Source organism: Allobosea sp. GW821-FHT12C12, assembly GCF_058807355.1.
Map to the genome: position 1 here is coordinate 55,977 of NZ_JBXAQP010000013.1, position 56,962 is coordinate 112,938.

At 65.7% G+C, this 56,962-nt stretch carries 48 protein-coding genes, 1 tRNA gene and 2 pseudogenes (2 of these 51 only partly in view); 21 read left to right on the forward strand and 30 right to left on the reverse strand.

Features of this window, described 5'->3' with window-relative positions; translation table 11 throughout:
• The 4 genes from iolD to AC1RRW_RS17635 form a co-directional block, all read left to right on the forward strand.
• On the forward strand, window positions 1-1,262 hold the 3' portion of the coding sequence (gene iolD, locus AC1RRW_RS17620; RefSeq protein ID WP_492902330.1) for a 3D-(3,5/4)-trihydroxycyclohexane-1,2-dione acylhydrolase (decyclizing). 577 nt of this gene lie to the left of the window's left edge; 1,262 of the gene's 1,839 nt are visible here — the last part of the coding sequence; the start codon falls outside the window, past its left edge; its stop codon occupies window positions 1,260-1,262.
• A gap of 55 nt (window positions 1,263-1,317) precedes the next feature.
• Window positions 1,318-2,217 (forward strand): myo-inosose-2 dehydratase, encoded by a 900-nt coding sequence (iolE, locus tag AC1RRW_RS17625; RefSeq protein WP_492902332.1) that lies wholly within the window; start codon window positions 1,318-1,320, stop codon window positions 2,215-2,217.
• 13 nt (window positions 2,218-2,230) lie between these two features.
• Entirely contained in the window at window positions 2,231-3,040 is an 810-nt protein-coding gene (gene iolB / locus AC1RRW_RS17630; RefSeq protein WP_492902333.1) for a 5-deoxy-glucuronate isomerase, read from the forward strand.
• An 83-nt stretch (window positions 3,041-3,123) separates the two neighbouring features.
• A complete protein-coding gene (locus AC1RRW_RS17635) occupies window positions 3,124-5,889 on the forward strand; it encodes a tetratricopeptide repeat protein (RefSeq protein ID WP_492902335.1) in 2,766 nt (921 codons plus the stop codon).
• An 18-nt stretch (window positions 5,890-5,907) separates the two neighbouring features.
• Here the strand turns inward: AC1RRW_RS17635 and AC1RRW_RS17640 are convergent, their stop codons facing one another.
• The 5 genes from AC1RRW_RS17640 to AC1RRW_RS17660 all read right to left on the reverse strand — a co-directional run bounded on the left by AC1RRW_RS17640 (window position 5,908) and on the right by AC1RRW_RS17660 (window position 10,657).
• Window positions 5,908-7,257: an amidase gene (locus tag AC1RRW_RS17640; protein ID WP_492902337.1), complete on the reverse strand. Its 1,350-nt coding sequence runs from the start codon at window positions 7,255-7,257 to the stop codon at window positions 5,908-5,910.
• Window positions 7,258-7,475: 218 nt separating this feature from the next.
• Window positions 7,476-7,874 carry a RidA family protein gene (locus tag AC1RRW_RS17645; protein WP_492902339.1) on the reverse strand — a complete coding sequence of 133 codons (399 nt, stop codon included), beginning with the start codon at window positions 7,872-7,874 and terminating at the stop codon, window positions 7,476-7,478.
• A gap of 127 nt (window positions 7,875-8,001) precedes the next feature.
• Window positions 8,002-9,705, reverse strand: coding sequence for a 30S ribosomal protein S1 (gene rpsA, locus AC1RRW_RS17650; RefSeq protein ID WP_492902341.1), 1,704 nt, complete (start codon window positions 9,703-9,705; stop codon window positions 8,002-8,004).
• 311 nt (window positions 9,706-10,016) lie between these two features.
• Window positions 10,017-10,415, reverse strand: a complete 399-nt coding sequence (locus tag AC1RRW_RS17655) for a PIN domain-containing protein (protein ID WP_492902342.1) — start codon at window positions 10,413-10,415, stop codon at window positions 10,017-10,019.
• A gap of 2 nt (window positions 10,416-10,417) precedes the next feature.
• Window positions 10,418-10,657 carry an antitoxin gene (locus AC1RRW_RS17660; RefSeq protein ID WP_492902344.1) on the reverse strand — a complete coding sequence of 80 codons (240 nt, stop codon included), beginning with the start codon at window positions 10,655-10,657 and terminating at the stop codon, window positions 10,418-10,420.
• Window positions 10,658-10,824: 167 nt separating this feature from the next.
• Here AC1RRW_RS17660 and AC1RRW_RS17665 point away from each other — a divergent pair, with 167 nt between their 5' ends.
• From AC1RRW_RS17665 to AC1RRW_RS17680, 4 genes are all read left to right on the forward strand, one after another.
• Window positions 10,825-11,529 (forward strand): glutathione S-transferase N-terminal domain-containing protein, encoded by a 705-nt coding sequence (locus tag AC1RRW_RS17665; RefSeq protein WP_492902345.1) that lies wholly within the window; start codon window positions 10,825-10,827, stop codon window positions 11,527-11,529.
• A 98-nt stretch (window positions 11,530-11,627) separates the two neighbouring features.
• Window positions 11,628-12,185 (forward strand): LemA family protein, encoded by a 558-nt coding sequence (locus tag AC1RRW_RS17670; RefSeq protein WP_492902347.1) that lies wholly within the window; start codon window positions 11,628-11,630, stop codon window positions 12,183-12,185.
• A gap of 156 nt (window positions 12,186-12,341) precedes the next feature.
• Window positions 12,342-13,418, forward strand: coding sequence for a M48 family metallopeptidase (locus AC1RRW_RS17675; protein ID WP_492902348.1), 1,077 nt, complete (start codon window positions 12,342-12,344; stop codon window positions 13,416-13,418).
• A 241-nt stretch (window positions 13,419-13,659) separates the two neighbouring features.
• The gene (locus AC1RRW_RS17680; RefSeq protein WP_492902350.1) at window positions 13,660-13,872 is read left to right on the forward strand and encodes a hypothetical protein; all 213 of its coding nucleotides are present in this window, start codon (window positions 13,660-13,662) and stop codon (window positions 13,870-13,872) included.
• Between the two features lie 9 nt (window positions 13,873-13,881).
• On the opposite strand, the gene AC1RRW_RS17685 is transcribed toward AC1RRW_RS17680, so the two are convergent.
• The 3 genes from AC1RRW_RS17685 to AC1RRW_RS17695 form a co-directional block, all read right to left on the reverse strand.
• The gene (locus tag AC1RRW_RS17685; protein ID WP_492902352.1) at window positions 13,882-14,436 is read right to left on the reverse strand and encodes a TIGR00645 family protein; all 555 of its coding nucleotides are present in this window, start codon (window positions 14,434-14,436) and stop codon (window positions 13,882-13,884) included.
• Window positions 14,437-14,536: 100 nt separating this feature from the next.
• A complete protein-coding gene (gene msrA / locus AC1RRW_RS17690; protein ID WP_492902354.1) occupies window positions 14,537-15,193 on the reverse strand; it encodes a peptide-methionine (S)-S-oxide reductase MsrA in 657 nt (218 codons plus the stop codon).
• Between the two features lie 79 nt (window positions 15,194-15,272).
• The gene (locus tag AC1RRW_RS17695; protein WP_492902356.1) at window positions 15,273-15,596 is read right to left on the reverse strand and encodes a hypothetical protein; all 324 of its coding nucleotides are present in this window, start codon (window positions 15,594-15,596) and stop codon (window positions 15,273-15,275) included.
• 163 nt (window positions 15,597-15,759) lie between these two features.
• Between AC1RRW_RS17695 and AC1RRW_RS17700 the strand changes: the two genes are divergently transcribed.
• A tRNA-Ser gene (locus AC1RRW_RS17700) sits at window positions 15,760-15,849 on the forward strand.
• Between the two features lie 305 nt (window positions 15,850-16,154).
• Here AC1RRW_RS17700 and AC1RRW_RS17705 read toward each other — a convergent pair.
• Genes AC1RRW_RS17705 through AC1RRW_RS17715 form a run of 3 tightly spaced genes read right to left on the reverse strand, consistent with a single transcriptional unit; the run spans window position 16,155 to window position 17,455 of the window.
• Window positions 16,155-16,976 (reverse strand): IS3 family transposase, encoded by an 822-nt coding sequence (locus tag AC1RRW_RS17705; protein WP_492902358.1) that lies wholly within the window; start codon window positions 16,974-16,976, stop codon window positions 16,155-16,157.
• A 23-nt stretch (window positions 16,977-16,999) separates the two neighbouring features.
• A complete protein-coding gene (locus AC1RRW_RS17710; protein ID WP_492902360.1) occupies window positions 17,000-17,257 on the reverse strand; it encodes a transposase in 258 nt (85 codons plus the stop codon).
• A gap of 27 nt (window positions 17,258-17,284) precedes the next feature.
• Complete coding sequence (locus AC1RRW_RS17715) at window positions 17,285-17,455, reverse strand: hypothetical protein (RefSeq protein ID WP_492902362.1); 171 nt, start codon at window positions 17,453-17,455, stop codon at window positions 17,285-17,287.
• Between the two features lie 89 nt (window positions 17,456-17,544).
• Here AC1RRW_RS17715 and betB point away from each other — a divergent pair, with 89 nt between their 5' ends.
• Together betB and betA are read left to right on the forward strand one after the other, a co-directional pair.
• A complete protein-coding gene (betB, locus tag AC1RRW_RS17720) occupies window positions 17,545-19,662 on the forward strand; it encodes a betaine-aldehyde dehydrogenase (RefSeq protein WP_492902363.1) in 2,118 nt (705 codons plus the stop codon).
• Entirely contained in the window at window positions 19,652-21,295 is a 1,644-nt protein-coding gene (gene betA, locus AC1RRW_RS17725) for a choline dehydrogenase (protein WP_492902365.1), read from the forward strand. The genes betB and betA overlap by 11 nt, the downstream gene beginning before the upstream one ends.
• Window positions 21,296-21,309: 14 nt before the next feature.
• Here betA and AC1RRW_RS17730 read toward each other — a convergent pair whose 3' ends face one another.
• The 7 genes from AC1RRW_RS17730 to purU all read right to left on the reverse strand — a co-directional run bounded on the left by AC1RRW_RS17730 (window position 21,310) and on the right by purU (window position 30,652).
• Entirely contained in the window at window positions 21,310-22,029 is a 720-nt protein-coding gene (locus tag AC1RRW_RS17730) for an HAD family hydrolase (RefSeq protein ID WP_492902367.1), read from the reverse strand.
• Complete coding sequence (locus AC1RRW_RS17735) at window positions 22,026-23,711, reverse strand: ABC transporter permease subunit (protein WP_492902369.1); 1,686 nt, start codon at window positions 23,709-23,711, stop codon at window positions 22,026-22,028. Before AC1RRW_RS17735 ends, AC1RRW_RS17730 begins: the two co-directional genes overlap by 4 nt.
• Entirely contained in the window at window positions 23,708-24,748 is a 1,041-nt protein-coding gene (locus AC1RRW_RS17740; RefSeq protein WP_492902371.1) for an ABC transporter ATP-binding protein, read from the reverse strand. The genes AC1RRW_RS17735 and AC1RRW_RS17740 overlap by 4 nt, the downstream gene beginning before the upstream one ends.
• Before the next feature lie 47 nt (window positions 24,749-24,795).
• Window positions 24,796-25,806 (reverse strand): ABC transporter substrate-binding protein, encoded by a 1,011-nt coding sequence (locus AC1RRW_RS17745; protein ID WP_492902373.1) that lies wholly within the window; start codon window positions 25,804-25,806, stop codon window positions 24,796-24,798.
• 171 nt (window positions 25,807-25,977) lie between these two features.
• Window positions 25,978-26,793 (reverse strand): DeoR/GlpR family DNA-binding transcription regulator, encoded by an 816-nt coding sequence (locus AC1RRW_RS17750; RefSeq protein ID WP_492902375.1) that lies wholly within the window; start codon window positions 26,791-26,793, stop codon window positions 25,978-25,980.
• Window positions 26,794-27,033: 240 nt separating this feature from the next.
• Window positions 27,034-29,595, reverse strand: coding sequence for a GcvT family protein (locus tag AC1RRW_RS17755; RefSeq protein ID WP_492902377.1), 2,562 nt, complete (start codon window positions 29,593-29,595; stop codon window positions 27,034-27,036).
• A gap of 199 nt (window positions 29,596-29,794) precedes the next feature.
• Entirely contained in the window at window positions 29,795-30,652 is an 858-nt protein-coding gene (gene purU / locus AC1RRW_RS17760; protein WP_492902444.1) for a formyltetrahydrofolate deformylase, read from the reverse strand.
• A 220-nt stretch (window positions 30,653-30,872) separates the two neighbouring features.
• Here purU and AC1RRW_RS17765 point away from each other — a divergent pair, with 220 nt between their 5' ends.
• From AC1RRW_RS17765 to AC1RRW_RS17795, 7 genes and pseudogenes are all read left to right on the forward strand, one after another.
• Window positions 30,873-31,955: a GlxA family transcriptional regulator gene (locus AC1RRW_RS17765; protein WP_492902379.1), complete on the forward strand. Its 1,083-nt coding sequence runs from the start codon at window positions 30,873-30,875 to the stop codon at window positions 31,953-31,955.
• 150 nt (window positions 31,956-32,105) lie between these two features.
• Window positions 32,106-33,359 (forward strand): sarcosine oxidase subunit beta family protein, encoded by a 1,254-nt coding sequence (locus AC1RRW_RS17770; RefSeq protein WP_492902381.1) that lies wholly within the window; start codon window positions 32,106-32,108, stop codon window positions 33,357-33,359.
• Between the two features lie 12 nt (window positions 33,360-33,371).
• Window positions 33,372-33,674 (forward strand): sarcosine oxidase subunit delta, encoded by a 303-nt coding sequence (locus AC1RRW_RS17775; RefSeq protein ID WP_492902383.1) that lies wholly within the window; start codon window positions 33,372-33,374, stop codon window positions 33,672-33,674.
• On the forward strand, window positions 33,671-36,664 hold the full coding sequence (locus AC1RRW_RS17780; RefSeq protein ID WP_492902385.1) for a sarcosine oxidase subunit alpha: 2,994 nt from the start codon (window positions 33,671-33,673) through the stop codon (window positions 36,662-36,664). Before AC1RRW_RS17775 ends, AC1RRW_RS17780 begins: the two co-directional genes overlap by 4 nt.
• Before the next feature lie 160 nt (window positions 36,665-36,824).
• Complete coding sequence (locus tag AC1RRW_RS17785; protein ID WP_492902386.1) at window positions 36,825-37,331, forward strand: sarcosine oxidase subunit gamma; 507 nt, start codon at window positions 36,825-36,827, stop codon at window positions 37,329-37,331.
• Window positions 37,332-37,351: 20 nt separating this feature from the next.
• Window positions 37,352-38,135 (forward strand): annotated as a pseudogene (locus AC1RRW_RS17790) (PLP-dependent aminotransferase family protein); the annotation flags it as partial.
• Between the two features lie 72 nt (window positions 38,136-38,207).
• Window positions 38,208-38,399 (forward strand): annotated as a pseudogene (locus AC1RRW_RS17795) (L-serine ammonia-lyase, iron-sulfur-dependent, subunit alpha); the annotation flags it as partial.
• Between the two features lie 87 nt (window positions 38,400-38,486).
• Here AC1RRW_RS17795 and AC1RRW_RS17800 read toward each other — a convergent pair.
• The 4 genes from AC1RRW_RS17800 to AC1RRW_RS17815 form a co-directional block, all read right to left on the reverse strand.
• Window positions 38,487-39,548, reverse strand: coding sequence for a quaternary amine ABC transporter ATP-binding protein (locus AC1RRW_RS17800; protein WP_492902388.1), 1,062 nt, complete (start codon window positions 39,546-39,548; stop codon window positions 38,487-38,489).
• Window positions 39,535-40,422 carry an ABC transporter permease gene (locus AC1RRW_RS17805; RefSeq protein WP_492902390.1) on the reverse strand — a complete coding sequence of 296 codons (888 nt, stop codon included), beginning with the start codon at window positions 40,420-40,422 and terminating at the stop codon, window positions 39,535-39,537. The genes AC1RRW_RS17800 and AC1RRW_RS17805 overlap by 14 nt, the downstream gene beginning before the upstream one ends.
• A gap of 109 nt (window positions 40,423-40,531) precedes the next feature.
• Window positions 40,532-41,533 carry an ABC transporter substrate-binding protein gene (locus AC1RRW_RS17810; RefSeq protein WP_492902392.1) on the reverse strand — a complete coding sequence of 334 codons (1,002 nt, stop codon included), beginning with the start codon at window positions 41,531-41,533 and terminating at the stop codon, window positions 40,532-40,534.
• Window positions 41,534-41,674: 141 nt separating this feature from the next.
• A complete protein-coding gene (locus tag AC1RRW_RS17815) occupies window positions 41,675-42,694 on the reverse strand; it encodes a GlxA family transcriptional regulator (protein ID WP_492902393.1) in 1,020 nt (339 codons plus the stop codon).
• Between the two features lie 640 nt (window positions 42,695-43,334).
• Between AC1RRW_RS17815 and AC1RRW_RS17820 the strand changes: the two genes are divergently transcribed.
• The 3 genes from AC1RRW_RS17820 (at window position 43,335) to AC1RRW_RS17830 (ending at window position 46,518) form a co-directional block, all read left to right on the forward strand.
• Entirely contained in the window at window positions 43,335-44,579 is a 1,245-nt protein-coding gene (locus AC1RRW_RS17820; RefSeq protein ID WP_492902395.1) for an aromatic ring-hydroxylating oxygenase subunit alpha, read from the forward strand.
• On the forward strand, window positions 44,569-45,702 hold the full coding sequence (locus tag AC1RRW_RS17825; protein ID WP_492902397.1) for an FAD-binding oxidoreductase: 1,134 nt from the start codon (window positions 44,569-44,571) through the stop codon (window positions 45,700-45,702). Before AC1RRW_RS17820 ends, AC1RRW_RS17825 begins: the two co-directional genes overlap by 11 nt.
• A 93-nt stretch (window positions 45,703-45,795) precedes the next feature.
• Entirely contained in the window at window positions 45,796-46,518 is a 723-nt protein-coding gene (locus AC1RRW_RS17830) for a haloacid dehalogenase type II (RefSeq protein WP_492902446.1), read from the forward strand.
• Between the two features lie 110 nt (window positions 46,519-46,628).
• Here the strand turns inward: AC1RRW_RS17830 and AC1RRW_RS17835 are convergent, their stop codons facing one another.
• From AC1RRW_RS17835 to AC1RRW_RS17870, 8 genes are all read right to left on the reverse strand, one after another.
• Window positions 46,629-47,963 (reverse strand): NAD(P)/FAD-dependent oxidoreductase, encoded by a 1,335-nt coding sequence (locus AC1RRW_RS17835; protein WP_492902399.1) that lies wholly within the window; start codon window positions 47,961-47,963, stop codon window positions 46,629-46,631.
• A gap of 154 nt (window positions 47,964-48,117) precedes the next feature.
• The gene (locus tag AC1RRW_RS17840) at window positions 48,118-50,127 is read right to left on the reverse strand and encodes a hydantoinase B/oxoprolinase family protein (RefSeq protein ID WP_492902401.1); all 2,010 of its coding nucleotides are present in this window, start codon (window positions 50,125-50,127) and stop codon (window positions 48,118-48,120) included.
• Window positions 50,124-52,172, reverse strand: coding sequence for a hydantoinase/oxoprolinase family protein (locus AC1RRW_RS17845; protein WP_492902403.1), 2,049 nt, complete (start codon window positions 52,170-52,172; stop codon window positions 50,124-50,126). Before AC1RRW_RS17845 ends, AC1RRW_RS17840 begins: the two co-directional genes overlap by 4 nt.
• A 109-nt stretch (window positions 52,173-52,281) precedes the next feature.
• Entirely contained in the window at window positions 52,282-53,655 is a 1,374-nt protein-coding gene (locus tag AC1RRW_RS17850) for an MmgE/PrpD family protein (protein ID WP_492902405.1), read from the reverse strand.
• 318 nt (window positions 53,656-53,973) lie between these two features.
• Window positions 53,974-54,810 (reverse strand): ABC transporter permease, encoded by an 837-nt coding sequence (locus AC1RRW_RS17855; RefSeq protein WP_492902407.1) that lies wholly within the window; start codon window positions 54,808-54,810, stop codon window positions 53,974-53,976.
• Window positions 54,807-55,679 (reverse strand): ABC transporter permease, encoded by an 873-nt coding sequence (locus AC1RRW_RS17860; RefSeq protein ID WP_492902409.1) that lies wholly within the window; start codon window positions 55,677-55,679, stop codon window positions 54,807-54,809. The genes AC1RRW_RS17855 and AC1RRW_RS17860 overlap by 4 nt, the downstream gene beginning before the upstream one ends.
• On the reverse strand, window positions 55,663-56,727 hold the full coding sequence (locus AC1RRW_RS17865; RefSeq protein WP_492902411.1) for an ABC transporter ATP-binding protein: 1,065 nt from the start codon (window positions 56,725-56,727) through the stop codon (window positions 55,663-55,665). Before AC1RRW_RS17865 ends, AC1RRW_RS17860 begins: the two co-directional genes overlap by 17 nt.
• A gap of 84 nt (window positions 56,728-56,811) precedes the next feature.
• Window positions 56,812-56,962, reverse strand: partial view of a helix-turn-helix domain-containing protein gene (locus AC1RRW_RS17870; RefSeq protein ID WP_492902413.1) — the 3' portion only. The gene runs 521 nt beyond the window's last position; the window shows 151 of its 672 coding nt (coding positions 522-672); its start codon lies off the right edge, out of view — the gene reads right to left on this strand; the stop codon is at window positions 56,812-56,814.

Here is a 56,962-nt window from a genome sequence, read left to right on the forward strand (position 1 = left end):
AGGCCTTCGACTATCCGGAGAGCGTCTTCGCCGAGCGCGTCTGGACGCCGCGCCGGCAGCGGCCGGACGAGGTCGAGTTGCTGGCCGCCGCGACGCTGCTGAAGGCGGCGAAGAAGCCCTTCGTGGCCGTCGGCGGCGGCGCGCGCTACAGCGAGGCCGAAACCGAACTGCTGGCGTTCTGCGAGCGCCACGGTCTTCCTGCCGCCGAAACACAGGCCGGCAAGAGCGCCCTACCCTCAGGGCACCGGCTCAATCTCGGCGCGATCGGCGTCACCGGCACGGGCGCGGCCAACGCGCTGGCGAGCGAGGCCGATGTCGTGCTCGCGGTCGGCACGCGCCTGCAGGATTTCACCACCGGCTCCCGGGCGCTCTTCGCCAATCCGGAATGCCGGATCGTCGGGCTGAACGTGCAGGCCTTCGACGCAACCAAACATCGCGCGCAGCCGCTGGTGTGCGATGCCCGCGCCGGGCTGGCCGAACTGACGGCAGTTTTGGGCGACCACGCGGCTCCGGCGGCGTGGACGACGAAGGCGGAAGCCATGCGCAGCGACTGGCTCGCGACAGCGGCGCGTTACACCGCCGCAAGCAACGCCGCCTTGCCCAGCGACGCGCAGGTCGTCGGCGCGGTGCAGCGCTGGAGCCAGCCCTCCGACGTGGTGCTCTGCGCGGCGGGCGGCCTTCCCGGCGAATTGCACAAGCTCTGGCAGGCAGGCGCGTCCGGCGGCTACCACATGGAATACGGCTATTCCTGCATGGGCTACGAGATCGCCGGCGGGCTCGGCGTCAAGATGGCCGACCCCGAGCGCGAGGTCGTCGTCATGGTCGGCGACGGCTCCTACCTCATGATGAACTCCGAGATCGCAACCTCGGTGATGCTCGGCCTCAAGCTGACCATCGTGCTGCTAGACAATCGCGGTTTCGGCTGCATCAACCGATTGCAAGCCGCGACCGGTGGCGCTCCGTTCAACAACCTGTTCGCCGACAGCCGGCACGAGACGCTGCCGCAGATCGATTTCGCGGCGCATGCGGCGTCGCTCGGAGCGGTGTCGCGCAAGGTCGCATCGCTCGCGGAACTCGACGCGGCGCTGGCCGAGAGCCGCGCCGACGCGCGCACCAGCGTCGTCGTGATCGACACCGACCCGGCAATCTCGACCGATGCCGGCGGGCACTGGTGGGACGTCGCCGTGCCGGAGGTTTCGGCGCGTCCGCAGGTCGGGGCGGCGCGGGAGCGCTATGAAGACGCGCTGGGACGGCGCTCATGAACCTGTCCCGTCATTGGCGGCGAACCGATATCCGCATCAAGGAGAGACTTACACCATGCCCATCCGCATCGGCGCCAACCCCATCGGCTGGTCGAACGACGACCTGCAGGAGATCGGCGGGGCGACCTCGCTCGAGACCTGTCTGGCCGAAGCGAAAGAGGCCGGCTTCACCGGCATGGAGCTCGGCCACAAGTTTCCGCGCGAGCCCAAAGCTCTGAAGGCGGCGCTCGCACCCTTCGGCATGGAATGCATCTCGGGCTGGTATTCCGCCGAGCTTCTGCTGCGCGACGCCGATGAGGAGATGAAACATCTGCGGTCGCATCTCGATCTGCTCAAGGCGATGGGCTCCAACGTGCTCGTCTTCGCCGAGACCTCGAACGCGATCCATGGCGACCGCACGAAGCCGCTGTCGCGGCGGCCGGTGCTGGCGCAGGCCGAGTGGGCTCGCTTCGGCGAGCGCATGACGCAGGTCGCCGAGCGCACGCTGAGCGAAGGCGTGCGGCTGGTCTACCACCACCATATGGGCACGGTGGTCGAGAGCGGGGCCGATATCGACGCGCTGATGGGCGCGACCGGGGACGCCGTGCACCTGCTGCTCGACACCGGCCACGCGACCTGGGGCGGCGCCGATCCGGTCGCGCTTGCGGCGCGCTATCGCGGCCGCATCGGCCATGTCCACGCCAAGGATGTGCGCAGAAACGTGATGGAGCAGGCGCGCGGCGAGGACTGGAGCTTCCTCGAGGCGATCCTCGGGAAGGGCAAGGACCTTGGCGTCTACACCGTGCCGGGCGACGGCATGGTCGATTATCCGGCTGTGTTCAGGGCGCTGCCGGGCTATTCCGGCTGGGTCGTGGTCGAGGCCGAGCAGGATCCCGAAAAGGCCCATCCCCTGACCTATGCCAGGAAGGGCGTCGCCCATCTGCGCGCCAGCCTGAAGGAGGCCGGGCTGGCCTGAGCCCGGACACGCCATGTCGAAGCTGCTCGTCAAGCCGTCCGCTCCAGATACCGAGGGACGCATCCACCATGTCACGCCGCGATCGGCCGGCTGGACCCATGTCGGCTTCGACGTGCATCGGCTCGCCGACGGGCAGAGCATCGCGCGCGAGGCGGGCGAGCGCGAGGTCTGCATCGTGCTGCTGGCCGGCAAGGCGCAGATCTCGGCGGGGGCTGAGGATTTCGGCGCGATCGGCGGCAGATCATCGCCCTTCGAGCCCGATCCGTGGTCGTTCTACGTGCCCGCCGGCGCCGGCTGGAGCCTGACGGCGCGGGGCCCCTGCGAGATCGGGATCTGCTCGGCGCCCGGAAAGCCCGGACTGTCGCCGCGCGTGATCGCGCCGGCCGACGTGCAGTGCCTGACGCGCGGCGAAGGCAGCAACACCCGTCATGTCCGCAACATCCTGCCCGAGACGGAGCCCGCCGAAGGCTTGCTCGTGGTCGAGGTGATCACGCCGTCGGGCTGCTGGTCGAGCTACCCGCCGCACAAGCACGACCGTGACGATCTTCCGCGCGAGTCGCTGCTGGAGGAGACCTATTACCACCGGCTCAGCCCGCCGCAGGGTTTCGCCTTCCAGCGCGTCTATACCGAAGACCGCTCGCTCGACGAGACGCTGACGGCGCAGGACGGCGACGTCGTGCTGGTGCCGGAGGGCTACCACCCCGTCGCCGCGCCACATGGCTACGATCTGTATTATCTCAACGTCATGGCCGGACCGAAGCGGGTCTGGAAGTTCCACAACGAGCCGGCGCATGAGTGGCTGGTCGCGCCCAGGCCGGCATGAGAACCCATCGCCGGTTGCAGGCGACATGACGCAGCGTCCGGCGCTGTGCTAACCTTCGCCATTCCTTGCGGAGGGAGGCGGACATGCTCTGGTCCACGCGTGGTTGCATCGTCGTCGCCTGCATGATCGGCGGCCTCAGCCTCTTGCCGAATGTCGCGCTGGCCCAGAAGCGCGACAACGCCGCGATCTGCAAAACCGAGAAGACCGAGCAGGGCATCGCCGCCTGCACCGCCGTGCTGAAGCGGGGCGGCGATCTCAAGACCAGGGCTGCCGCGACGCTCAGCCGGGCGCAGATCTTTTGGTCGATGCAGCGCCTGGCCGAGGCCGAGAAGGACTATACCGAGGCGATCAGGCTGGCGCCGCAGTTCGTGAAGCTCTATCGCGACCGCGGCCAGATCCGTTTCGGCCTCGGCGACCGCAAGGGCGCGATGGAGGATTTCAGCGTCGCGATCGAGAAGGACCCGTTCGACGCCGACAACCACGCCAATCGCGGCTATCTCAAGCTGCTGGAGTATGATTTCGAGGGTGCGCGCGAGGATTTCCGCAAGGGGCTGTTCTGGAAGAACGACCATCCGCGCAGCCATTACATGATGGGGCTGCTGCACTACTCGACGGGGGAGTATCGCGACGCGATCACGGCGGTCGCGCAGGCGCGCAGTCTCGGCTTCAGGGGCGATGAAGGCTTCATCACCATGGCGAGGAGCCATTTCTACCTTAATGCCTATGACGCGGCAGAGATGGAGGCGACCGAAGGGCTGGCGAGTTTTCCGTCCGTCTACGACCTGACCGAGATCAGGGCGCGGGCGCGACTGGGGCAGAACCGGCTGCCCGAGGCGCTGGCCGATGCCGACGCCGTGGTGCAGGCCGCGCCGCTCCATGGCCGCGCCTTCGCGACGCGCGCCGCGGTCAAGCTCGCCATGAAGGATCTGGCGAGCGCGCGGGCCGACGCCGACAGGGCGATCGAACTCGACCCGACGCTGTTCGACGCGACGCAGGTCAAGGCCGAGATCCTGCTGGCGGCCGGCGACAAGGCCGGCGCGCGGGCGCTCTACGCCCAGTCGGCCGCTCGCACCGACGCGAAGATGGCTTATGACAAGACCTCGCGGAACGTCGCGGCGGCATGGGTCGTCGAGCTCGACGCGCCGCCGCCGATCATCGTCGCGGAGCTTCCCGAGGCGGAGCTGAAAACGCGCTGCGGCAACAAGGACGATGCGCTGCGGATGCAGTCCTGCGACCGGCTGGTCGAGACCGCCGCGACGCCGGAAGCCAAGGCCGAGATGCTGATCCTGCGCTCCAGGGCGCAGCCCTTCGGGCGGCGCCTGTCGGACCTGAACCTCGCGGTCGAGACGGCGCCCGACTATCTGCCCGCGACGCTGGCGCGCGGCTACGGCCATAGGGCAAGCTATCTCCCCGGCGCCGATCCCGCGCCGCTGGAGCGCGCCGTCGCCGATGGCGAAAGCGTGGTGCGCCGGGCGAAACCCGGCTCCGACGAGATGCTGCAGGGGCTTGGCCTGCGCGGCTATGCGGCGGCGGCGCTGGGTCGGTACGAGGTCGCGCTCGCAGACCTGACGCGGATGCTGGAGCTGCGGCCCGAGACGGTCGTCTCGATGCAGGCCGACCGCGCGGAAATGCTGCTGATGCTCGGACGCCCGGCCGAGGCGGCGGCGGCGGCGCGCGATTCCGACAGCCGGATCACGCCCGACACGGGGTACCTCCGGCGCAGCGGCATCCTCGTGCTGGCGCTGATCGAGTCGGGCGACGTGACGGCGGCGCTGGCCGAGATCGAGCGCTGGAAGCAGCGCAGCCCCGACGAATTCGCGCCTCGGGACGTGATGCGCGCCCGTGCCCTGTTGGCGCGCGGAGACGACGCGGGCGCGCGCGACACCGCCGACGGCGTGCTGGCCCGACGCGAGCTCGATCTCGCCGCGCGCGGCGTGCGCGGCATCGCCCATGCCAGGCTCGGCAACGCGCTGGATGCGGTGTCCGACATCGACGCCGTCGTCAACGGCGCAAAGGACCCGACGACGGCGGTCTATGACGGGCTGACCCCCGGATTCATGTCCGATCTCTTCCTGCACCGCGGACTGGCGCGGGCGCGGTTGCGGCAGGTCTCATCGGCGCGTGCCGATCTGACCGAGGCGATCCGGCGCACGCCCGACCGCGCACGGCCTTACGCCGAGCGCGCCCGGCTCGCCTTCATGGCCGACAATCCGGCGGCGCTGACCGACATCGCCATGGCGCTACGGATCGAGCCGGCCGAGCCGCGCTGGCTCGCGCTCGCGGCCCGGATCAACCACGCCACCGGCGACATGGGCGCGGCGGAACGCTTCGTCGATGCGGCGCGCGCGGCCGGCGCGAACGAGCCCGATCTCGTTCTGCTTCGGGCCAAGACCCGGCTCGCGCAGGGGAAATTCGGCCCCGCCGCCGAGGATGCGGAGACGCGGCTGGCCAGCGCGCCAACCGACGCCGAGGCGCATCTCGTCAGGATCGAGGCCCAACTCGGCGCGGGAGACGTCAAGGCGGCGCTGACTGACGCGGAGGCGGCTCGCACCGCCAATGCCGGCGATCCGCGCATCCTGCTTATGCTCGGCGAGGTCAGGGCGCGCAGCGGCGACGCGCCGGGCGCGATCGGGGCCTTCGAGGAAGCGGCGGGTAAGCCCGATGCGGCACTGGCCGCCAACAAGCGCCTCGGCGATCTCTATGCCGCCCTCGCTTCCGACCAGCTCGCGCTCGGCTACTACGCCAAGGCGATTGAGGCGCGCGGTCAAGGCGCGGCCGACGAGGCGACGAAGTCGGCGGCGCGCACCGCCCGCGACGCGCTGATCCGGAAGATGGCCGCGCCGAAATAGGCGGCGGAGGCGCTCCGTTCAGCCCGGCAGCGTCTCGACCGCCGCCGAGATCGCTAAGACGCGTTTGTCGGCCCCCGTGACACCGGCGATGGTCAGGCCGACCGGCGCGCCTCCCGCCGCCGGGATCGGCAGCGAGAGCGCGCAGCCGTCGATCATGTTGATCAGGCTGGCGTTGCGCAGCGCCAGCAGATTGGCCTGCGTGTAGGCCTCGTCGTCGGTCGCGAGATCGGCGATGCGCGGCGGCAGGATCGCGACGCTCGGCATCAGCAACGCGTCGAACGGCGCGAGCCGCCGGGCGACGCCGGCGATCAGTTCGCGCCGCGCCGTGAGGTTGTCGATGTAGTCGGCCGCCGGCACGCTCGCGCCCCGCTTGATCCGGACCGAAACGCGCGGATCGTAGAGCGCCTCCTTTTCGGCCAACAACGCGCGGTGCCAGGCGAAGCTCTCCGGCGCGGTCAGGCCGCCCCTGGCGTTGACCCTGCCGATCTCGTCGAAGTCCGGCACGGCGATCCGGTCGATCCGCGCGCCGGCCCTGGTCAGCCGCGCCAGCGCCGCCTCGAAGGCGGCCTCGACCTCGGGCGCGAGCCCGTCGAGCGCGATCGTGGTCGGGACGGCGAGCCTGAGCCCGGCGATGGTCGCCGGCACGAGGGGCCGCGCCTCGTCGCCGGCGAGAATGCCGTCGAGGGCGGCGCAGCAGGCGACGGTGCGGGCGAGCGGGCCGATCGAATCGAGGCTCGGCGAGAGCGGCACGCAACCGTTCCTCGGCACGCGCCGCGCGGTCGGCTTGTAGCCGACGATGCCGCAGAAGGCGGCCGGGATGCGGCAGGAGCCGCCGGTGTCGGTGCCGAGCGCGGCATGGGCCATGCCGTCGGCGACCGCGACCGCCCCGCCCGAGGTCGAGCCGCCGGAGACCCGCCCGGTGGCGCGGTCCCATGGCGCGCGCGGATCGCCGTAATGCGGGTTCATGCCGAGCCCGGAATAGGCGAACTCGGTCATGCCGGCGCGGCCGAGCAGAATGAACCCGGCCCGGCGCAGCCGCGCGACCGCGGCGGCGTCGGTCGCGGCCGGCGGCCGGTCGGCCAGCGCCTTCGAGCCTGCGGTCGTGACCTCGCCGGCGATGTCGAACAGGTCCTTGACCGCGACCGGGATGCCGGCGAAGCGCGAGGGCGCGGCGCCTGCCCGGCGCAAGGCATCCATCGCGTCGGCGGCGTCCAGCGCCCTGTCGCGGTCGACGCTGACGAAGGCGCGCTCGCCCTCGCCCGCCGGGTCCTCGATGCGGGCAAGGCAGGCCTCGACCAGCGCCCGGCTGCTGGTTCGTCCGGCGGCGAGAGCGTCGGCGAGGGTTTCGAGCGTCGGAGGGGTCGTCATGGCGGGGTCTCGCAGCGGCCGGGGTCGTAACGAAGCTCTCTCACAACGAGCGGCGAAAGGGGAGATGGGCCAGGCTCAGGCTCAGGCTCAGCCCTGGGCCTGAGGAGCGCCCGTAGGGCGCGTCTCGAAGGGTCGTCCAGTTCGCGCTGGAGTCACTCCGGAGCATCCTTCGAGACGCCGCTTCGCGGCTCCTCGGGACGAGGGTTGTGTTGACGGCCTCACTCTTCCAGCACGGCGACGCATTCGATCTCGATGTCGAAGGGCAGCGGCCAGGGCTTGATCGCGGTCGAGGTGCGGGCCGGGAAGCCGTCCTTGAAGTAGGTCCGGTAGACCGCGTTGACGCCGGTCATCAGCGCGGGGTCGGTGACGTAGATCGTCGCCTTCACCACGGCGTCGAGCGAGGAACCGGCATGGCGCAGCGTGGCGTCGAGCGCCTCCATGCTGGCGCGCGTCTGGCTCTCGATGTCGCCCGGGACGATCTCGCCGGTCTTGATGTCGATCGGCGGCATGCCGCAGGTGAACAGCAGGTCGCCCGCACGCGCCAGCGCCGAGGTCGGCGCGCCGAGTTTGCGGATCGCCGCCGAGATGACGGGAACTTCGATGATCTCGCGGCGCATGGTTCGTCCGTCGGCTTTCGGGGGGAGGTCGAGGATAGAGGGGCTTCCGCGGAGGCCGAAGAAAAACCCGCGCGGATCCCTCCGCGCGGGCTGCCTGACGATTCCGCCGAGCGAGCGGCGAAAACGATCATTTCTTCTCGGTCGTCGCCTTCTTTAGGGCGGCGCCCAGGATGTCGCCGAGCGAGGCGCCGGAATCGGCGGAGCCGTACTGCGCCATCGCCTCCTTCTCCTCGGCCATCTCCAGGGCCTTGATCGAGACCTGGATCTTGCGCGCCTTCTTGTCGAACAGGATGACGCGGGCATCGACCTTCTCGCCGGCGGCGAAGCGCTCGGGGCGCTGGTCGGAGCGCTCGCGGGCGAGTTCGGCGCGCTTGACGAAGGTGGTCATGTCGGTGCCGGCGATCTTGACGTCGAGACCGGCTTCCTTGACCTCGATCACCTCGCAGGTGACGACCTGGCCCTTCTTGAACTCGCCGGCATCCACGAAGGGATCGCCGCCGAGCTGCTTCAGGCCGAGCGAGATGCGCTCCTTCTCGACGTCGACATCGAGAACGACAGCCTGGAGCATGTCGCCCTTCTTGTATTCCTCGATGACCTGCTCGCCCGGACGGTTCCAGTCGAGATCGGAGAGATGGATCATGCCGTCGATATCGCCTTCGAGACCCAGGAACAGGCCGAACTCGGTCTTGTTCTTGACCTCGCCCTCGACCACCGCGCCGCTCGGATGGGTCTCCGCGAAGACCTCCCAGGGGTTGCGCAGCGTCTGCTTGAGGCCGAGCGAGATGCGGCGCTTGACCTGATCGACCTCGAGGATCGCGACATCGACTTCCTGCGAGGTCGAGACGATCTTGCCGGGGTGGACGTTCTTCTTGGTCCAGGACATCTCGGAGACGTGGATGAGGCCCTCGATGCCGGGCTCGACCTCGACGAAGGCGCCGTAGTCCGTGATGTTGGTGACGCGTCCCTTGAGGCGGGCGCCGACCGGATAGCGCGCCGCGATGCCGTCCCACGGATCGGCGAGCAGCTGCTTGATGCCGAGCGAGATGCGGTGCGTGTCCTGGTTGATCTTGATGATCTTGACCTTGACCGACTGGCCGATGGTCACGACCTCGGACGGGTGGTTGACGCGACGCCAGGCCATGTCGGTGACGTGGAGCAGGCCGTCGATGCCGCCGAGATCGACGAAGGCGCCGTACTCGGTGATGTTCTTGACGACGCCGTCGATGACCTGGCCCTCTTCGAGGCTGGCCACGAGCTCGGAGCGCGCCTCGGCGCGGGTCTCTTCGAGCACGGTGCGGCGCGACACGACGATGTTGCCGCGGCGGCGATCCATCTTGAGGATCTCGAAGGGCTGCGGCTGGCCCATCAGCGGGCCGACGTCGCGGATCGGGCGGATGTCGACCTGGCTGCGCGGCAGGAAGGCCACGGCGCCGTCGAGATCGACGGTGTAGCCGCCCTTGACGGTGTTGAAGATGACGCCCGAAACCTTCTCGCGGGCCTCGAAGGCCTTCTCGAGTTTGACCCAGCTCTCCTCGCGGCGCGCCTTGTCGCGCGAGATCACGGCCTCGCCGAGCGCGTTCTCGATCCGGTCGAGATAGACCTCGACCTCGTCGCCGACCTTGATGTCCTGGTCGCGCCCGGGGCCGTTGAATTCCTTGAGCGCGACGCGTCCTTCCGTCTTAAGGCCGACATCGATGATCGCCATGTCCTTTTCGATGGCGACGACGAGGCCCTTGATGACGGACCCTTCGAGGGCGTCGTTCTGGCCGAACGATTCCTCGAGCAGGGCGGCGAAATCCTCGCGGCCCGCATAGCTTTCGACTGCTGACATATGAACTCCTGGAAGCCGGCCGCGTATCTCAGCGATGTCCGGCCGAAGCGCCGCTTGGGTTGGTGTCGCAGGCCGGATCGTCTCCGTCGGCGCCTCTTGCGAGGTTCGCCCGTCCCGAGCCCGCGCCTGAAGCGCCAGGGGCCGGAGCGGGCGGCGCCGGCCGCCGGTCGTCGATCCGCATCCTCGGGGTCAGCGCCAACCACGAAACGGGAGCCGGCCTAAAAGACCGCCCCCGGCTGTGATCGATCACCGCCCTTCGGACAGGCGCGATGTAATGGAAATGGGCAGCGAGGGCAAGCGCGGGCGGCGCGTCAGGCGGGGTCGAGCCAGTTCTCGACCTTGAGGCCTGGAATGTCGCGGAAATCGCGCTCGTTGGCGGTGACGAGGGTGACGCCGAGGCTGAGGGCGTGGCCGGCGACCAGGCAATCGAAATCGCGGCTCCGCGACCAGCCACGCGCTGCGAGAATGCCACCATATGCGGCGGCGGCGTCCTCGCCGAACTCCGCGACGGTCATCGTCGCCAGAAGCGCATTCAGTCGGGCCAGGCGCAGAGGACCCCTGCCGTCGGGCGCATGAAGGCCGCGCTGCAGTTCCGCCAGGCTGATGGCCGATAGGGACATCTTGCCCACCTGCCTGGCGAAGTGGCGTAGCACGCCCTCGTGTCCGTCGCGCGCATGAATGGCGACGTTGGGGTCGACGAGGAACGCCATCGTTAGAGCAGCTCGCGATCCGGCAACTGCATCGGCTCATGGATCTCAACGGCATCCGGTCGCGGCAATGTCCGGAGCAACTCGATAGCCTCGCGCATCCGCGCGAGCTTATCGGCGGGACAAATCGTCACCACGTCCCCGGTTCGCGTCACCGTCAGCTCCTGCCCCTCCTCGAAGGCCATGTCCGCCGGAATCCGGACCGCCTGGCTGTTTCCGGATCGGAAAGCGCGCGTGGTCGCCATGACCTTCTCCATCGCGAAGCATTGACGTAAATCCCAGTATATACAAGGTGACAGGTCAGGTAGAGCAACAGGGCCGTCCGGCAAACGCGGCCTTGCGTCCCCGCCGATTGCGCTGCGCCAAGCCGCGCCTATCTCCCACGTTCCGCCTTCCCGTTCCGGAGACGACGATGCCCGATCTGTCCGCCTTTCCGATCACCGGCCGCTGGCCAGCCAGGCACCCCGACCGCATCCAGCTCTATTCGCTGCCGACGCCCAACGGCGTGAAGGTCTCGATCGCGCTGGAGGAGCTCGGGCTGCCCTACGAGCCGCACGCGATCAATATCGGCCAGAACGAGACCTGGGGTCCGGAGTTCCTCTCGCTCAACCCGAACGGCAAGATCCCGGCGATCATCGATCCCGACGGGCCCGGCGGCAAGCCGCTCGGGCTGTTCGAGTCGGGCGCGATCCTGATCTATCTCGCCGAGAAGACCGGCAGGCTGCTGCCGAGGGATCCGGCGGCGCGGATCGAGACGATCCAGTGGGTGATGTTCCAGATGGGCGCGGTCGGCCCGATGTTCGGCCAGCTCGGCTTCTTCCACAAATTCGCCGGCAAGGACTACGAGGACAAGCGTCCGCGCGACCGCTACGCCGCCGAGAGCAAGCGCCTGCTCGGCGTGCTGGAGACGCGTCTCGCCGGCCGGCAGTGGATCATGGGCGACGAGTACACCATCGCCGACATCGCGCTGCTCGGCTGGGTCCGCAATCTCGTCGGTTTCTATGGCGCGGGCGAACTCGTCGACTACGCCGCGCTGAAAGAGGTTCCCGCCTGGCTCGAACGCGGCCTCGCCCGCCCGGCCGTGCGGCGCGGGCTGGAGATCCCGGCGCGCCCCTGAACGCCGCGGGAGGCGGGCTCCAGGGTCCGCTTCCCCTGCGTCGCCCTTCATGCGAGGTTGCGGCCCTCGAATCCGAAGGCCGCGCGGAGGGGCATGGCATGGGCTGGATCGTATCGGGGCTGCTCGCAGCCATCGTCGTCTATCTGATCATCACCTATAACGGGCTGGTCGCGATGCGCCAGCGCGTCGGCCAGGCCTTCGCCGACATCGACGTGCAGCTGAAGCAGCGCCACGATCTGATCCCGAACCTGGTCGAGACGGTGAAGGGCTACGCCACCCACGAGAAATCGACGCTCGACGCCGTGATCGCGGCGCGCAACGCGGCCCAGGGCGCGACCAGCGTGCAGGACAAGGCGGCGGCCGAAGCGCAGCTTTCGGGCGCGGTCGGCCGGCTGCTGGCGCTGGGCGAGGCCTATCCCGATCTCAAGGCCAGCGCCAACTTCCAGCAGCTCCAGGTCGATCTCGGCAATGTCGAGGACAAGCTCGCCGCGGCGCGGCGTTTCTTCAACAACGCGGTCGGCGAGTTCAACGCCGCGATCCAGGCCTTTCCGGCCGTGCTGTTCGCGCCGCAGATAGGCTTCACCCCGCGCGAGTTCTTCGATGTCGGGGAAACCACGCGCGCCCGGCTCGACGTCGCGCCGACCGTGAAGTTCTGAGCAATCGCCCTTCTCCGCCCTCATCCCGAGGAGCCGCGCGGCGGCGTCTCGAAGGATCGTCGAGATGTCTCCCGCGCGAACAGGAGCACCCTTCGAGACGCAAGCCGCGCGGCTTGTTCCCCCAGGATGAGGGCGTGAGGGCACGGAGCGACCAGGATGGCGGGCGAGGCCTTCGGACTCTACACGCATCAGCGCAACAACCGGATCCGCTCCGGCTTCCTGCTCGTCGGGCTGTTCGCGCTCGCCTACCTGACGACCTGGGGCCTGCTGCTGATGGGGCTCGGCTACAGCGGCGTGCCGCGCGGGCGCACCGTCCTCAGTGAGACGGGCCGGCTGTTCTGGGGCTGGCTGCCCTGGATCACGATCGGCACGGCCGTCTGGGTCGTCATCGGCTACCGCGGCAATGTCGCGCTGGTCGGCGCGGTCTCCGGCGCTAAGAACGTTTCGCGCGAGGACAATCCAAAACTCTACCGGATGCTGGAGAACCTCTGCATCTCGCGCGGCATGAGCGTGCCGAAGCTCTCGATCGTCGAGAGCGAGGCGCTGAACGCCTTCGCCAGCGGCGTCAACGACAAGCAGTTCACCGTGACCGTCACGACGGGCCTGCTCGCCCAGCTCGACGACGCCGAGGTCGAGGCGGTGCTCGCCCATGAGCTGACCCATATCCGCAACGGCGACGTCAGGCTGATGATCATCGCCATCGTCATCGCCGGCGTGATCTCCTTCGCCGGGGAAATCATCTTCCGCAATGCCGGCCGCGTCCGCATCTCGTCCGACGACGCCAAGAAGGGCAGCGGCGTCGCCATCCTGATCGGCGTCGTGGTGATCGCGATCTCCTGGTTCCTTGCGATCGTGATCCGGCTCTCGCTGTCGCGCTCGCGCGAATACCTCGCCGATGCGGGGGCGGTCGAACTGACCAAGAATCCCGACGCGATGATCTCGGCCCTGCTCAAGATCGCCGGCCGCGCCGATATCGAGGGCGTGCCGTCGGGCGTCATGGACATGTGCTTCGAGAACGACCCGGACGATTTCGCCGACCTGTTCTCGACGCACCCTTCCGTGACCAAGCGCGTGCAGGCGCTGGCGCGGACGGCGGGCGGGCGGGTTCCGCTGACCCCGCTCGGACCGCCGAGGATGGCCGACCGGCAGACCCTGCCGCACATGGTCGAGGACTCGAACGCGCGCGGCCCCTGGGCCCGCCAGATGACCGGCGGCGGCGGCGCGAGCCCGTGATCGTGTTCCACGACCGCGGGAATGCTCTCCGTCATCCTGGCGACCGACGATCACTCCGGGGGCACGCCGCTTGGGCACGACGGCCGGATTGCGTGGCGCGTCCGCCATGACGGAGCCGCCTGCCGCTGTGCCCCGGGGTTACGGCGAGGATTTCCGTATCGCGCGACAGTCATGTCAATCGGGCCGGACGGCCGCCGACGCCTTTTGCCGCTTCCGCCGCCGAGGAAGGGCGATGCAGATCATGAGCGCGACCAAAAGCCACCTCTCGACCTGCGCGCCGGAGCCGCGGCCGGGCGCCGTCTTCCCCGCGCCCTCCTGCGCGCCCTCGGCCGCGCGCATCCCGCGGGGCGGCTCCTTCGCGGACGCGCCCCCGATGCGGCTGCTGGACGCCCGGATCGTCAGCCCGCCCGCGATCCGCGACCAGGTCGCGGGCTTTCGCGTGCTGCGCGAGTAGCCGGCGCGGTCAATGCCCGCCCTTGCCCTCGCCGGAGGTCCGGTCGGTCCAGGCCATCAGCAGCCCGGACAGCACGAAGACGACGTGGATCGCGACATACCACATCAGGTCGCGGTCGCTCGTGCCCTTGACGTTCATGAAGGCCTTGAGCAGCTGGATCGCCGAGATCGCGACGATCGACGAGATCAGCTTGAGCTTCAGGCCCGAGAAGTCGATCCGCGACATCCACTCCGGCCAGTTGCGATGCGCGTCGGCGTCGATCTTCGAGACGAAGTTCTCGTAGCCCGAGAAGATCACGATCACGATCAGCGAGCCGGTGAAGGTCAGATCGATCAGCGCGAGCACGCCGAGAATGACCTCGGCCTCGGTCGCGGTCGGGACCTTGCTGATGAAGTTCCACGCCTCCTGCAGCGCCTTGAGCAAAAGGCCCGCAAGCGCGACCACCAGCAGCAGATAGAACGGCGCGAGCAGCCAGCGGCTGGCCGAGAGCAGGCTCTCGAGCGTGCGCTCGGTCCGGTTCGGCACGAACTCCGCCGGCTCGGTCTTGTCCGCGTATCCGCTCATCGTCGCCCTCGTCCGTCGCCCGCATCGCTTTTGCCACGATGCGAAGAAGCCCCGCAAGCCGGGCTTGCGGGGCTTCCTGGATCGGGCATGCGATTCGCGGTCAGGCCGCGACGCCGGTCCCGATCTGGCAGGTCACGCCGGTGCCGCCAAGCCCGCAATAGCCGGCCGGGTTCTTGGCGAGATATTGCTGGTGGTAATCCTCGGCGAAGTAGAACTCCGGCGCGTCGAGGATCTCGGTGGTGATCGGGCCGTGGCCGCGTGCCTTCAGGGCGCGCTGGTACTCCGCCCTCGAGCGCTCGGCCGCCTCGCGCTGGGCCCGATCCGCGACATAGATGCCGGAGCGGTACTGGGTGCCGGCGTCGTTGCCCTGGCGCATGCCTTGCGTCGGGTCGTGACTCTCCCAGAAGGTCTTGAGCAGCCTCTCGTAGGGCAGCTTTTCGGGATCGAACACGACGAGCACGACCTCGTTGTGCCCGGTCAGGCCGGAACAGACCTCCTCATAGGTCGGGTTCGGCGTGAGGCCCGCGGCATAGCCGGCCGCCGTCACCCAGACGCCCTCGCCGAGCTGCCAGAACTTGCGCTCGACGCCCCAGAAGCAGCCCATGCCGAAGATCGCGGTCCGAAGGCCTTCCGGATAGGGCCCCTTCAGCGGCCGCTTGCTCAGGACATGGCGTTCGGCGGTCGCGATCGCCTGGTCGCGGCCGGACAGCGCCTCGCTGGCCTTCGGCAGTTCGGATTTCTTGCGCAGGAAGAACATGATTTTCTCCATCGTCGCTCGCGGCTGAAGATAGCCATCGTCGCGGCGTTCGGACAGGGCAGCGTCCGCACACGGCGCTTCACCGTCGCGTGACGATGCCGATCCCGGCTTGCGGCCGCGCGCCGAGCCGGACCAGCAGCAGGCCGAGCCCGAGCGCCACGAGCGCGGTCGGCGCCCGCGTCAGCCAGAGCAGCACCGGATCCCACAGCAGCGGGTGGATGTTGCGCTCGACCGCCGGCTGGATCAAAGCATAGCGCTCGCGCAGCAGCGCCGTCAGCGTCTCCGCCAGCGGCGTGATCATCGGCGCGGAATTGGCGATGGAGCGCGCCCCGTCGATGACGAGCGAGACGAAACCGGCCGCGACCAGGCCGTAGCCGAGCAACCGCACCAGAAACCTGATCATCCGCACGATCCCACAACGCGCCGCCGCCAGGACGGGATGTGCCCATTCGCGCCCGTCATTGCAACGGGCGACCCTGACGTTCCGCCCGGCGTTCCCGATTGTGCCGGCCTGCCTCGGATCGGGCCTTGAAAGAAGCGGACGCCGCGGTCATAAGCAGCGCGCCGGACAGGTGGCCGAGTGGTTGAAGGCGCACGCCTGGAAAGTGTGTATACGGGAAACCGTATCGCGGGTTCGAATCCCGCCCTGTCCGCCAGTTAGTCTTAAGGGGTCCCAGGCACGTCGCCGGCCGTGCCCAATTCGTCGGCTTTGCCGGGCGTTAGCCTCGCTACGGGCTTCTCTTATCAAGCCGTAGCTCAGAGACACGCCCGCATTTTCCTGGCTATTCTCACCGGCTACGCCCACCACTGCGGTTGTCGGCGAAAACCGAAGTTGCCCCTGCGGCCGCGTTTCATGTCGTCAGTTGGCTCTTAGACGACATTGACAACGTCCGATTTAAGGCAGTCTAGCTGGGGGTTAGACAACAGCGTTCAGGTGACGTAGCACCCTATTTGCCCTTGTTCATAACTGGACTCTGTTCTTGCTGTGGTCCGTTCTGGACCGGGTTGCAAACTCGTTCGGGGTGAGGCCGCCAAGGCTCGTAAGCGGCCGGCAGGCGTTGTAGTCCGCTCTCCATTGCTCGATCAGCCGGCGAGCGCTCGGCAGATTTCGGAACATGTGCTCGTTCAGGCATTCGTCCCGGAAGTGGCCGTTGAGGCTCTCGACGAAGCCGTTCTGCATGGGCTTGCCCGGTGCGATGTAGTGCCACTCGACCCGGCTGTCTTCCTGCCATTGCAGGATCGCGCGCGAGGTCAGTTCGGTGCCGTTGTCGCTGACCACCATGAGCGGCCGGCCGCGAAGGGCGATGAGGGCATCGAGTTCCCGGACAAGCGCTGGCCGGAGAGGGAAATGTCGACGACGAGCGCCAGGCGCTTTCGCGTAAAGTCGTCGACGGATGACCAGAACGCGGAAGCGGCGGCCGTCGACGAGATGGTCAGCGACAAAGTCGAGGCTCCAGCGCTGGTTTGGCCCCTGTGGCATGGTCATCGGCGCCCGCGTCCCGAGCGCGCGCTTGCGCCCGCCACGCCAGCGCACCGTCAGCCGTTCCTCCCGATAGAGCCGGAACAGCTTCTTGTGGTTCAGCGCGATGCCGTCCCGCCGCAGGAGAATGTGCAGGCGCCGATAGCCGAACCGCCGCCGCTGACCCGCAAGGGCCTCCAGACGCTCCCGGATATCCGCATCGTCTGATCGCCGCGAGGCATAGCGATAGGTCTTCGGGTCGAGCCCGATCAGACCGCAGGCCCGACGCTGCGAATAGCTCTTCTCCTCGATCGCCCAGTTCACGAACGCTCTCCGCGATCCGGGCTTCAGAAGTTTTTTCCGAGTGCCTCGCGCAGCGTCGCAACGTCCAGCATCGACTCCGCCAGAAGCTTCTTGAGCTTGCGGTTCTCGTCGTCCAACGCCTTCAGCCGACGTGCGTCGGACACCTCCATGCCACCATAGCGACTGCGCCAAGTGTAGAAGGTCGCATCGCTGATCCCGAGCTTGCGGCAGATATCCGCCACCGCAACCCCGGCCTTCAGCACCGCGATGATCTGTTCTTCGCCGAACCGGCTCTTCTTCATCTCCGTCTCCTTCCGACGGAGTCCAATTCAAACCGAGGGCGCTTCACGGGGCAACGTCACATCCTGGTGCGTGCCGATCTCCCCTCGGTCATCCCCCTGTTCAAGCTTGCCGAGCGGGGGGACCATGCCGATCCCGAATTCGTCGTAGAGATCGAGAATGCCAGAAATTGCTTGACCATTCAATCTATTTGGCTGCATCTAGACCTTCTGAACGATTGCCGAAGCCAAGATTGATCGGAAGATCAATATCTGTTTTCTCGTAGTTGCAGTGGGGCGCTACCTGTTCGATGCTTACGTCAAACACGAGGGCAGGACGGGAAGAGAACCGGCGTAGACAGCTCGTCGAGGCGACGATCAATTCGCTTGCCGAGGTCGGGTTCGCCGCCTGCACGCTCATCGAGATCGCCCGCCGAGCCGATCTGTCGCCGGGCCTTGTGGCCCATTACTTCGGCGACAAGGACGGCCTGCTCGAGGCGACGCTGAGACATATGGCCCGGCGACTCAACCGCATCACGGTGATCGGGCTGAAGGCCGCGCGTACGCCCCGTGAACGACTTCAGGCTGTCGTCGACGCCAGCCTGGCTCCGGAGGAGTTCGACCGGCGCAGTGCGAGCGTCTGGCTCGCCTTCTGGGGCCAGGTCCTCCACTCGGCCCGCTTCAAGAGGGTCCAGACCGTCTATCGCCGCCGGATGCTCTCGAACCTGCGGCATGCGCTGCGGCCGTTGATGTCGCAGTGGCAGGCCGAGGCGAGCGCTGCCGCGATCGCGGCGATGATAGACGGGTTGTGGCTGCAGCGCGCACTCGCCGGAGACGGCGTCGCCGAAAGCGCGAGCGCGCGCAGCATCGCGACCGCCTTCGTCGATGCCCAGCTCGGTTCGGCGGCGCTCGACGCCGCCGATGTGTCTGCGCCGGACGCTGCCCTGTCCCTGATCGTCGGCGCATGGTCACCGGTCTCGGTCTTCATCGGCGGCGCCTCGTCCCGCTCGGCGAGTAGAGAGAGCTTCGTGACGGTCAATCCGGCCACGGGCGAGACGCTGGCCGAAGTCGAGATCGCCGGAGAAGCCGAGGTCGACGCCGCCGTGGAACGGGCGAAGCAGGCGCAGATGCTCTGGGCGTCCCGGACGGGGGCCGAGCGCGGCCGCGTGCTCAGGCGGGTCGCCGACCTGCTGCGCCAGCGCAATGACGAGCTCGCCCGTCTCGAAACACTCGACACCGGCAAGCCGATCCAGGAGACCGCGGCCGTCGACGTCCTCTCCGGCGCCGATGCGCTGGAGTATTACGCCGGGGTCGCAGCGACGCTGACGAGTGAGCATGTCGATCTCGGGCCGGGCGCCTTCGGCTATACCCGCCGCGAGCCGCTCGGCGTCGTCGCCGGCATCGGCGCCTGGAACTATCCGCTGCAGATCGCCTGCTGGAAGGCCGCGCCGGCGCTCGCCTGCGGCAATGCGATGATCTTCAAGCCGGCCGAGCTCACGCCGATGACGGCCGTGAAGCTCGCCGAGATCATGATCGAGGCCGGCGTTCCCGCCGGCGTCTTCAACGTCGTCCAGGGCCTCGCCGACACCGGCCGTCTGCTGACGCGTCATCCCGGCATCGCCAAGGTCTCGCTCACCGGCGAGGCCGGGACCGGCCGCAAGGTCATGGCCGACGCCGCCGCGACGCTGAAGCACGTCACGCTCGAGCTCGGCGGCAAGTCGCCCCTGATCGTCTTCGACGACGCCGATCTCGACGACGCCGTCTCCGGCGCCCTGCTCGCCAATTTCTATTCCGCCGGCGAGGTCTGCTCGAACGGCACGCGCGTCTTCGTCCAGCGCGGCGTCCGCAAGGCCTTTCTCGACAAGCTCGTCGGCCGCGTCGAACGCCTGGTCGTCGGCGATCCGCTCGATCCGCGCACGCAGGTCGGCGCGCTGATCTCGCAGGCGCATATGCAGAAGGTCCTCGGCTACATCGAGCGCGGCAAGGCGGAAGGGGCACGGCTGCTGACGGGCGGGCACCGCGTCACCGCCGGTGCGCTCGGCAGGGGCGCCTTCGTCGCGCCGACCGTCTTCGACGGCTGCACCGACGAAATGACGATCGTCCGGGAGGAGATTTTTGGGCCGGTGATGAGCGTCCTCTCCTTTGCGGAGGAGGACGAGGTCGTCGCCAGGGCGAACGACACGCCATTCGGCCTCGCGGCTGGTGTCTTCACCCGCGACCTCGCCCGGGCCCACCGCGTGATCGCCCGGATCGAGGCCGGGGCCTGCTGGATCAACGCCTACAACATCACGCCGGTCGAACTGCCGTTCGGCGGCTATAAGCAATCGGGTCTCGGCCGCGAGAACTCGAAGGCGGCAATCGAGCACTACACCCAGCTCAAGAGCGTCTACGTCAACCTCAGCCGTGTCGATTCACCCTATGGGCCCTGAGCCGCTCACGCCTGCCAAGCGGACCGAAGCCACGATCTGCGATTTCGTGATCGTCGGCGCCGGGTCCGCCGGCTGCGTGATGGCCAGCCGCCTGACGGAGGACGGCGCGACCACGGTGACAATTTTGGAGCATGGCGGCTCCGACCGTTCGGTCTTCATCCAGATGCCGGCGGCGCTCTCGATCCCGATGAACATGGCCAGGTACAACTGGCGCTACGAAACCGAACCCGAGCCCCATCTCGACGGACGCCGGCTGCATTGCCCGCGCGGCAAAGTCCTCGGCGGCTCCTCGTCGATCAACGGCCTGGTCTATGTCCGCGGCAACCCTCGGGATTTCGACCGCTGGGAGGAGGAGGGCGCGCAGGGCTGGAGCTATCGCGACGTGCTGCCCTATTTCCGCAGGGCCGAGGCCCGGCAGGAGGGCGGCGACGCCTTTCGCGGCGACAGCGGTCCGCTCGCCACCCGCTATGGCCCGCTGGCCAACCCGCTCTACCGCGCTTTCATCGCGGCGGCGAAGCAGGCCAGCCATCCCGAGACCGGCGACATCAACGGCGCCCGGCAGGAGGGCTTCGGCCGGATCGACATGACGGTGAAGGACGGGGTGCGCTGGTCCGCCGCCAACGCCTATCTCAAGCCGGCGATGAAGCGGCTCAATCTCCAGGTGCTGACGCACGTGCTCGCCACCGCGATCCTGTTCGAGGGATGCCGCGCCGTCGGCGTGCGCTACGAGAGGGACGGCGCCGTCCACGAGATCAGGGCAAGGCGGGAGGTGATCCTGTGCGGCGGGCCGATCAATTCGCCACAGCTGCTCAAGCTCTCCGGCATCGGGCCTGGCGAGGAGTTGCGGCGGCATGGCATTCCGGTCTTGCACGACCGGCCGGGCGTCGGCGAAAACCTGCAGGACCATCTGGAGTTCTACTTCCAAATCGCCTGCAGGCAGCCGATCACGCTCTATTCATGGTCCGGGCTTCTGGGCCGCGCCCTGATCGGGGCGCGCTGGCTCGCGTTCAAGACGGGGCTCGGGGCCAGCAATCATTTCGAGAGCGGCGGCTTCCTGCGCTCGCGGCCGGATGTCCCCTACCCCGACATCCAGTACCATTTCCTGCCGCTCGCCGTGACCTATGACGGCACCGGGCTCGCCTCGGAGCACGGCTTCCAGGCCCATGTCGGGCCGATGCGCTCGAAGAGCCGCGGCTCAGTCAGGCTGGCGTCAGGCGATCCCCGCGACCACCCGGCGATCCGCTTCAACTATATGAGCCATGACGACGACTGGACCGAGATGCGCGCCTGCGTCCGGCTGACGCGCGAGATCTTCGCGCAGGCTGCCTTCGATCCCTATCGCGGCCGGGAGATCCAGCCCGGTGCCGACGTCGTGACCGATGCGCAGATCGACGCCTTCATCAGGCGAAAGGTCGAGAGCGCCTACCACCCGTCCTGCACCTGCAGGATGGGCCGGCCTGACGATCCGCTGGTCGTCGTCGACCCGCAGACACGCGTCGTCGGCATCGAGGGCCTGCGCGTCGTCGATTCCTCGATCATGCCCTCGGTGACGACCGGCAACCTCAACGCCCCGACGATCATGATCGGCGAAAAGGCGGCCGATCACGTCCTCGGCAAGGCGATGCTGCGATAGCTTCTGATACCGGCTCAGGCAGCCGTCGAAAACAGCATGCCCTCAAGCTCGACGATGCTCGGCAGGCAAAAATCGGCCGCCGCCGCAAGCGTCTCGCGGGTTCCCGTGCCGGTCAGCACGGCGACCCGCAGGCCAGCCCCGCCGGCGCGTCCCATCGCCATGTCGTGCAAATTGTCGCCGACGACTGCGATTCGCGCGGCCGGCAGCCCCGTCGCCGCGGCGAATCCGAGCAGCATGCCCGGCCCCGGCTTCTCGCCATGGCCGCTATCGTAGCCCGCGACATAGGAGAAGTGGCGCTCGATCGCGAAATGCCGGAGCATGCCGTGGATCGCCGCCTCGCTATCGCTGCTGGCGATGCCGAGTTGCAGGTCGCGGCCTCTCAGCCGCGCGAAGAGCCTGGCGAGATCGGTGACGGGCACGTTGCTCTCCACCGAGCGGGTGAAGAGATCGTCGAGCGCGGCCGTCAGCGCCGCCACGGTATAGTCGCTGCCGGCCGCCACCCAGGCCTCGGCGATCTCGCGCGCATTGCCGGCCGCCAGCAGGCTGTCGGCCCTGGTGATGCCGCTCTCGGGGTCGGTGCCGCCGAGGGACAGCAGCGACGCCGCCAGCACCGCGTCGCCGCGCGCGGCGAGTGCCGCCGCCGCGCGGTTGATCGGCTCCCAGGATTTTTGATAGTCCAGCAGGGTCCCGTCCTTGTCGAACAGGATGGCCGCGATGGTCGAACCCACGCTCATCGGATCAGCGTCACGTTCTTGTGGCCGGCGAGCAGGAGGACGATCCGGACCAGCAGCAGGCATCCGGCGACGGTCGCCATGATGCAGACCGAGAAGGCGGCCGCCTGGTTCACGGCGCCACGGTCGGAGAGCTGCAACACCGAGACCGCCGCGACCTGGGTCGACGGCGTGACCAGAAAGATCACGGCCGAGAGCGACACCATCGCGCGCATGAAATAGAACACGCCGATGCCGAGCAGCGTCGGCCAGATCAGCGGCAGCGTCACCTTGCGCAGGGTACGCAGCACGCCGGCGCCAAGCATCTTCGAAGCCTCGTCGAAGCCGCCGCCGATCTGGTTCAGGCTGGTCGAGCTGATCAGGAACGCCTGGCTGTGGTTGTAGTAGACGTTCAGGATGATGATCAGCAGGAAGCCGCCATACAGCAGGTTAAGCGGGTTCGACGGGTTGTTGAAGGTCAGGACGTAGCCGAGGCCGAGCACCATTCCGGGCACCGCGGACGGCAGGATCGCGAGCAGCGAGAGCGGACCGGTGGCCGGGCTGCGGAACTTGTTGACGACGATCGCCGCCGCCCCCGCCAAGGCGATGCCGAGGATCGCGGTCGCGCCGGCGATGGCGATCGAGTTCCAGAGCGGGGTGATGCCGTTCTGGACGTCGAACTGATAGTGCTTCAGCGTCAGCTGCATGTTGTACGGCCACAGCCGCACGAAGCTGGCGACGACGACGATCCCCATCACCGCGATCATCACGCCGGCGACCGTGTAGAGATAGACTCCGAAGCCGAGATCGCGGCCGCGCGCCGGCTTGATGACGAGCGGCTTCGACTGCGCCGTGACGAGGGCGTGCTGGCGCCGGGTGATTCGCTTCTCCAGCACCTTGGCCAGAACTGCGGGCACGAGCAGGACGACGCCGATCACGGCGCCGAGCGCGAACTGGGCCTGGCCGATCACCTGATTGTAGATCTCCGTCGCCAGGACGTTGAAATCGCCGCCGATCAGCATCGGATTGCCGAAATCGGTCATCACCAGCGTGAACACGACGAAGCAGGACGCCGCGATGCCGTAGCGCGTCGCAGGCAGCGTCACCGTCCGGAAGATCCGGACCGGACCGGCCCCCATCACCGTCGCGCTCTCGTAGAGACGGCCGTCGGCCACGGCTAGCGCGGCCGAGAGGATCAGGAACGCGTAAGGAAAGGCATAAAGCAGGTTCGCGATCGCCGTGCCCCAGAAGCCGTAGATCTCGATGCCGGCGCCGAAGAAGCGGTTCAGCGCGCCGTTTCGCCCGAGCCACAGGACGAGCCCCTGGGCCTGGACCAGCGAGGGTGCGAGCAGCGGCATCAGGGCGACGAAGCGCAGAAAGCTCTTGCCGCGCACGCAGGAACGCTGGAGTCCATAGGCGTAGGCATAGGCCAGCGAGACGCTGAGCACCGTCGACAATGCCGACATCGCAACGCTGTTGCGCACCAGATCCCAGAACCGGCGCGTCGCGAAGGCCGCCGTGAAATTTCCCAAGCCGATCCCTGCCGGCGTCTCGACGCTGCGCCCTAGGATCGACACCAGCGGGATCATCAGAAAGACGATCATCGGCAGGCCGACGAGTGCCGTCAGCAGAATGGCGAGGCCGCGATCGCCGATCAGGCCGCGCCGCGCCGCGACCGACGGAGAGGAAGCCGAAAGCGCCGTCATGCCATGACGCGCAGCGCGTCGGCGGGGATATGCAGCGAGACCGCCTCGTTCACCGCCGGAACGCGCGAATGCCCGTGGAGTTCGGCAACGACCGCGCGTTGCCCCCCTGCCGGCATGACCGTGACGCGCGAGAAATTGCCAAGGAACATCACCTCGGCGACGCGGCCAAGCACGATGTTCTCGCCTTGTGCGTCGGGCGGTCCGACCACGACATGCTCGGGACGAAGGCCGATGCTGGTCGCGGCCGGTCTGCAGCCCTCGGCGAGCGTCAGCGGCACGCCGGCGAAGACCGTCCGCCCATCCGCCCCGCCGACCAAGTCGAGCAGGTTCATCCGCCCGATGAAATCGGCCACGAACGGCGTCGCCGGTCGGTCGTAGAGATCGCGGGGCGAGCCCGTCTGCTCGATGACGCCGCCATGCATGACGACCACGAGATCGGCCATGGCCAAGGCCTCCTCCTGGTCGTGCGTCACCATGATGGTGGTGATGCCGAGCCGCTTCTGCACCGCCTTGATCTCGCTGCGCAGCTCCTCGCGGACCTTGGCGTCAAGCGCCGAGAGCGGCTCGTCGAGAAGCAGGAGCGACGGGTTGGGCGCGATCGCCCGGGCGAGCGCGACGCGCTGCTGCTGCCCGCCCGAGAGTTGCTCGGGCAGCTTGGTCGCGTGATCGGCGAGATGCACGAGCCGCAGCATCGCCTCGACCCGCTCGGCGATCGCAGCCTTGCTCCAGTTGCGGCATTCCAGGCCATAGGCGACATTTCGCGCCGCCGACATATTGGGAAACAGCGAGTAGGACTGGAAGACGATGCCGAAATTTCGGTCTTTGGCCGGAACGCGGGAGAGATCGCGGCCGTCGATCAGGATTTTCCCGGCGTCGGCAGCCTCCAGCCCGGCGATCAGACGCAGGAGCGTGGTCTTGCCGCAGCCGGAGGGGCCGAGGAAGCAGACGAAGGTGCCCTGCGGAACGTCGAGACAGACCGCGTCGAGCGCGGTAAGCCTGCCGAAGCGCTTCGAGACGTTCCGGATCGACAAGCCCATGGCCGTACTCCTGCCCGCACTCTCGGCCCGCATCGGCCCGTCGTGCCTCAGCGCTCGTATTTCTGCTGCCAGGTCTTGATGATGCGCGTCCGCTCGCTGGCGGCGGCGGCGAAATCGACCGGGAACAGGACCTTCGAGACGTCGGCAGGCAGGCCCGCCTTGATGAACTTCTCGGGCACCTGGCCGCCGGGCACAGTCACGATCGCCTTCCACTTGTAGTAGGCGTCGGCGGCCTGCTTGCTGACCGTCCAGTCGAGAAAGCGCCTGGCGGCCGCCTTCTGCTTGGAGGACGCGGCCAGCGCATTCGCCTCGAGCTCGTTGCCGGCGCCCTCGGAGGGGATGACCATGGTGATCGGGTAGCCTTCCTCGACGTTCTTGATGGCGCGCAGCTCGAAGGAGACGCCGACGGAGAACTCGCCCGAGGAGGCGACGTTGCAGGGACGCGAGCCCGACTTTATGTATTGCGCGACGTTCTTGTCGAGCTTGTCGAGGAAGGCCCAGCCTTCCGTCTCGCCCATCATCTGCAGCAGCGAGTCGATCTGGATGTAGCCGGTGCCGGAGCTCGCCGGGTTCGGCATCACGACCTCGCCCTTGAATCCCGGCGCCGTCAGATCGGCCCAGGAGCGCGGCATGGTCAGGCCCTTCTTGGCGAGCCGCTCGTTGTTGACGCAGAACGCCGCCATGTAGCCGGTCACGGCGAACCATTTGCCGTCCTTGTCCCGGTAGCGCTCCGGCACCGCGTCGATGCCGGCCGGCTTGTAGGGCTCGAGCGTGGCCGCGATCCGCGGATCGACCATGGAGGTCACGGCGAAGCCCCAGATCACGTCGTGGCGGGGGCTCGCCGCCTCCGCCAGGATGCGCGCGGCGAGATCGCCGGTGGACAGGCGCAGCATCTGGACGTCGATGTCGGGCAGCGCCTTTTTCGCCTCGCTGAGGAAGGCGGCCGCCTCGTCCTCTTCATAGGCCGTGTAGACGGTGATTGTCTGGGCGGAAGCGACGCCTCCGAACATCAGCATGGCGGCCGTTACCAGCGCGCGCCCGGCACTCATCATCAGCATGTCCCCACTCCTGTTGCATTATGTCAGGCCAAGGCTGATCACGTCGAAATGGTCGGATTTCGAGCAAAATGCCTCAGAATGTTTTTTTTTCAACATTTCGAGGCTAACAGGAATCGATTGGCTGTAAAGCGCATCTTGCGACGCAACCCACGTCGCACTAGCGTCAATTGCTCAAGATATATGCAATCTGACATTGGCGGCGTCGAGGATCGCCTTCAAGCCGGCACCGGGTTCCGCGTCGGTGACGACGTCCGAGACGGCGCTGACATGACAGAGCTCGACCAGCGCGGTTCGCTCGAACTTGCTGCTGTCGGCCGCCAGGATCACGGATCGCGACAGATCGAGGACGGTTCGCACCAGCGCGACCTCGTTGTGGTCGTCATCGGCCATCCGCCCGTACGCATCGATACCGCTGACGGCGATCACGGCGACGTCGAACCGGAAACGACGCACGAAATCGGTCATGCCTTCGCCGAAGACACTGCCGTCGACATTGCGGACGAAGCCGGCGGGGACCGCGATGGTGAAGCTTGTCCGGTCGCTGAGCAAAGTGGCGGCGCGCAGGCTGTAGGTCACCACCTTGAGGTCGGACCGGACGGTCAGCGCCTCGGCGACGGCCTCGCAGGTGGTGCCGGCATCGAGGAAGATCGAAGCCCCGTCGGGGACCAGCTCGGCGACCCGGGCCGCGATACGCCGCTTCGCCTCGACGCGCTCGACGCGGCGCTGTCGGTAGGTCGTCGGATCGACCGCGGCCGAGAGCGTGGCGCCGCCGTGATAGCGCCTGACCTTGCCGAGCGCCGACAGGTCGGCGATGTCGCGGCGCACCGTCTGCGTGGTGATCTGGAAGCGGTCCGACAATTGCTCGACCGAGGCGTAGCCTACCCGCTCCAGCAGGACGACCATCGCGCTTTGCCGCCGCTCCTTCTTGCCGACCGGGGCATCTTCGCTCGTGCGGCGCTGCGAGGCCTCGGCCTGGAAGGTGCTCATCCTGATCGTCGATCGCTGCCGGCGCTCTTGCCCATCGGGCCTCTTATGAGCGCGCGCCGGAGCGCTTTCAAGGTCCGGCGCCGACGCCAGGAGAACCACGCCGTGCAGACCGATCGTGGCGGGCTGCCTTAGCAGCAGGTCTTGGCCGGGCAGGGTCTTGGCCGGGCAGGGTCTTGGCCGGGCAGGGTCTTGGCCGGGCAGGATCTTGGCCGGGCAGGGTCTTGGCCGGGATCGTCCTGATCAACTCCTCGGCTTGAGGTTCTCCGGATCGTAGAGCGGCTTGTAGCCGACGGCGGCCACTTCCACGGTATAAGTTTCGCCGAAATACTCGACCGCCAACTCGCGCCCGACCTGGCAATGGGACCAGGGGAGATAAGCCAGCGCGATGTTCTTGCCGATCGTCGGCCCGTAGACGATCGAGGTCGTGAAGGACCGGCGGCCGAGCTCGTCGACCAGCGTCTCGCCGGTGTCGAGATCGAGCACCGGCAGCGTGCCGACCGGATAGCGCGCGATGCCCTTGCCGTCGACATTCCCGGTCATGACGAGGGTGCACAGCATCGCCGGCTGATGGTCGCGGGCACGGTGTTCGAGATGCCTGGCCTTGCCGCGGAAATCGGCCTCCTTGACCTTCGGACGCGCCAGGTCGGCTTCGAGCAGGTTGTATTCGGTCAGCAGGTCGGCGTTCTGCAGCCGCAGGCTCTTCTCCAGCCGGCGGCTGTTGGCATAGGTCTCGATGCCGACGGCGATAACGCCGGTCGCGCGGAGCGCATCCCAGACGGCGAGGCCGTCCTCATAGGCCATGTGCAGTTCCCAGCCCTGCTCGCCGACATAGGAGATCCGGAAGGCCGTCACGCTCCGTCCAGCGATCCGGATCGGCCTGATCGCGGCGAAGGCGAAATTCTCCGCCAGGAGAGCGTCGGGATCCTCGACGACCTTCTGCAGGTTGACGCGCGCATTGGGGCCCCACATGCCGATGGTAACATAGGCCTCGGTGACATCGGTGATGGTGACGTCGAGGCCTCTGCCCTCCGCAACACGGCGCATGTAGTGGAAGTCGCGCGGGCCGGCATCGGCGCCGTTGATCATGCGGCAGCGGTCCGCCAGGCGGATCAGCGTGAAGTCGGCGCGAACCATGCCCTCGTCGTCGAGGAAATGCGTGTAGATGCCCTTGCCGATGTTGGCGTCGCCGCCGATCCGCGCGGCGCAGAGCCATTCCATCAGCGCGACGTGATCGGGGCCCGCGATGTCGCAGATGTGGAAATGCGACAGGTTGACGATACCGCAATCCTCGCTCAGCGCGAGATGCTCGGCATTGGAGACGCGCCAGAAATGGCGGCTGTCCCATTCGTTCTCGCGGACCGGGACGCGGTCGCCGTATTTCTCCAGCAGATGCTCGTTGGCGGCGTAACCATGGGCCCGCTCCCAACCGCCCAGCTCCATGAAATAGCCGCCGAGCTCTTTTTCGCGCGAGTGGAAAGGCGAGCGGCGAATGCCGCGCCCGCCGGCGAAGGGCTCGCGCGGGTGCACCGGCGGGTTGTAGATCTTCCGCGCCGTCTCGGTGCAGCGCGCCGCGATGAACGCCTCGTCGAGCTGAAACGGGGCGAAGCGGGCGAAGTCGATGCGGCTGTGGTCGATCTCGGTACGCCCGTCGGTGATCCAGTCGGCGATGAGCTTGCCCATGCCCGGGCCGTCCTTGACCCAGATGCCAACGGCGTACCACAGCCCCCTGACCTTCTGGCTCTCGCCCATGGACGGGCCGCCATCGGTCGTCGTCTGGAGCAGGCCGTTGAAGGAATGGCCCTCGTTGTAGCCGAGCTCGCCGAGGATCGGCGTCAGCTCGATCGCCCGTTCCAGCGGAGCGAGGATCTGCTCCATGTCGAGATCGCGCTGCGACGGCGAGAGCCTGGCCTGCTCCTTCTCCAAGAGATCCCGCGGATGAACGAGGCGCGGTTCGTTCTCCTCATAATAGCCCCATTCGATCTGCCCGCCCTCGGCCGTCCTGGGGTCGCCGGTGTCGCGCATATAGGCCGAGTTGCCCTGGTCGCGCAGCAACGGCCAGCCGATCTCGGCGCCGGTGCCGGCGAACGCGTCATAGGGGCCGAAAAACGTCAGCGGATGGTCGACCGGCATCACCGGCAGATCCTCGCCCGCCATGGCCGCAATCAGCCGGCCCCACAGCCCGGCGCAGACGACGACATGATCGGCATGGATCGTGCCGCGGTTCGTCACGACGCCCTTGATGCGGCCGTCCTCGATCACCAGCGATGTCGCGGAGGTGTTGGCGAAGGCGCGCACCTTACCGGCGGTGACGGCCTGGTCGACGAGCTTGCCCGCCACGGTCTGCGAGCGCGGAATGACGAGACCAGCATCGGGATCCCAGAGGCCTCCCTGCAGGAAACTCTCATCGATCAGCGGAAATTTTTCCTTGATCTCTGCCGGCTCGATCAGCCTTGCACGCGTGCCGAACGCCTTGGCGGAGGCGACCTTGCGCCTGATCTCGTCCATGCGCTCGTCGTCTCCGGCCCGCGCCACCTCGAGGCCGCCGATCCGCGCGTAGTGCCCGAGCTTCTCGTAGAAATCGATTGAGTACAGCGTCGTCCAGCAGCTCAGGAAGTCATGGCTGGTCGTGTAACAGAAGTCGGAGGCGTGCGCCGTCGAGCCGATATCGGTCGGGATGCCGGATTTATCGATGCCGACGATGTCGTCCCAGCCGCGCTCGACCAGATGATGGGTGATCGAGGCGCCGACGATGCCACCCAGACCGACGATCACCACCCGGGCACGCTCGGGAAATGCGGACATTCTTCTTTCCTCCAGGACAGCGACTGTAGTCGGTCGGCCCGGTCGAGCCTGACAGATTCGCGACGGGGCGCGCGGCACCGCGACAGAATAACGACAGTGTCTAGATCCTCGGGCCGGATACGATATCCCCGAGGATCTAGAGTTTTGTTCTTGCATCGGCTTTTGCCGAAAACCGCATTCCGCTTTTCGGACCGATGCTTCAGGGCGTGAACACGACGGTGCGATGGTTGTTGAGCATCACACGTCCTTCGAGGTGATGCTTCACCGCCCGGGCGAGAACACGCGACTCGATATCGCGCCCTGTCGCGACGAAATCCTCCGACGTCAAAGCGTGGCTGACCCGCACGGTCTCCTGCTCGATGATCGGACCCTCGTCGAGATCGGACGTGACGTAATGGGCGGTGGCGCCGATCAGCTTCACGCCGCGCTCATGCGCCTGGTGATAGGGTTTGGCCCCCTTGAAGCTCGGCAGGAATGAGTGGTGGATGTTGATGACCATGCCGAACAGCCGGTTCGACAGCTCGTTCGACAGAACTTGCATGTAGCGCGCCAAGACGACGAGCTCGGCGGCGGTATCCTTCACCAACTCGACGAGCTTTTCCTCCTGCTCGGCCTTGTTGTCCTTGGTCACCTTCCAGTGGTGATACGGAATGCCCTCGTGCTCAGCCGCACGCCGGGCGTCGTCATGGTTCGAGACGATGGCCGCCACCTGCGCGTTCAGCCAGCCGACCTTGATCTGATATAGCAGGTGCAGCATCGCATGGTCGAATTTTGAAACCATGATGACGATCTTCGGCCGCCGAGAGAGATCCTCCACCTTCAGCTTCATGTCGAAACGGTCGACCGGGGGCTTCAGCGACAGCTCCAGAGCCTCGCGATCGATGCCGGCCGGGGTGCTGAACGCGATCCGGAGGAAGAACTGGTTGGTCTGGCGGTCCCAGAACTGGTTGGATTCGACGATGTTGGCTCCGCGCGACGCCAGGGCCGTCGTCACGGCGGCGACGATGCCGGGCTTGTCGGAGCAACTGAGCTTCAGGATATACGCATTTTCGCTCATGGACCGGTCCTTCGTCTCTTTGCCTTCGGCGCCGTCATCCCGGAGTCTGGCGCTCAGGTTCGGAGAGCTCGCGGATGGCGGCCACCAAGCCGTTATCGGCGATGTGCTGCCGCTCGTTGGCGTGAATATTGCGTCGTTTTTCGGCAGCAGACAGAATATTTGCGTCAAAACAGGATCATCGCTACGACATGCGGGCTCAGCAGGGCGATCGGCAGGGACGATGAGCACCACGCTACGAGACAGCGACGTCGTCTCCTGGCGCTCGACCATGCGGGGTCGTAGGCCGAGAGCGAACGACTCTCGGCTGTCGGTCGGCTTCATCCTGGCCAAGCGCTTCACATTGTGCGCCTTTGCCAATTTCGTCGACGTCCTGCGGCTCGCCGCCGATGAAGGCGACCGGAGCCGGCCGATCCTATGCGATTGGAGCGTCCTGTCCGACACGCTGAACGCGCTGCCGGCGAGCTGCGGCATTACCGTCCAACCGACGGAACGGTTGGGCGACCCCACGAAATTCGACTACATCGTCGTCGTCGGAGGCCTCATCGACGAGATTTCCAATCTCGGCGCCGCCTACACGCATTATCTGCAGGACGCCGCGGGGGCGGGCGTGCCGCTCGTCGGCGTCTGCACGGGAGCGTTCATCCTCCATCGCGCCGGTCTCATGGATGGCTATCGGTGCTGCGTGAGCTGGTTCCACCATGCGGATTTTCTGGAACAGTTCGACGGCTTGAGCCCGGTCTCCGACCAGATTTTCGTCGTCGACCGCGACCGTCTCACCTGTTCTGGCGGTGCGAGCTCTGCCCATCTCGCCGCCTATCTGGTCGAGAAGCATGTCGGGCGCGCGCAGGCCAGCAAGAGCCTGCACATCATGATCATCGACGACGCATTGCGGGCGGAGAAGCCCCAGCCTGGCATTCCGCTCGATTTCACCACCCAGGATCCGATGGTGAAGCGAGCGCTCCTCATCATGCAGCAGAACATCGACACGCCGCTTTCGATGACGGCGATCGCCGAGCGGATGGGCAACAGCAAGCGCCAGCTTGAACGGCATTTCCGCACGGCGCTCGGAAGCTCTCCCCAAGCGGCTTTTCTCGGGGTGCGGTTGTCGTTTGCCCGCCATCTCCTCGAAACCACCGAGAAGTCGGTCGCCTCCATCGCCGTCGAATGCGGCTTCTGCGATTCCTCGCATTTCAGCCGCATGTTCCAGCGCCGCTTCAACCAGAAACCGCACCAGACCCGCAGAGCGGGCTTGGAGGGGGATGCGCGCCGGGGCAATCTCGGCAAAGCACCGGTGCATGACTGAACGGCGCTACTGCACCAGCGCAAAGGTCCGCGCACAGGCATCCCCGACGACCCATGTCGTATAGTTGCGACTGGTTTGGCGTAAAAATCCTGTCCAGATCGCGACCGAGCCGCAATAGTCCCGACGATCCATCGTCGCCCGGGGTGTGCAATGAGCCGCTTTTCGTTCTCGGCACTGCTGACCAACGCGCTGACGGGACATAAGAACTGGCGGCCGCAATGGCCCGACGCCGAACCGAAAGCCGAATATGACGTCGTCATCGTCGGTGCCGGCGGCCATGGTCTTGGCGCGGCCTATTATCTCGCCAAGGAACACGGCGTCGGCAAGGTCGCGGTTATCGAGAAGGGCTGGCTCGGCGGCGGCAACACCGGCCGCAACACCACGATCATCCGCTCGAACTACCTCTATGATGAAAGCGCGATGCTCTACGAGCATGCGGTGAAGCTCTGGGAAGGTCTTTCGCAGGAGCTCAACTACAACGTCATGTTCTCGCAGCGAGGCGTGATGATGCTGGCTCACAACCTGCGTGACGTCCAGAGCTTCAAGCGCCACATCCACGCCAACCGCCTCAACGGCATCGACAATGAATGGCTAACGCCAGAGCAGGCCAGGGATTTCTGCCCGCCGCTCAACATCGCGCCCGATGCGCGCCACCCGGTCATGGGAGCCGCCCTGCAGCGGCGCGGCGGCGTCGCCCGCCACGACGCCGTGGCCTGGGGCTATGCGCGCGGGGCCGCCGCCCGCGGCGTCGACATCATCCAGAACTGTCCGGTCACCGCCATCCGCCGCGACGCCGCCGGACATGTGATCGGTGTCGATACGGCCAGAGGCTTCATCCGGGCGAAGAAGGTCGCGGTCTCGGCGGCCGGCAACACCTCGGTCGTGATGGATACGGCCGGCGTCCGCCTTCCGCTGGAAAGCTATCCGCTCCAGGCGCTGGTTTCCGAGCCGGTCAAGCCGGTTTTCCCCTGCGTGGTCATGTCCAATACGGTGCACGCCTACATCTCGCAATCCGACAAGGGCGAGCTCGTCATCGGCTCCGGCACGGACCAGTACGTCTCCTACAGCCAGCGCGGCGGTCTGCCGCTGATCGAGCACACGATCGCGGCGATCTGCGAGATCTTCCCGATCTTCACCCGCATGCGCATGCTGCGGAAATGGGGCGGCATCGTCGACGTCACGCCCGACCGCTCGCCGATCCTCGGCAAGACCCCCGTCCCCGGCCTCTATGTCAATTGCGGCTGGGGCACCGGCGGCTTCAAGGCGACGCCGGGCTCGGCCCATGTCTTCGCCCACACCATCGCGCGCGACGAGCCGCATGCGATCAACGCGCCCTTCACGCTCGAGCGCTTCACGACGGGCCGGCTGATCGACGAAGCCGCCGCCGCCGCCGTCGCGCATTGAGGGACACCGACGATGCTTCTCATCCGCTGCCCCTATTGCGAGGCCGAGCGTCCCGAAGTCGAGTTCGTCTATGCCGGCGAGGCCCATATCGCCCGTCCCGACGATCCGTCGACGATGTCCGACGAGCAATGGCGCGACTTTCTGTTCATCCGCTCGAACCCCCGCGGTCTCCATTGTGAGCGCTGGCGGCACATGCATGGCTGCGGTCGCTTCTTCAACGCGGTGCGCGACACCATCAGCGACAAGTTCGTGACAACCTACAAGGCCGGGTTTCCGCGCCCGAGCCAAGCCGAAATCGAGGACGCCCGGCCATGAGCGATTGCCGAGTTTCCGCCACGGGGCGCATCGACCGCGACACGCCGGTCCGCTTCAGCTTCGACGGCGTAGCCTATGGCGGCTTCCTGGGCGACACGCTCGCCTCGGCCCTGCTCGCCAACGGCGTGCATCTCGTCGGCCGCTCGTTCAAATACCATCGCCCGCGCGGCATCCTCTCGGCCGGCTCGGAGGAGCCGAACGCTCTGGTCGGCACTGATCGCGGACCAGGCCGGGTCGAGCCGAACACGCGCGCGACCGTGCTCGAGATCTCGGAGGGGCTGACCACGACGAGCCAGAACCGCTGGCCGTCGCTGAGATGGGATGTCGGCGCGATCAACGACGCGCTCTCCCCGCTGTTCTCGGCCGGCTTCTACTACAAGACCTTCATGTGGCCGAAGTCTTTCTGGAACCGGGTCTACGAGCCCTTTATCCGCGGGGCGGCGGGTCTCGGCAAGCCTCCGACAGAGCCCGATCCAGATGTCTATTCCAGCCGCTTCGGCCATTGCGACGTGCTGATCGTCGGAGCCGGGCCGGCCGGTCTGGCGGCCGCGCTGGAGGCCGGACGCGCTGGAGCGAGAGTCATCCTCGTCGATGAGCAGGCGGAGCTCGGCGGCTCGCTGCTCTCCGAGACCGATGCCGGCATCGACGGCGGGTCCGGATGGGCCTGGTTGAAGGCCAACGTGGACGAGCTCTCCGCGCTGGCGAATGTGACGCTGCTGCCACGCACGACGGCGATCGGCTATTATCACCAGAACTTCGTCGGGCTATGTCAGCGGCTGACCGACCACCTTTCCTCGCCGCCGGAAGGCGCGCCGCGCGAGCGGCTCTGGAAGATCCGTGCGAAACAGGTGGTGCTCGCCCAGGGCGCGATCGAAAAGCCCCTGGTCTTCGACGGCAACGATCGCCCCGGTGTCATGCTCGCGGGCGCGGCCCGCAGCTATCTCAACCGCTATGGCGTGAAGGTCGGCGACCGCCCCGTCATCGTCACCTCGCATGACAGCGCCTGGCTGGCCGCTTTCGACCTCGCCAGGGCCGGGGTCGCGGTCGCGGCGATCGTCGACATCCGCACCGATGTAGCCGGCCATCTGACGTCGGCGGCTGCGGCGTTGGGTATCGAGGTTCTCACCGGCTGGACGCCGACCGGGACCAAAGGCAGGCTGAGGGTCAGCTCCGTCCGCATCAATCCCGTCGCTGGCAAGACCGGCGGTGCGCGCATGATCGCCTGCGACGCCCTGCTGATGAGCGGCGGCTGGACCCCGAGCGTCCATCTCTTCTCGCACACCCGAGGCAAGCTCGATTGGCAGGAGGAGGCGCAGGCCTTCCTGCCGGGCGAGCCGGCCGAGGCCGGCCGCTGTGCGGGGGCCGGCAACGGCGCCTTCGGCCTCGCCGCCGCGCTTGCGCAAGGGGCCGAGGCCGGTGCGGCTGCCGCATCCGATGCCGGCTTCGAAGCAACAGTCTCGACCTATGAGGTCGACGGCGAGGTCGCGCTGACAGGTGCGAACAACCGCGAGCTGCCGACCGATCGCAACGCGGCGACGGCGAAAGCTTTCGTCGATTTCCAGAACGACGTCACGGCCAAGGACATCCGCCTCGCAGTCCGCGAAGGCTTCCGGTCGATCGAGCACATCAAGCGCTACACCACCAACGGCATGGCGACCGACCAGGGCAAGACCTCCAACATCAACGGTCTCGCCATCGCGGCCGATGCGGTGGGCCAGCCTGCTCCCATGGTCGGGCTCACCACCTTCAGGCCGCCCTATACGCCGACGACGTTCGGCGCCTTCGTCGGCTACAGCCGCGGCCGCCTGTTCGAGGTGACCCGCAAGACGGTGATCGACGGCTGGGCCGAGGCGAACGGCGCGGTCTTCGAGCCGGTCTCGCTCTGGCGTCGGGCCTGGTATTTCCCTAAAGCGGGCGAGGACATGCATGCGGCGGTCGCGCGCGAATGCACGGCCGTGCGCACGTCGCTCGGCATCTTCGACGCCTCGACTCTCGGCAAGATCGAGATCGTCGGGCCCGATGCGGCCGAATTCATGAACCGCATGTACACCAACCCCTGGAGCAAGCTCGCGCCCGGCCGCTGCCGCTACGGCCTGCTGCTGGGCGAGGACGGCTTCATCCGCGACGACGGCGTCATCGGCCGGCTGTCGAGCGACCGTTTCCACGTCACCACCACGACCGGCGGCGCCGCGCGGGTGCTGGCCATGATGGAGGATTATCTCCAGACCGAGTGGCCCGACCTCAAGGTGTGGCTGACCTCGACGACCGAGCAATGGGCGGTCATCGCGCTCAACGGTCCCAATGCACGCCGCCTGCTGGAGCCGCTGGTCGAAGGCATCGACCTCTCCGACGACACATTTCCGCACATGGCCGTCGCGGAGGGCCGGATTTGCGGCGTGCCCATGCGCCTGTTCCGCGTCAGCTTCACCGGCGAGCGGGGCTACGAGGTCAACGTGCCGGCGCGCCATGGCCGCGCCGTCTGGGACAGGCTGATCCACGACGGGCAGGTCTACGGCATCACGCCCTACGGCACCGAGACCATGCACGTCCTGCGCGCCGAGAAGGGCTACATCATCGTCGGGCAGGACACGGACGGCACGCTGACGCCCGACGATGCCGGGCTCGGCTGGGCTATCGGCAAGGCGAAGCCGGATTTCGTCGGCAAGCGCTCGCTGACGCGGCCGGACATGCTCAAGGCCGATCGAAAGGAGCTCGTCGGGCTCCTGACGGTCGACCCGAAGATCGTGCTCGAAGAGGGGGCGCAGATCGTGCTCGACCCCGACCAGCCCTGCCCCATGGCGATGGTAGGCCACGTGACCTCCGCCTATTGGAGCACCGTGCTCGGCCGCTCCATCGCGCTTGCGGTGATCGAAGGCGGCAGGGCGCGCATCGGACAGATCGTGCATGTCCCCATGCCGGACCGCACGCTGCGTGCGGAAGTAACCGGGACGGTCTTCGTCGATCCCGACAATGCGCGCTTGAGCGCATAGGGCGCCGATCATGAGCATATATCAGTATCATCCTCCGTTTGGGCGCGCGCCTGACGTCGATACCGAGTCAACAGTGACTAAGCCCGCGGTGAAGGAAGCATCGGCTCGAGCGTATGAGTTTCATCCTCCGCCATGCCGCGCGCTGAACATCCATGGCGGTTTGTCGTTCACCCTCACCCTGGTCGCCGATGCCGCCCGCTTCAGCCTCAGGATCGACCCGCACCATCTCGATGCCGCCTCGCAGGTCTATGGGCTGGCCTTACCGCAGACGATCGGCGGCATGGCCTCGTCCGCCGACAGGGGCGCGGTCTGTTTGGGACCCGACGAATGGTATCTCGTCGTCCCAATTCCAGAGGAAGAAAGCATCGAGCAGCGCTTTTCGACGCTTTACGCCACGGTCCCGCACAGCCTGGTCGCTATCGGTCACCGCGAGACGGGGATCCTGATCTCGGGCGCGGGGGCGGCTTTTGCGCTGCAATCGGCGATCGCCTTCGATGTCGAGGCGATGTCGGTCGGCAGCGGCTGCCGGACCATCATCGACAAGGCCCAGATCATCCTGCTGCGCGAGGCGCCCGACAGCTTCCGCATCGAGGTCTGGCGCTCCTTCGCCGACCATGTCTGGCACTTGCTGCAAACCGTCGGGCGCGAAATCGAGCACGGCCTCTGACAGGTCGACAGGAGCGGATCGTGCTGCAAACCCGTTCGCCGCATGTGATCTCCGACCCCTCCATCGCCGCCGCCATCGCCCGCGAGCTTGCTCGCCAGCAGGATCAGATCGAGCTGATCGCCTCGGAAAACATCGCCTCCGCCGATGTGCTCCGGGCTCAGGGCTCGGTGCTGACCAACAAATATGCCGAGGGTTATCCCGGCCGGCGCCATTATGGCGGCTGCGAGTTCGTCGACGAGGTCGAGACGATCGCGATCGCCCGCGCCAAGCAATTGTTCGGGGCCGCCTTCGCCAATGCGCAGCCGCATTCGGGAGCGCAGGCCAACCAGGCCGTCTTCTTCGCCTTGCTCCAGCCCGGCGACAGGATCATGGGGATGTCGCTCGCCCATGGCGGCCATCTCACGCATGGTTAGCCGGTCACCATGTCCGGCAAATGGTTCGACGTGGTCAGCTACGAGGTCCGCCGCTCCGACCAGCGGATCGACTACGAGGACCTGCGCGCCCGTGTCCTCGTAACGCGACCAAAACTGATCGTTGCCGGCGCCTCCGCCTAGTCGACCTCCGCCCCAAGGACGTGACCGGGCGCGACGCGGAGCGCGCTCGGGAGCGGGCCGGCCTGACCTGCAACAAGAACGCGATACCCTTCGATCCCGAAAGCCGGCGATCACGTTGGGCGTCCGCTTGGGACCTCGGCGGGCGCCACGCGCTGCTTCGGCGAACAGGAGTTCCGGCCGCGTGGGAGAGCTGATCCCCGATGTGATCGACGCTCTCGCGGCCACCGGCTCCCAAGGCGATCCGGCGATCCGGCGATCCGGCCATGTGGCCTTATCCGTTCGAGAATGCGGCCGCGATGCCGTGCATGGCCCGCGACAGCGGGTTCCCTGCATCGAACGCAACGGCATCGGCGCCATGAAGGCGGCGGCCTCGCTGGCCCTGCACGGCGACGGATCGCATTTCATGCCGCTCGACAACTGCATCGAGGCGATGCGCCAGACTGGCGAGGAGATGAGCACGATGTTCAAGGAGACGAGCCTGGGCGGCCTGGCGGTCAACCTGCCGGACTGCTAGCTCTAGCGACGTTCTCTCACCCGCTGATCCCCTGATCACTCCGACGACGCGGCTGTGCTGCGATGGGCCGGCCGCCGGGCATGGCTCTCACGCCGAAACCATCGCTGCGACGAGGCGGTTGAGAGACAGACATCCCAGCCTCTGGCCGCGATCGTCGACGACGACGAGATGCCCCTTGCCGGATTCGAGCAGCACGGACGCGGCCTGCTCCAGCACCGTGCCCTTGCGGATTTCGACCCCGTCGGGGCCGCCATCCGCGGAGTCCGGCTCCATCACCGTCTGGACCTGGATGACGCGCCCGCGGTTGATGTGCCGCACGAAGCTGCTGATGTATTCGTCCGCGGGATTCAGGACGATATCCTGGCAGGCGCCCTTCTGGATCACCTCGCCGTCGCGCAGGATCGCGATGCGGTCGCCCAGACGCAGCGCTTCGTCGAGATCATGCGTGATGAACACGATCGTCTTCCTGATCTCCTTCTGGAGCCCGAGGAGAATGGTCTGCATGTCGACGCGGATGAGCGGGTCGAGCGCGGAGAAGGCCTCGTCCATCAGCAGGATCGGCGCGTCGTTCGTCAGCGCCCGCGCGAGACCGACGCGCTGCTGCATCCCTCCCGAAAGCTGATTGGGATACCGGGTCTCGAAACCCGTCAGGCCCACCCGTTCGAGCCAGTACATCGCGGAGTCGATCTGCCGGGCTCTCGGCAGGCCGCGCAGTTCGAGCCCGTAGACCGTGTTTTCCAGCACGTTGCGATGCGGCAGGAGGGCGAATTTCTGGAAGACCATCGCGGTCTTGTGCCGCCGGAACTCGCGCAACTCCCGCTCCGACATTTTGACGACGTCGTCGCCGCCGATCAGCACCTCGCCGACGCTCGGATCGATCAGGCGGTTGATGTGCCGGATCAAGGTCGACTTGCCGGAGCCCGACAATCCCATGATGACCTGGATGGAGCCGGCCGGCATGTCGATATTGATGTTGTTGAGGCCGACGACATGGCCGTGCCGTTCCAGAATCTCGGCCTTGCCGACCCCCTCCCGAAGCAGGGGAACGATCCGGTCCGGGCGCGGGCCGAATATCTTCGACAGGCCTTTGACCTCGATCCCGAGATGGTTCTGCCCGAGAGGGCTTTGCGCCGCATCAGTCATGGGCATGGCCCTGATGTTTCTGGATGCGTTTGCCGAACGCCTGGGTGATCCGGTCGAAGATGATCGCGATGCCGACGATCGCCAGGCCGTTGAACATGCCCATGGTGAAGTACTGGTTGTTGATCGCCCGCAGGACCGGCTGACCCAGGCCTTGCACGCCGATCATCGAGGCGATGACCACCATGGCCAGGGCCATCATGATGGTCTGGTTGATCCCGGCCATGATGGTCGGCATCGCCAAGGGCATCTGCACGTTCTTGAGCTTCTGCCAGCTCGAGGAGCCGAACGCGTCGGCCGCCTCGAGGACCTCCTTGTCGACGAGCCGGATGCCGAGATTGGTCAGGCGGATGATCGGCGGTATCGCGTAGATCACGACGGCGATCAGCCCCGGCACCCTGCCGATCCCGAGCAGCATGACGACCGGAATCAGGTAGACGAAGCTCGGCAGAGTCTGCATCACGTCCAGCACCGGGTTGACGACGCTCTGCACGCGATCGGAGCGCGCCATCACGATGCCGATGGGAATGCCGAGCATCAGCGCGATGACCGTGCAGACGAAGATCATGGAGATCGTCCGCATCGTGTCTTCCCACATGCCGAAATACCCGATCAGCAGAAGCGTCACGATCGCGCCGGTTACGATCGACCAGCTACGGCTGGCGACCCAGCCCAGCACGCCGATCACGGCGATGACGATCAGCCAGGGCGTGTTGAGGAGCAGCCATTCGGATTGGATGAGAAAATAGCGCAACGGCTCGAACAGGGCTTCGATCGCAGAGCCATAGGCACGGGTGAAGCCGCGAAAGGCGTCGTCGATGCCGAGGCGAAGAATCCTCAGCTTGTCAGCATCAAGATTCGGGAATTTCCAGAACCAATCCATGCCGATCCCCTCATCTCGGATTGCAGAAAGCCTGTCGCGGCTGCCGAGCAAGCGGCGCCCGCCGATCCGCAGGGGATCGTCGGGCCTTTCTCGTCAGGCAGCCGGGACTTCAGAGAGCCGCCTGAATCTTCTTCGCAGCCTCGGGCGAGACCCACTTCGTCCAGATCTCCTTCTGGTTGCGAAGGAAGTACTTGGCGCCATCTTCGCCGGCCGCCTGGTTGGCCGTCATCCAGGCGAGCAGGGTGTTGACGGTGGCGTTCGACCAGGTGCGGGCCTTGAAATAGTCGATGACCGGCTGGCCGGCGCGTTCGGCGAACTTCGCCGTCACCAGGGTCTGGACGCGGTCGGTGGGCCAAGCGTTCGGTTTGGGATCGGGGCAGTCGGCCTTCGCGTTGCAGCGAACCCATTCGGCGGCGTCGGACGGCACGCCGAAATCGAGCTTCACCATCTCGTAGCGCCCGAGGATGGAGGTGGGCGACCAGTAATAGCCGAGCCAGCCTGTCTTGCGCTCGTTGGCTCTGGCGATCGAGCCGTCGAGCCCGGCCGCAGAGCCGGTGTCGACCAGCGTGAATCCCGCCTTCTCGCCGCCATAGGCCTTGAAGAGCTGCGACGTGACGATCGTGCCGCCCCAGCCTTGCGGGCCGTTGAAGACGGCGCCCTTCGACGGATTCTCCGGCGCCGGGAACAGGTCGGGACGACGCAGCGCGTCGGCGATCGTCTTGATGCCGGGATTGGCTTCGATGATGTATTTGGGAACGAACCAGCCTTGGATCGCGCCGTCGGAGATGGCGTCGCCGGCGACGACCAGCTTCTTCTCGGCCAGGCCACGCTTCATGACCTCCGGGACGAGATCGACCCAGCCTTCCGGCGCGATGTCGGGCTGACCCTTCTCGACCATCGAGGTCAGGGTCGGGACGGTATCTCCGGAGATGATCGAGACGGTGCAGCCATATCCGGTTTCGAGGATGAACTTGTCGATGCTGGCCAGCACCTGGGCGCTCTGCCAGTTCATCGCGGCGATCGTCGTCTCACGGCACTGCGTCTGCGCCGCAGCCGGCCCCGCCGTGCCGAGCCCGATGGCAAGGCAGCTCAATGCAGTTAGGTATTTCATTTTTCGTTCCCCTGATGCGGCGCACGACTATCAGCTCTCCCGGCGGCGCCGCTGTCTCCGGAAGATTGCGGTAGCTGACTCGACCTTTCGCCTCCTGCGGCGCTCCGAAGACCGGCAAGCGGGCCTTGCGTCGCGCACCCGTCATGCCACGCCCGCGACAGATCCCGCCGCGCCGCGCGGGGGCCTGGGCTTGCGCCCCTCCTGCGGCGAGCAGCCATAAGTGTCGCGATAGCACTTGGAAAAATGGGAGGCGGACGAGAAGCCGCTGGCGATGGCGATCTCGACGATCGGCATGCTCATCTGCTGTAGAAGCAGCCGGGCACGCTCCAGCCGCAGCTTCATGTAGTACCGGGCCGGGGAGTTGCCCAATTCGTTGCGGAACAGCCGCTCCACCTGCCGCCGGGTCAAATCGAGACCGGCGATGAGCCGTTCGACCGGGACCGGGTCGGTCAAGCTCTGCTGCATCCGCTCGATCAGGTGCGCGACGGCGGGGTGGGTTTTCTGGTCGGACGATGCGAAGGGCAGCCTTTGACGATCGTCGGCCTTGCGGATGCGGTCGACGATCGCGAGCTCGCAGACGCCGGCGACGACGTCGTCGCCATAGTCTCGCCGGATGATGTGGAGCATCATGTCGAAGGATGCGGCGCCGCCGGCGCAGGTATGGATCGCGCCGTCGATCTCGAACAATCCGGTCCGGACCGAGGCATCCCTGAACTGTTCGACGAAACCGGGCTGGTTTTCCCAGTGAATGACGCATTTGCGATTATCGAGGAGCTTCGCCCGTCCGAGCATGTGGGCGCCCGTGCACAGGCTCGCGACCGCGACCCCGTTTTGCCGGCACTCGCGCAGCCAGGCCTCCATCGCCTTGCTGGAATAGCGCTCGACGTTGAGGCCCCCGCAGACGACCACCATGAAGGGCTTGCTCAGGCGGAAGGAGTGCTGCCGCTCCATCAGGATGGAACTGTCGTTCCGGAGCGATACGCCGCAACTGGCGCGAGCCTCGTTGCCGTCGCTCGTGGTCAAGCGCCAAGTATAGGCATCATGGCCGAGAACAGCGTTTGCCAGCCGCAATGCCTCTATTGCCGATGAGAACGCCAGCAAGGTGAACTCGGGCATAAGACAAAAAACGAACAGGCGCGGTTTAATATTTGCGCTTCCCATTTACGGTCACCAGCTATGCGTTCATCAACAGCTCATATAATTGACCGAAAAGGCATTCTGCATTTGTAGAAATTACGGCATGGGACCGATCGCCATAGGACTGCCGCGACAAAGGGCCTGTCATTTCGCGACAGGCCGCCAGGCCCGTCAAATGCCCTGCTGTCCGGTTGAGATGTTTAAGTGCTTGAAAACACATGACTTCGCAGCCCCGTGTCCACAGCGCCGAAATTCCGGGCATTCGTAAGCAAATTCAAAGGCTTGAAATCACTATGAATTTGGAGCCGTGCCGCGGACGCGGGTTCTGCGTCCTGCCGGCCGGCCTCCCGATGAGGGCCGGCTCGACTGACAGCTTTGCGAAAAGGCGATGTCGCAGCGATATCCTTCTGTGCTGGGGCAGGCTGCTAGATTACCATCATCCGTATTTGGGCTCCGTCGGCGAGCACGATGGGTCGTCTGCCCCGAAAGGCCGCTTTCCAGCCGGCGCTCCTCTTGGACGGGACGCCGGATAGAAGGGAGTGTCGATCGCCGGAATGGCGCTCTTGCGCGGGCCGATCGATCGCAAAAGGATGATGTGGCGTATCGTCAGGCGGCCCCAGACCGTCCGCCGCATCCCGAGACGTCTCCGAGAGAGGACAGGTCCATGAGCGTCCGTAGTGAAATGCTGCAACTGCTCCGTGCGCGGAAGTACGGGCACTCCTTGCCGCAGCCGTTCTACATCGACCCCGATTTCTTCACGGCCGACATGGAGCTGATCTGGTATCGCGACTGGCTTTTCGCCGGCCACACCTGCGAGATCCCGAAGGCCGGCAACTACGTCACCCTCCAGATCGGCACTTATCCGGTGGTGGTGGTGCGCGATCGCGCCGGCCAGATCAGGGCGTTCCACAACACCTGCCGCCATCGCGGCAGCCGCGTCTGCACCAGCGCGAAAGGCACTGCGGCGAGACTCGTCTGCCCCTATCATCAGTGGACCTACGACCTCGACGGCAAGCTGCTGTTCGCACGCCAGATGGCGGAGGATTTCGATCCCCTGGCCCATTCGCTCAAGCCCGTCGCCTGCGAGAGCGTGGCCGGCTACATCTTCATCTGCCTGGCCGACGATCCGGTGGATTTCCAGCCGTTCCGGACGCTGATGGAGCCCTATTTCGCGCCTCATCGCTTGACGGAGGCGAAGATCGCCCATGAGGCCACGATCATCGAGAAAGGCAACTGGAAGCTCGTCTGGGAAAACAACCGCGAGTGCTACCACTGCGCCGCCAACCATCCCGAGCTCTGCAAGACCTACCCCGAGGCGCCCAATGTGACGGGCGTGAGCGGCGGCGACGATCCCGAGATGGTCGAGCATTGGACGAAATGCGAGGCGGCGGGCCTGCCGGCGCGCTTCACCATCAACGACGACGGTCAGTTCCGCGCCATCCGGGCGCCGCTCCTGCGCAACGCCGTGAGCTACACCCTGACCGGCAAACCGGCCGTCCAGCGCCATCTGTCGGACCAGGTGAATGCCGACCGCATCGGCGCGCTGATGCTGTATCACTATCCGACGACGTGGAACCACGTCCTGATCGACCATGCGGTGACGTTCCGGTTGGTTCCGCTCAGCGCCAACGAGACGGAGGTGACGACGAAATGGCTGGTCCACAAGGACGCGGTCGAGGGCGTGGACTACAAGCTCAATGAGCTGATCCATGTCTGGACCGAGACCAACGACCAGGATCGCCAGATCGTGGAGGAGAACGCCTTCGGCATCCGCTCCCCGGCCTATGAGCCCGGCCCCTATTCGGAACTTCACGAAGGCGGGGTGATCCAGTTCGTCGAATGGTATAGCGGCTTCATGGAGCCGCGCCTGCGCGGAGCCGGAGCGACCGCCCTCAAGGATGTCGCCTAACGTGACAAACCCGGACGTCACGGAAGATGCCGGCCCGTACCGGCATCTCGACGAGATGAAGCCCTGGAACGACCGCCTCCAGACGCTGGAGGTGACCGGCGTCGTCGACGAGGCCCCGGAGGTGAAGACCTTCACCTTCCGGTCGGACGCGCAAACCTGGTTTCGCTACCGGCCCGGCCAGTTCGTGACGCTCGAGCTGCCGACGAGCGACGGGCAGCTGATGCGGACCTACACGCTGTCCTCCTCGCCGAGCCGCCCCTTCTCCATCGCCATAACCGTAAAAGCGCAGCCGTCTAGCGTCGGCACGCGCTGGATGTTCAACAATCTCAAGCCGGGCAGCCTGGTCAAAGCCTACGGACCGACCGGCAATTTCACGTCTCACGCCCATCCGGCGTCGAAATACCTCTTCCTCTCGGCCGGCTCGGGCATCACGCCGCTGATGTCGATGCTGCGCTGGTTCGCCGATTGCGCGCCCGGAACCGACGTCGTCTTCGTCACCTGCGCCCGCCGGCCGGAAGACATCATCTTCCGCGGCGAGCTCGAGCTGATCGCTAGCCACATGCCGGCGCTCTCGCTGAGCTTCGTCGTGCAGGAGCGATCCCTGCGGAGAAGCTGGTCGGGCCATATCGGACGCATCGACGCGATCCGCTTTCCGCTGCTGAGTCCCGATTTCCGCGACCGCGAGATCTTCTGCTGCGGGCCGGACCCTTTCATGGCGGGGATGCGGGACGTGCTCGCCACATCGGGTTTCGCCATGGCGCGCTATCATCAGGAGAGTTTCGGCGAGGTACCGCGCGAGGCTCCCCTCGCGCCGGTCTCGGGTCGCTTAGAGACGGAGGGAGCGCCGGGCGCAGCACCGGGAACCGTCGCAATCCGTTTCGCGCTGTCCGAAGTGGACGGAGAATGCGTCCCCGGACAAACGGTGCTACAGGCGGCGCGGGCCGCGGGCGTTCGCATCCCCTCCGCCTGCGAGTCCGGCCTCTGCGGAACCTGCAAGGTCAGGAAGCTCTCAGGCGACGTGGAGATGAACCATAATGGCGGTATCCTCGACGACGAAATTGACGAGAATTACATCTTGGCATGCTGCTCGCGGCCCTTGACGGGGCTCGAAATCGAAGCCTAAGCGGAGATAGCGTGAGCCATGGTCGATGCGCTTCGAAACGATGCTATTCAATCGGGCCTGCTGAAATTGAGCTTCGGATGTCAGGGCGAAATTATGAGGTTGACCGATTTCAAGGTCCTGACCTTCGACTGCTATGGAACGCTGATCGACTGGGAAACGGGATTGCTCGAAGGCCTCGTTCCACTGATGAGCCGGCTCCCGGCGGCGCCTTCGCGCGACCGGGTTCTCGAAGCCCATGCGCGCCACGAGTCCTCGCAGCAGTCGCAGACCCCAACGAAGGCTTACCGAGACCTGCTGCCGATCGTCTACAAGCGCCTGGCGGAAGAATGGGGCCTTTCCGTCACCTGGGAAGAATGCGTGGCTTATGGCCGATCGGTAGAAAACTGGCCTGCCTTCAGCGATTCCGCTGGAGCCCTCCAGTATCTCAAGCGTTACTACAAGCTGGCGATCCTGTCGAACGTCGACAATGAGAGCTTCGCCGCCAGCAACAAACGGCTTCAGGTCGCATTCGACGCGGTCTATACGGCCGAGGATATCGGCTCCTACAAACCGTCGGATCGAAATTTCGACTACATGCTGGCGAAGCTGGAGATGCTCGGCATCAAGAAGCACGAGATCCTCCATACGGCCGAGAGCATGTACCATGATCATGCTCCGGCAAACCGGCACGGCCTGGCATCCTGCTGGATCTACCGCCGGCATGACCAGAGCGGTTTCGGCGCCACCTTGCATCCCGGAGAGATGCCGACATACGATTTCTGTTTCAACAGCATGGCGGATTTCGCCAAAGCCCACGAAAAAGCCCTGCGCGGCTGAGCGAACTGCGCTCAATGACCCAAACGAATAATTTTAAGGCGTGTCACGAACGGTGGGTGTGGGGATGCGCGCCATCCATAAGAAGGACATCCGGGTGGACGGTCATCTCGCTACATCATTTCGGGCCGCCGGATGGCTGAGCCATCGGTGAAGCGATTTAACCGGTAAGGCGTAGGGTCGACATAAGGCTTTTCTCCCAGGGCCAGTTGGCTTGCCAGGAATCCCGCGCCGGGGCCGACGCCGAAGCCATGGCCGCTGAAGCCTGAGGCGATCACCAGACCGGGCAGCGCATCAACCGTCGAAATGACAGGCAAGAGATCTGGAGCCGTGTCGATCATCGACCCCCACGAGGCTGCCACCTCGATTCCCTGCAAGGCGGGAAATTCCTGGACGAGATTCGCGATGGCCGTCTTCACGAGTTCACCGTCGGGAGCCGGATCCAACACCCGGATTCTTTCGAAGGGCGAAACCTCGTCATTGTGCCAGCGACCGGCAGCTTCGGGGCCATTCCAGAAGCTGCTGTTGATGCGATAATTTAGCTTCTTCGCCAACTTCGCGCGGTACATCTGGTAAAACTTGGTTGCATATCGTAAGTTTTGCGGCGCGATGTTCAGCGTGCCGTGGCCGGGCACCGCGAGCGTGTATCCCCCATCCAGGCGGCGCCTCAGTGCGAAGTTTGGAGCATAGAAATTCCCGGCGGTGAGAATATTCTCAGCGGGTTGCGTGCGGAGCGCGGTTCCGCCGATATTCGCCACCGGAAGGTCGATGTCGTGGTGGCGGCAGAAGCGGGAGTTCCAGGCGCCGCCGGCCGCCACCACGATGGAGGATCGGATCAGGCCCCGCTCGGTCCAGACGCCTACGACGCGTCCATCGGTGATCTCGAGGCCGCGAGCCGCGCAGTTCTGGTGGAGCGAAACGCCAAAGGCCTTGGCGCCTTCGGCTATGGCCGGCGTCGCCATGGCTGGTTCTGCGCGGCCATCGGTCGGCGACCAGACGCCGCCGGCCCAGCGCGACACGCTTCCAGGCGAACGTTCTTTCGCCTGGGCGCCGGTAAGGAGCTCGCTGTGGAACCCCTGTTCCTTCGCCGACAGGCCCCATTTTTCCCATGTAGCGACAACCGCCGGATCATTGGTGCAGAAGAGGTTGCCCGTCCGCCGGAAGCCGAGGTCACGCCCGATCTCCTGGCCGATCTCCTCCCAGCGTCGCAGGCTGTGCATGGCAAGCGCGAGCTCATGGAGATCACGATTCTGCTGCCGCACCCACCCCCAGTTGCGGCTCGATTGCTCGCCGGCCACAATGCCCTTGTCGAGGAGAGCGACCGAAACGCTCTTCCGGGCGAGTTCATAGGCGGTGCAGACGCCCACGATGCCGGCGCCAATGACGATCGCGTCTACATGCGTGGGAAAGTCGAGGCTGTTCTGGACACTGTCTATCTGGATTGCCATCACTCTGACCTTGTTCGAATCTTTCGCCGCACATGGCGCGGATTTATCGATGCCGTTCCCGCCCGCCGCCCCGCCTGATAGTCGACCGATGGGTTATCAAATCCGCAGCCGGCTAACGTCCACCGACATGTCCTCTCGACCCGCCCGAGCCCGTTCACGTGACCGCCGGCGTAGAAGTGTCCGGGAGAACCCTTGGCAGGTCGGTGAACCGCATGGTGACTTCGCCATAGGCTCGATAGATATCGGCGGACCCGTCGCCTCCCGCCGGCGGCTCCTTGATCGCGGCGAAGACCCGATGCTTGACGAAATAGCGCCAGGTCACGGGAACCGCTGCGAGGATGCGCGTCAAAGCCGCGTATCGCGGAAGCGTCCAGACCGCCTCGAAGGCGATCCGGTGCGATTCATGGTTGAACTCGGCCCGGTCGGCCTCGCTCGCCATCTCGGCGCGGGCGCGGCCGGTGGCGGCCTCGTCGACGGTGCTATCCACGGTGACGATCACCCCGTAATCGGAACGTGCGCGCTCGATCGAGACGAGGCCGCGCCTGACATCGAGCAGGACCTCCGCCGCCGGCCGCTCCAGGGGCGACCCGTAGCCGCCAGCGCCCGGCCCCTGGATCAGGATAATGTCGCCGGGATCACAATGGACGACGTCCTGCGAGCCGAGGTTTACTTCCGTCAGGCTGCTAGGGTTCTTGACGAAGCGGGAAACTGCGCCGGCCCTTCCTCCCATGAACCCCCAGGAGGAGAAAACCGAGCGGTCTCTGTTGCGGGCCGTGACGAGGGATTGCGGGGCATCGAGCTGAAACTCCATCTCGAGTCCACTTCCGCCGCGATGGCGGCCGGGGCCGCCTGAATCGGGCACCAGGCCGTAGCGCCGGATCGTGATCGGAATTTCCGCCTCGCTGATCTCAACTGGCGTGTTCTTGAGGAAGGAGGCCTGCGCTCCGCTGCCTTCCGCGCCGTCCTGGCGGGCATTGCCGCCAGCGCCGCCACCGACGGGTCCGATGGACGCCATGATCGGCTGGCCCGTCTTCGTGCTGGTCTTGACGTTCATCACGCTGGTCGCGCTGCCTGCGCACGCGGGAAAGCGATCGGGCAGGGCGCGGCAGAAGGCTCCCATCGTAACCGTCTGCGCCAGCGAGCACAAAAGGCTGCGCATGCCGACGGCGGCGGGCTTGACCGCGTTCATCACGGTGCCCTCCGGCAGGACGGCCCGTGTCGGGCGCATCAGGCCTGCGTTCAGCATCATTGTCGGATCGAGGCAATAGAGCGAATAGATCGTGCCGATCGTGACGAGGGAATGCCTTTCCTTGCCGCCGGTCGGCATATTGAGAGACGACGCCAGTTGCGGGTCCGAGCCGGTGAAGTCGAGCGTCAGGGAATCGCCGTGGACCCTGAGGGAGATGGCGATCCGGACGGGATAACCGTTCGCCTGGTCCTCGTCGGCATAATCGGCGAAGAAATACTCGCCATCTGGAATCTGTGTGATCAGCGCGCGGCACTGATTCTCGGCATAGTCCAGGAGCTGCCCGAGGCCGGTGACGAAGCCGTCCGTGCCGAAACGGTCGATAATCTCCTGGATCTTGCGCTCGCCGACGGTGGTGCAGGCGATCTGCGCGTTGAGATCGCCCCAGTTCTGATCCGGCAGGCGCACGTTATGGGCGATCAGATCGACGAGGTCCCGGTTGATGACGCCTGCGCGCATCAGCCGCATCGGCGGGATGCGTAGGCCCTCCTGCTGGATCTCCGTCAGGGTGCGCGACAACGTCGCCGGGACGGCACCGCCCACATCCGTGTTATGGATGTGGTTGCCGACGAAGCAGACGACTTCGCCGTCGCGAAACACCGGCCTCCACATGTGAAGATCGGGCGTATGCGTCGCGACGTTGCCGGAATACGGGTCGCTAGTGACATAGATGTCGCCGTCCTCGTAGTCGAAGAGCTTGATGACGTCGCCATAGTCCAGGCCGGTATACCAGGTCGCGCCAAAGGTCTTGGGCGAGGCGACGGTCAGGCCGTCGCGCGTGAGCACCTGGCAGGAGAAGTCCTCGGTCTCCTTGACGAAGGTCGAGTGGGCCGTCCGCATCAGCGTCCAGCCCATGCTCTCGGCGGCTGCGGCGCAATAATTGGCGAGCACCTGCAGCGTGGTGTTGTCGAGCTTCACGACGCGATCTCCGGGGTGATGCGAAGGTTGGCGTAGGCGTCGACCGTGACCGCCATGCCGGGCGGCACGACGGTCGTGCAGTCCTCCTGCGTGACCACGGCGGGGCCGGAGAAGCTCTGGCCCGGCTTGAGATCAGTGCGCGCGAAGACCGCGACGGAGCGGCTGGCGCCGTCGAGCCAGACCTCGGCATGCCGGCGCGGCCGCGCCGGTTCCGAGATGGGTTCGTGGCGCTGGAACTCCGGTTTCGCGGTCTGGCCGCTGATAACGAGCCGCAGGGAAATCACCTGCACCGCCGCCGCCGGATCGGAATGTCCGTAGACCCGCTTGTGTTCAGCATGGAAGGCGGCGGCCAGGGCCGCCGGGTCGCAGCGCCCGATCGCCTCGGCGTCAAGTGGCGTGTCGAGCTCGAAGGATTGACCGCGATAGCGCATCTCAGCCGAGAAGATCAGCCGCGGCGGACCGGCGTAGCCCTGGTCTTTCCGCAGCCAGTCAAGCGCCTTGACCTTCAGCGCCTCGAACTCGTCGCGGATGGCCGCCGCCGTTGCAGGAACGAGGTCGGCGTAAAGGGTCTTGATGAAATCGCTCCGGACATCGGCGATCAGCCCTCCGAGGGCCGAAAGAACGCCCGGCGTCGGCGGAACGACGGTTTCGAGCATGCTGAGCTCGCGGGCGAGGAAGCAGGCCAGCATCGGCCCCGCCCCGCCGAAGGCGAGACAGGAGAACTCGCGCGGATCGATACCGAAGCGGGAGACCAGGGCGCTGACGTCGGTATACATGCCCGAGACCGCGATCCGGACGATCGCCTCGGCCGTCTCTTCGATATTGCGGCCGAGCCTCTGTGCTAGGTCTCCGACGACGGCGCGCGCCTTGTCGCGATCGATCGTCACCGTCGAGTAGCCGATCTCGGACAGGCCGACGAGGCCGAGCGCGGCGAAGGCGTCGGTGATGGTCGCCCGCTCACCCCCGCGGCCGTAGCAGGCAGGGCCCGGGCGGGAGCCGGCGCTTTCCGGGCCGACCTTCAGGACGCCTTGCGAATCCACCCAGGCGATGGAGCCGCCGCCCTCGCCGATGGAACTGACCGAAACGGAGGGAATGTAGATCTGGAATTCGCCTATCACTTCGCCGATGCCGTATTGTGGCTGACCGTCGACGATGATGGCGACGTCGGCCGAAGTGCCCCCTATGTCGAGGCTCATGCATTTCGCGATGCCGCAGACCTCCGCGACATAGCTGGCGCCGATGACGCCCGCGGCGGTGCCGGACAGGATCATCTGGACGCATTCGCTCTTGCCCTGTTCGGCGGTCATGACCCCGCCATTGGACTTTGTGAGCCGCGGCTCCGGCGTGACGCCGGCACGCCTCAGGGCTTTCTGCAGCGAGCCCAGGTAATGGGCCACGCGCGGCTGGACATAGGCGCCGATCGTGGCGGTGATCGTCCTCTCATATTCCCGGATGATCGGCCAGGTCTCGCTCGACAGGAAGACAGGAAGATTCGGAGCGAACCTTCGGACGAAGCTTTTGACCTGATCCTCGTGAGCGGGATTCCGGTAGCAATGCAGGAGCGAAACGACGATGCCCTCGGCCCCGGCGGCCATGGCGCCTGTAACGGCCGAGGCGATGCTGTCCTCGTCCAGAGCCTGGGCTTCGGTTCCGTTCGCGCGCATGCGCCCGCGGATGCCGAAGACGCGCTCCCGTGGGATCAGCGGCTCGGGACGCTTCGACAGGATGTTATACATGTCGGGAATCTTGAGGCGCGCGACCTCAAGTACGTCGCGGAAATGCTCGGTGGTGAACAGCGCGAGCTTCAGGCCTGTGCGCTGGATGACGGTGTTTATGCCGACCGTCGTGCCATGGGTGAAGTAGCCGATGTCGGATGGCTGGATGCCATACCGCTCGCCGATCAGCCTGATGCCTTCCAGGACTTCCGCGCCGGGTTCGTCCGGGCGGGAGAACACCTTCAACGATTTCAGGCTTCTGGTTTCCTCGTCGAACAGGGCGAAGTCGGTGAACGACCCTCCGATGTCGACTCCGACCCGGTATGCCATCACTTCCTCCTTGGGCCCGGGCGCGCGCCTTTTTCGCACGGGCGCGGCGCTTTGACGTTGCACCCGCCGGTTCGCGGGACAACAATACGAGATGACGAAAGTGATCTCTTCACGAAGTGAGCGCTCCGATCAGATCGGGAGCGGTATGGCGTTCGATCTCATGCAAGAGATTGAGCGCGGTTGCGGCTCTCTTCTGGCCAATGACTGGAGCCGTCATCTCCAGGAACTTGCGATTGACCAGATCCAGCCCGGCGAGGCCTGCCGAGTTGTGGATATCGGACGCTTCGCGATATATCTCGTGAATCTCGCCCGGGACCGTGCGCAAAACGATGCGTGCCGGCATGGCGGTCCGCAGATCCTGGGCCTCGTCAAGCGACGGATCTTGGCGAATTACGATTCTATCGACGAGCCCCTCGACCACGGGATCTTTCAGGTCGGCTTCCTTGAGCCCATGCGAAGGAGACCGCTGAAGCAACTCCAGGGCAGCAAGGTATTTCGCACTGAACTGAGCATCGGTAAGGGATGCGGGCAATTCTCCGCCAAGCGCATGGACCAGATCGCGAAAGCCGTAGATTTCCACATGATCGATGTCGTCCGCGTTCACTTTCGATGCGATTTCGCCGAGCGCGTCGAGCATCGCATGTGTCCATTGGCAGCAGGCGTAGGGCTTGAACTCGACGCCGCGGACGAGCCAGTCCGTTCCCAAACCGGAGACCGTGCTTTCGGGAGCGTAGCGATCCGACCCCGACATGATCCAGAAGCCGTTGGGTCCGTCGAAGATCTCCTGATTGCCGTAGAAGCCGCCTTCCGCGAGCAGGGCGCCGAGAAGCCCCGCATGGCAGGACATGCCGTAGCTGTTCTTCAGCCATGAGTAAGGGCGCGCGCCGTCAACGAATTTTCGAATGCTGGGAACCGGAGCCTGCGCGCCTGCCAATCCAAATGCGCTTCGTATGTGAGAGGGCGGCAGATCCAAGAGGGCGGAAGCGGCAACCACGGCGCCGAAAGTCTGCCAAGGACTAAACCCCATCACCGCGGCCTTGCGCTCGGGGCTGGCGTCTACGGCGCGGCCGATCCTGAGGGATACCTCATAAGCGGCCACCACCGCTTTGAGGAACTGCCGGCCGGACAGCGCCCTGGTTTCCGCCAAGGCCAGTGCGGGCGGAATGATTGTGGCGCCTGGATGCGCCGCGGCGCCGTGGCGGAAACAGTCGTCGAAATCGAGCGCATTCGCATTGTGGCCGCCAATAAACGCCGTCGTCATCAAGCCAAGCTTGTCGCCTGTTCCCAAGACGGTCGCCTTGCCGCTTTCGCAGGTTCTTTTCATCACATCGAGCAGCACTTTCGAGGAATCGACGAAGGCGCCGCCGATCATGCAGGCAACGCTGTCGATGATGCAGAGCTTGGCGCATTCGACAGCGTCGTCGGGGGCATCCCGCAAATCGAAATGTGCTATCCAGTCGGATAAAATGGCAGAAGTTGACATATTCATCATCTTTCCAGCAGGGTGTTGTTGTCGTATTTGAATGTTTTTCTCTGAAAGTATTTTATAGTAGAAGAAATGTTTAGCATTTAACGATGGCGATACGATTTCTGCCTTCCATTCTTACGAATCTATGTGGTCACGGCCCAGCCGGGCGGAATCCGCGCGACCCGCCCCAGGGTCCACCGTGCGTGGCCGAGGGCTTCGCATGGCGACGCCGTCGGCGCAGGAACTCCAGTAATCATCGGCAACCCTTTACACGGCGATGAGCACCTGCGAGGCGAGATCGTTCTCTATAACGCGAGATCGCCGAGCCCCGGCCTAGGCGGCGGTCAGCTTTTCGATGCCGTAGAAGAAGTTCACTATCAGCAGGGTTCCGACCGCGATAAACATCTGCACGGTGGAGATGGCCGCGATCGATGGATCAAACTGGTTCTGCATGTAGTTCAGCATGACTACCGGCAGTGTGTTTGTGCTCGAACTTCCAAAGAAGAACGACAGCGGCAGATTGTCGAGCGAGATCAGAACCGCGAAAAGAGCTCCCGCAAAGATCCCCGGCCGCACCAGCGGCAGCGTGACGTTCAGCAGGGTCTGCAAGCGTGTCGCTCCCAAGGCTGCCGAGGCTTCCTCGAACTCCACAGGGATCGCTCGGTAGGTCGCCAGACACGTTCGAGCGATGTAGGGGATGGCAACGACGGTGTGGGTAATCGTCAGGGCTAGGAACGAGATGCCCAGAGCCAAGGTCGAGAGCCAGTAAAGCAGCGAGAAACCGAGCACGATCGCGGGAACCGATAGTGGGGCAAGAAGGAAGTTCGCGAGCCAGGCTGCCGCCGAGCCACGCGACCGTGCGATCCACAATGCCGCGGGAACTCCCAGAATCGCTCCACCCAGCGCCGAGAGAAACGCGATTTGGATGCTTACGCGCAGCGCGTCGATGAAGGGCTGGTACTCCCAGATTCTCCAATACCAGCGCAGGCTGTAACCTCGGATGGGAAAGCTGATGAACGAGGCCGAGGAAAACGAGGCCCAGACGACGGCCACGATCGGCAGCAGCAAAAAGATCAGAAAGAGCACCACGAAGATGCCAATCCCGACCGCCGCCCAGTTCGGCTTAGCCCTCCGGGCGGTCAAAGGACGCCCACCTACCAGCGTTGTCATGTCTTTACTCCGCGACGCCGCACGATCCGCATCTGAATTGCCAGGCAGATGAGCGCGAATAGCAACAGGACGTTCCCCATGGCGGCGGCAAAGCCGACGTCCTGCGACACGTTGAACTGCTGGTAAATTAGCAGGGAAAGCGTTTTCACGGCTCCTCCGCCCAGCAACAGCATCGTCAGGAAGCTCCCGTTGGTCAGAACGAAGACGAGAATGCACCCAGTGGCGATCCCGTCGAGGCTTAACGGAAACGTCACGGTCAGGAAGGTGCGCAGTTTTCCTGCGCCAAGAATGCGAGCCGATTCCTCGAGTCTGATGTTCACGCCCTGGAGGACGGCGGTGATTGAGAGCACCATGAAGGGGGCCATGACGTGAACCAGGCCGACATAGACCATGACGGGATCGTTCAGGATGTTGATCGGACGGGAGATCACGCCCAGATCCGTCAGCCAGGTATTGAGCAATCCCCGCCTCGAAAGCAGAACTGTCCAGCCGAAGGTCCGCATGATGATCGAAGTCAGCAGCGGAGCGATCAGGCAAAAGACGATCAGGGCATTCCACTTTCCGGCATAGCGGACCATGAAATAGGACACCGGGTATCCCACGATCAGGCACAGCAAGGTCGTGATGATGGAGACCTTGAAGGTCTCGCCCAGGACGCCGAGATAGAACGGATCCGAGAGGAGTTTCTGGTAGTAAAACAGCGTCCGCCCGGCCTCGCCGACGGCAGAGAGGCTCCGCCAGAAATTCCCGACGAGCGGTATCACGAAAAAGACGATGAGGAAGACAACGACAGGGACGGCCCAACTCGACGTCGCCAATTTGAAACTGCCGTGCGCCCGGCTTGTCCCTGCGTTACCGGGCGGCGTCATGGTCCGCCTCCGCGGCGAGCAGAATGGAGGATTCCGCAGCCCATGACAGCCCGACGCGGCCGTCTTCGGGGATCGGGCTTTTCGATTTGCTGTAGACCACGACGGTTTCGTTCTGCTGCTCCAGCGTCAGTTCATAGGCGAAGTAACTGCCCCGGAATACGACGTCCATGACCCTCGCTGGAGGGTTGTTTTCACTGCGGGGAACGAAATCGACGCGCTCTGGCCGAACCGCCAATGTTACCGTCTGCCCCAGCGCGAGTTCGTGTGTCGCCGCCCGTATCTTGGCGAAGCCGCCTTGCCGCAACTTGACGAGCCATTCGCCCCCTTCGACTTCGCCGGCCACGATTCCGCCGAAGATGTTGGCCGTGCCGAGGAACTCCGAGACGAACCGGGTTAGCGGGCGCTCGTAGATTTCGGTCGGACTGCCCACTTGGACGATCTGGCCTTCCGACATCACCGCAATACGATTGCTCATCGTCAGCGCCTCTTCCTGATCGTGGGTGACGAGGATGCAAGTGATGCCCAGACGGCGCTGGATTTCGCGGAGTTCGAACTGCATCCGCTCGCGCAAATTCTTGTCAAGCGCACCAAGCGGCTCGTCCAGAAGCAAGATGGCGGGATCAGTGATCAGTGATCGAGCCAAGCCTATGCGCTGCTGCTGCCCCCCCGACAGTTGATGAATTGCGCGATCCTCGAACCGATCGAGACGCACCAGCCCGAGCATCTCGCGGACGCGCTTGGTCCGCTCGGCGGATGGTATACCTCTGACTTTCAGGCCGTAGGCGACATTCTCGCCGACCGTCATATGGGGAAACAATCCATAGCTCTGGAAGACCATGCCCAGCGCGCGCTTGTTCGGCGGCAGTTCCGTCACGTCCTGACCGCCGATCAGCACACTGCCGGTCGAGGGCATTTCGAAGCCGGCGATGATGCGCAGCGTAGTGGTCTTGCCGCAGCCCGATGGCCCCAGCAGCGCCAGCATCTCGCCGCTTTCAACGCGGAGATTCGTTTCCTTGAGCGCCTGAACCAGGCCGAATGACTTCGTCACTCCGTCAAGTTCAAGTGGAGTAGAACTCGTCATTAGATTTTATTCCCCTGCGTTCCGACAGCATCAGGTTTTATAGAACGATTATCAAATATCGGCATTGAGGCGACGCGATCCCCTAACCCAAAGCACTTTTGCGATTTCACCCGTCGGGTTCTGAAAACTATACGCCGCAGAGCTTTCGAACACGAAGCTATCCCCTTCGAAAAGGAGCGCTTCATCACCCCCGACCCGGAGA

Excerpts from the sequence above, each read along its gene's own strand:
- iolE (WP_492902332.1), top strand. The coding sequence starts at position 1,318 with ATGCCCATCCGCATCGGCGCCAACCCCATCGGCTGGTCGAACGACGAC.
- iolB (WP_492902333.1), top strand. The coding sequence starts at position 2,231 with ATGTCGAAGCTGCTCGTCAAGCCGTCCGCTCCAGATACCGAGGGACGC.
- AC1RRW_RS17635 (WP_492902335.1), top strand. The coding sequence starts at position 3,124 with ATGCTCTGGTCCACGCGTGGTTGCATCGTCGTCGCCTGCATGATCGGC.
- AC1RRW_RS17640 (WP_492902337.1), bottom strand. The coding sequence starts at position 7,257 with ATGACGACCCCTCCGACGCTCGAAACCCTCGCCGACGCTCTCGCCGCC.
- AC1RRW_RS17645 (WP_492902339.1), bottom strand. The coding sequence starts at position 7,874 with ATGCGCCGCGAGATCATCGAAGTTCCCGTCATCTCGGCGGCGATCCGC.
- rpsA (WP_492902341.1), bottom strand. The coding sequence starts at position 9,705 with ATGTCAGCAGTCGAAAGCTATGCGGGCCGCGAGGATTTCGCCGCCCTG.
- AC1RRW_RS17655 (WP_492902342.1), bottom strand. The coding sequence starts at position 10,415 with ATGGCGTTCCTCGTCGACCCCAACGTCGCCATTCATGCGCGCGACGGA.
- AC1RRW_RS17660 (WP_492902344.1), bottom strand. The coding sequence starts at position 10,657 with ATGGCGACCACGCGCGCTTTCCGATCCGGAAACAGCCAGGCGGTCCGG.
- AC1RRW_RS17665 (WP_492902345.1), top strand. The coding sequence starts at position 10,825 with ATGCCCGATCTGTCCGCCTTTCCGATCACCGGCCGCTGGCCAGCCAGG.
- AC1RRW_RS17670 (WP_492902347.1), top strand. The coding sequence starts at position 11,628 with ATGGGCTGGATCGTATCGGGGCTGCTCGCAGCCATCGTCGTCTATCTG.
- AC1RRW_RS17675 (WP_492902348.1), top strand. The coding sequence starts at position 12,342 with ATGGCGGGCGAGGCCTTCGGACTCTACACGCATCAGCGCAACAACCGG.
- AC1RRW_RS17680 (WP_492902350.1), top strand. The coding sequence starts at position 13,660 with ATGAGCGCGACCAAAAGCCACCTCTCGACCTGCGCGCCGGAGCCGCGG.
- AC1RRW_RS17685 (WP_492902352.1), bottom strand. The coding sequence starts at position 14,436 with ATGAGCGGATACGCGGACAAGACCGAGCCGGCGGAGTTCGTGCCGAAC.
- msrA (WP_492902354.1), bottom strand. The coding sequence starts at position 15,193 with ATGTTCTTCCTGCGCAAGAAATCCGAACTGCCGAAGGCCAGCGAGGCG.
- AC1RRW_RS17695 (WP_492902356.1), bottom strand. The coding sequence starts at position 15,596 with ATGATCAGGTTTCTGGTGCGGTTGCTCGGCTACGGCCTGGTCGCGGCC.
- AC1RRW_RS17710 (WP_492902360.1), bottom strand. The coding sequence starts at position 17,257 with ATGAAGAAGAGCCGGTTCGGCGAAGAACAGATCATCGCGGTGCTGAAG.
- AC1RRW_RS17715 (WP_492902362.1), bottom strand. The coding sequence starts at position 17,455 with ATGCAGCCAAATAGATTGAATGGTCAAGCAATTTCTGGCATTCTCGAT.
- betB (WP_492902363.1), top strand. The coding sequence starts at position 17,545 with ATGCTTACGTCAAACACGAGGGCAGGACGGGAAGAGAACCGGCGTAGA.
- betA (WP_492902365.1), top strand. The coding sequence starts at position 19,652 with ATGGGCCCTGAGCCGCTCACGCCTGCCAAGCGGACCGAAGCCACGATC.
- AC1RRW_RS17730 (WP_492902367.1), bottom strand. The coding sequence starts at position 22,029 with ATGAGCGTGGGTTCGACCATCGCGGCCATCCTGTTCGACAAGGACGGG.
- AC1RRW_RS17735 (WP_492902369.1), bottom strand. The coding sequence starts at position 23,711 with ATGACGGCGCTTTCGGCTTCCTCTCCGTCGGTCGCGGCGCGGCGCGGC.
- AC1RRW_RS17740 (WP_492902371.1), bottom strand. The coding sequence starts at position 24,748 with ATGGGCTTGTCGATCCGGAACGTCTCGAAGCGCTTCGGCAGGCTTACC.
- AC1RRW_RS17745 (WP_492902373.1), bottom strand. The coding sequence starts at position 25,806 with ATGCTGATGATGAGTGCCGGGCGCGCGCTGGTAACGGCCGCCATGCTG.
- AC1RRW_RS17750 (WP_492902375.1), bottom strand. The coding sequence starts at position 26,793 with ATGAGCACCTTCCAGGCCGAGGCCTCGCAGCGCCGCACGAGCGAAGAT.
- AC1RRW_RS17755 (WP_492902377.1), bottom strand. The coding sequence starts at position 29,595 with ATGTCCGCATTTCCCGAGCGTGCCCGGGTGGTGATCGTCGGTCTGGGT.
- purU (WP_492902444.1), bottom strand. The coding sequence starts at position 30,652 with ATGAGCGAAAATGCGTATATCCTGAAGCTCAGTTGCTCCGACAAGCCC.
- AC1RRW_RS17765 (WP_492902379.1), top strand. The coding sequence starts at position 30,873 with ATGAGCACCACGCTACGAGACAGCGACGTCGTCTCCTGGCGCTCGACC.
- AC1RRW_RS17770 (WP_492902381.1), top strand. The coding sequence starts at position 32,106 with ATGAGCCGCTTTTCGTTCTCGGCACTGCTGACCAACGCGCTGACGGGA.
- AC1RRW_RS17775 (WP_492902383.1), top strand. The coding sequence starts at position 33,372 with ATGCTTCTCATCCGCTGCCCCTATTGCGAGGCCGAGCGTCCCGAAGTC.
- AC1RRW_RS17780 (WP_492902385.1), top strand. The coding sequence starts at position 33,671 with ATGAGCGATTGCCGAGTTTCCGCCACGGGGCGCATCGACCGCGACACG.
- AC1RRW_RS17800 (WP_492902388.1), bottom strand. The coding sequence starts at position 39,548 with ATGCCCATGACTGATGCGGCGCAAAGCCCTCTCGGGCAGAACCATCTC.
- AC1RRW_RS17805 (WP_492902390.1), bottom strand. The coding sequence starts at position 40,422 with ATGGATTGGTTCTGGAAATTCCCGAATCTTGATGCTGACAAGCTGAGG.
- AC1RRW_RS17810 (WP_492902392.1), bottom strand. The coding sequence starts at position 41,533 with ATGAAATACCTAACTGCATTGAGCTGCCTTGCCATCGGGCTCGGCACG.
- AC1RRW_RS17815 (WP_492902393.1), bottom strand. The coding sequence starts at position 42,694 with ATGGGAAGCGCAAATATTAAACCGCGCCTGTTCGTTTTTTGTCTTATG.
- AC1RRW_RS17820 (WP_492902395.1), top strand. The coding sequence starts at position 43,335 with ATGAGCGTCCGTAGTGAAATGCTGCAACTGCTCCGTGCGCGGAAGTAC.
- AC1RRW_RS17825 (WP_492902397.1), top strand. The coding sequence starts at position 44,569 with ATGTCGCCTAACGTGACAAACCCGGACGTCACGGAAGATGCCGGCCCG.
- AC1RRW_RS17830 (WP_492902446.1), top strand. The coding sequence starts at position 45,796 with ATGAGGTTGACCGATTTCAAGGTCCTGACCTTCGACTGCTATGGAACG.
- AC1RRW_RS17835 (WP_492902399.1), bottom strand. The coding sequence starts at position 47,963 with ATGGCAATCCAGATAGACAGTGTCCAGAACAGCCTCGACTTTCCCACG.
- AC1RRW_RS17845 (WP_492902403.1), bottom strand. The coding sequence starts at position 52,172 with ATGGCATACCGGGTCGGAGTCGACATCGGAGGGTCGTTCACCGACTTC.
- AC1RRW_RS17850 (WP_492902405.1), bottom strand. The coding sequence starts at position 53,655 with ATGTCAACTTCTGCCATTTTATCCGACTGGATAGCACATTTCGATTTG.
- AC1RRW_RS17855 (WP_492902407.1), bottom strand. The coding sequence starts at position 54,810 with ATGACAACGCTGGTAGGTGGGCGTCCTTTGACCGCCCGGAGGGCTAAG.
- AC1RRW_RS17860 (WP_492902409.1), bottom strand. The coding sequence starts at position 55,679 with ATGACGCCGCCCGGTAACGCAGGGACAAGCCGGGCGCACGGCAGTTTC.